Annotated in this window: 40 protein-coding genes, 2 pseudogenes and 1 riboswitch (1 of these 43 running past the window's edge); of the genes and pseudogenes, 32 read left to right on the top strand and 10 right to left on the bottom strand. The window is 59.9% G+C overall.

The genetic code is table 11. The features are described 5' to 3' along the window. Positions 1-820, top strand: the final stretch of a protein-coding gene (locus AC07OF_RS23075; protein WP_157192137.1) for a TonB-dependent siderophore receptor. 1,622 nt of this gene lie to the left of the window's left edge; 820 of the gene's 2,442 nt are visible here — the last part of the coding sequence; its start codon lies off the left edge, out of view; its stop codon occupies positions 818-820. A 69-nt stretch (positions 821-889) separates the two neighbouring features. Here the strand turns inward: AC07OF_RS23075 and thpR are convergent, their stop codons facing one another. Then, positions 890-1,438, bottom strand: coding sequence for an RNA 2',3'-cyclic phosphodiesterase (gene thpR, locus AC07OF_RS23070; RefSeq protein WP_495073488.1), 549 nt, complete (start codon positions 1,436-1,438; stop codon positions 890-892). A gap of 161 nt (positions 1,439-1,599) precedes the next feature. Here thpR and AC07OF_RS23065 point away from each other — a divergent pair, with 161 nt between their 5' ends. The 8 genes from AC07OF_RS23065 to AC07OF_RS23030 all read left to right on the top strand — a co-directional run bounded on the left by AC07OF_RS23065 (position 1,600) and on the right by AC07OF_RS23030 (position 11,780). After that, complete coding sequence (locus AC07OF_RS23065) at positions 1,600-2,376, top strand: ABC transporter substrate-binding protein (protein ID WP_157192136.1); 777 nt, start codon at positions 1,600-1,602, stop codon at positions 2,374-2,376. Positions 2,377-2,400: 24 nt separating this feature from the next. After that, positions 2,401-3,090, top strand: a complete 690-nt coding sequence (locus AC07OF_RS23060) for an ABC transporter permease subunit (RefSeq protein ID WP_422420327.1) — start codon at positions 2,401-2,403, stop codon at positions 3,088-3,090. A 13-nt stretch (positions 3,091-3,103) separates the two neighbouring features. Continuing rightward, positions 3,104-3,802 carry an ABC transporter permease gene (locus tag AC07OF_RS23055; RefSeq protein ID WP_157192134.1) on the top strand — a complete coding sequence of 233 codons (699 nt, stop codon included), beginning with the start codon at positions 3,104-3,106 and terminating at the stop codon, positions 3,800-3,802. A gap of 9 nt (positions 3,803-3,811) precedes the next feature. Next, a complete protein-coding gene (locus tag AC07OF_RS23050; RefSeq protein WP_495073487.1) occupies positions 3,812-4,924 on the top strand; it encodes a succinylglutamate desuccinylase/aspartoacylase family protein in 1,113 nt (370 codons plus the stop codon). Between the two features lie 19 nt (positions 4,925-4,943). Further along, the gene (locus AC07OF_RS23045; protein WP_342625087.1) at positions 4,944-5,708 is read left to right on the top strand and encodes an ABC transporter ATP-binding protein; all 765 of its coding nucleotides are present in this window, start codon (positions 4,944-4,946) and stop codon (positions 5,706-5,708) included. An 82-nt stretch (positions 5,709-5,790) separates the two neighbouring features. After that, positions 5,791-6,696, top strand: a complete 906-nt coding sequence (locus AC07OF_RS23040) for a MurR/RpiR family transcriptional regulator (protein WP_038609815.1) — start codon at positions 5,791-5,793, stop codon at positions 6,694-6,696. Between the two features lie 223 nt (positions 6,697-6,919). Next, entirely contained in the window at positions 6,920-7,819 is a 900-nt protein-coding gene (gene lpxO, locus AC07OF_RS23035) for a lipid A hydroxylase LpxO (RefSeq protein WP_157194716.1), read from the top strand. Between the two features lie 259 nt (positions 7,820-8,078). Continuing rightward, the gene (locus AC07OF_RS23030) at positions 8,079-11,780 is read left to right on the top strand and encodes a hypothetical protein (RefSeq protein ID WP_495073486.1); all 3,702 of its coding nucleotides are present in this window, start codon (positions 8,079-8,081) and stop codon (positions 11,778-11,780) included. A 20-nt stretch (positions 11,781-11,800) separates the two neighbouring features. Here AC07OF_RS23030 and AC07OF_RS23025 read toward each other — a convergent pair. The 8 genes and pseudogenes from AC07OF_RS23025 to AC07OF_RS22990 form a co-directional block, all read right to left on the bottom strand. Next, positions 11,801-12,152: pseudogene (locus AC07OF_RS23025) on the bottom strand (DUF6531 domain-containing protein); the annotation flags it as partial. Positions 12,153-12,550: 398 nt separating this feature from the next. Further along, complete coding sequence (locus AC07OF_RS23020) at positions 12,551-13,147, bottom strand: hypothetical protein (protein ID WP_157192129.1); 597 nt, start codon at positions 13,145-13,147, stop codon at positions 12,551-12,553. Positions 13,148-13,161: 14 nt separating this feature from the next. After that, positions 13,162-16,485 (bottom strand): annotated as a pseudogene (locus tag AC07OF_RS23015) (RHS repeat-associated core domain-containing protein); the annotation flags it as partial. 349 nt (positions 16,486-16,834) lie between these two features. Next, positions 16,835-17,635: a hypothetical protein gene (locus tag AC07OF_RS23010; protein ID WP_157192127.1), complete on the bottom strand. Its 801-nt coding sequence runs from the start codon at positions 17,633-17,635 to the stop codon at positions 16,835-16,837. A gap of 10 nt (positions 17,636-17,645) precedes the next feature. Then, positions 17,646-21,878 carry an RHS repeat-associated core domain-containing protein gene (locus AC07OF_RS23005; RefSeq protein WP_495073485.1) on the bottom strand — a complete coding sequence of 1,411 codons (4,233 nt, stop codon included), beginning with the start codon at positions 21,876-21,878 and terminating at the stop codon, positions 17,646-17,648. A gap of 6 nt (positions 21,879-21,884) precedes the next feature. Next, entirely contained in the window at positions 21,885-22,352 is a 468-nt protein-coding gene (locus AC07OF_RS23000) for a DcrB-related protein (protein ID WP_495073484.1), read from the bottom strand. A 37-nt stretch (positions 22,353-22,389) separates the two neighbouring features. Next, the gene (locus tag AC07OF_RS22995; protein ID WP_157192124.1) at positions 22,390-22,974 is read right to left on the bottom strand and encodes a hypothetical protein; all 585 of its coding nucleotides are present in this window, start codon (positions 22,972-22,974) and stop codon (positions 22,390-22,392) included. Positions 22,975-22,985: 11 nt separating this feature from the next. After that, positions 22,986-24,839 (bottom strand): type VI secretion system Vgr family protein, encoded by a 1,854-nt coding sequence (locus tag AC07OF_RS22990; RefSeq protein ID WP_157192123.1) that lies wholly within the window; start codon positions 24,837-24,839, stop codon positions 22,986-22,988. A gap of 612 nt (positions 24,840-25,451) precedes the next feature. On the opposite strand from AC07OF_RS22990, the gene AC07OF_RS22985 reads away from it, so the two are divergent. The 4 genes from AC07OF_RS22985 to AC07OF_RS22970 all read left to right on the top strand — a co-directional run bounded on the left by AC07OF_RS22985 (position 25,452) and on the right by AC07OF_RS22970 (position 29,518). Next, on the top strand, positions 25,452-26,810 hold the full coding sequence (locus AC07OF_RS22985; protein WP_157192122.1) for a DUF6861 domain-containing protein: 1,359 nt from the start codon (positions 25,452-25,454) through the stop codon (positions 26,808-26,810). Beyond that, on the top strand, positions 26,807-27,082 hold the full coding sequence (locus AC07OF_RS22980) for a DUF6966 domain-containing protein (protein ID WP_157192121.1): 276 nt from the start codon (positions 26,807-26,809) through the stop codon (positions 27,080-27,082). Before AC07OF_RS22985 ends, AC07OF_RS22980 begins: the two co-directional genes overlap by 4 nt. 190 nt (positions 27,083-27,272) lie before the next feature. Continuing rightward, positions 27,273-28,388 (top strand): ADP-ribosylarginine hydrolase Tri1, encoded by a 1,116-nt coding sequence (tri1, locus tag AC07OF_RS22975; RefSeq protein WP_157194715.1) that lies wholly within the window; start codon positions 27,273-27,275, stop codon positions 28,386-28,388. A 653-nt stretch (positions 28,389-29,041) separates the two neighbouring features. After that, positions 29,042-29,518 (top strand): hypothetical protein, encoded by a 477-nt coding sequence (locus tag AC07OF_RS22970; protein ID WP_232478260.1) that lies wholly within the window; start codon positions 29,042-29,044, stop codon positions 29,516-29,518. A 162-nt stretch (positions 29,519-29,680) separates the two neighbouring features. Here the strand turns inward: AC07OF_RS22970 and AC07OF_RS22965 are convergent, their stop codons facing one another. Beyond that, positions 29,681-30,391, bottom strand: coding sequence for a hypothetical protein (locus AC07OF_RS22965; RefSeq protein ID WP_157192120.1), 711 nt, complete (start codon positions 30,389-30,391; stop codon positions 29,681-29,683). Between the two features lie 648 nt (positions 30,392-31,039). Here AC07OF_RS22965 and AC07OF_RS22960 point away from each other — a divergent pair. The 19 genes from AC07OF_RS22960 to AC07OF_RS22870 all read left to right on the top strand — a co-directional run bounded on the left by AC07OF_RS22960 (position 31,040) and on the right by AC07OF_RS22870 (position 57,497). Continuing rightward, entirely contained in the window at positions 31,040-31,789 is a 750-nt protein-coding gene (locus tag AC07OF_RS22960) for a hypothetical protein (RefSeq protein WP_157192119.1), read from the top strand. 67 nt (positions 31,790-31,856) lie between these two features. Beyond that, positions 31,857-32,390 carry a type VI secretion system contractile sheath small subunit gene (tssB, locus tag AC07OF_RS22955; RefSeq protein WP_157192118.1) on the top strand — a complete coding sequence of 178 codons (534 nt, stop codon included), beginning with the start codon at positions 31,857-31,859 and terminating at the stop codon, positions 32,388-32,390. Positions 32,391-32,404: 14 nt separating this feature from the next. Beyond that, positions 32,405-33,907, top strand: a complete 1,503-nt coding sequence (gene tssC / locus AC07OF_RS22950; protein ID WP_157192117.1) for a type VI secretion system contractile sheath large subunit — start codon at positions 32,405-32,407, stop codon at positions 33,905-33,907. A 28-nt stretch (positions 33,908-33,935) separates the two neighbouring features. Then, positions 33,936-34,418, top strand: a complete 483-nt coding sequence (gene tssE, locus AC07OF_RS22945; RefSeq protein ID WP_157192116.1) for a type VI secretion system baseplate subunit TssE — start codon at positions 33,936-33,938, stop codon at positions 34,416-34,418. After that, positions 34,418-36,238 carry a type VI secretion system baseplate subunit TssF gene (gene tssF, locus AC07OF_RS22940; protein ID WP_495073483.1) on the top strand — a complete coding sequence of 607 codons (1,821 nt, stop codon included), beginning with the start codon at positions 34,418-34,420 and terminating at the stop codon, positions 36,236-36,238. The genes tssE and tssF overlap by 1 nt, the downstream gene beginning before the upstream one ends. Beyond that, positions 36,202-37,272, top strand: a complete 1,071-nt coding sequence (gene tssG / locus AC07OF_RS22935; protein ID WP_461531247.1) for a type VI secretion system baseplate subunit TssG — start codon at positions 36,202-36,204, stop codon at positions 37,270-37,272. Before tssF ends, tssG begins: the two co-directional genes overlap by 37 nt. Next, entirely contained in the window at positions 37,269-39,872 is a 2,604-nt protein-coding gene (gene tssH, locus AC07OF_RS22930; protein ID WP_495073482.1) for a type VI secretion system ATPase TssH, read from the top strand. Before tssG ends, tssH begins: the two co-directional genes overlap by 4 nt. A 23-nt stretch (positions 39,873-39,895) precedes the next feature. Further along, positions 39,896-40,648 (top strand): type VI secretion system lipoprotein TssJ, encoded by a 753-nt coding sequence (gene tssJ / locus AC07OF_RS22925; protein ID WP_495073481.1) that lies wholly within the window; start codon positions 39,896-39,898, stop codon positions 40,646-40,648. Further along, complete coding sequence (tssK, locus tag AC07OF_RS22920; protein WP_157192111.1) at positions 40,645-41,988, top strand: type VI secretion system baseplate subunit TssK; 1,344 nt, start codon at positions 40,645-40,647, stop codon at positions 41,986-41,988. Before tssJ ends, tssK begins: the two co-directional genes overlap by 4 nt. After that, positions 41,985-42,698, top strand: coding sequence for a type IVB secretion system protein IcmH/DotU (gene icmH, locus AC07OF_RS22915; protein ID WP_157192110.1), 714 nt, complete (start codon positions 41,985-41,987; stop codon positions 42,696-42,698). The genes tssK and icmH overlap by 4 nt, the downstream gene beginning before the upstream one ends. A gap of 30 nt (positions 42,699-42,728) precedes the next feature. Beyond that, entirely contained in the window at positions 42,729-46,547 is a 3,819-nt protein-coding gene (locus AC07OF_RS22910; protein ID WP_495073480.1) for a type VI secretion protein IcmF/TssM N-terminal domain-containing protein, read from the top strand. Further along, positions 46,544-47,467, top strand: coding sequence for a type VI secretion system-associated protein TagF (tagF, locus tag AC07OF_RS22905; protein ID WP_495073479.1), 924 nt, complete (start codon positions 46,544-46,546; stop codon positions 47,465-47,467). Before AC07OF_RS22910 ends, tagF begins: the two co-directional genes overlap by 4 nt. Then, the gene (gene tssM, locus AC07OF_RS22900; RefSeq protein ID WP_157192107.1) at positions 47,464-49,959 is read left to right on the top strand and encodes a type VI secretion system membrane subunit TssM; all 2,496 of its coding nucleotides are present in this window, start codon (positions 47,464-47,466) and stop codon (positions 49,957-49,959) included. The genes tagF and tssM overlap by 4 nt, the downstream gene beginning before the upstream one ends. Positions 49,960-50,104: 145 nt before the next feature. Beyond that, a complete protein-coding gene (locus AC07OF_RS22895) occupies positions 50,105-50,623 on the top strand; it encodes an Hcp family type VI secretion system effector (protein ID WP_045183963.1) in 519 nt (172 codons plus the stop codon). Between the two features lie 94 nt (positions 50,624-50,717). Next, on the top strand, positions 50,718-51,815 hold the full coding sequence (gene tssA / locus AC07OF_RS22890) for a type VI secretion system protein TssA (protein WP_495073478.1): 1,098 nt from the start codon (positions 50,718-50,720) through the stop codon (positions 51,813-51,815). A gap of 85 nt (positions 51,816-51,900) precedes the next feature. Continuing rightward, complete coding sequence (locus AC07OF_RS22885; RefSeq protein ID WP_157192105.1) at positions 51,901-52,464, top strand: GNAT family N-acetyltransferase; 564 nt, start codon at positions 51,901-51,903, stop codon at positions 52,462-52,464. Between the two features lie 138 nt (positions 52,465-52,602). Beyond that, positions 52,603-52,809: riboswitch (cobalamin riboswitch) on the top strand. A 106-nt stretch (positions 52,810-52,915) separates the two neighbouring features. Beyond that, a complete protein-coding gene (locus tag AC07OF_RS22880; protein WP_495073477.1) occupies positions 52,916-55,051 on the top strand; it encodes a TonB-dependent receptor in 2,136 nt (711 codons plus the stop codon). Positions 55,052-55,319: 268 nt separating this feature from the next. Beyond that, on the top strand, positions 55,320-56,996 hold the full coding sequence (locus tag AC07OF_RS22875) for an MFS transporter (protein WP_157192103.1): 1,677 nt from the start codon (positions 55,320-55,322) through the stop codon (positions 56,994-56,996). 69 nt (positions 56,997-57,065) lie between these two features. Further along, entirely contained in the window at positions 57,066-57,497 is a 432-nt protein-coding gene (locus AC07OF_RS22870) for an MAPEG family protein (protein WP_157192102.1), read from the top strand. Positions 57,498-57,671 lie beyond the last annotated feature (174 nt).

Raw genomic sequence — 57,671 nt, 5'->3', positions numbered from 1 at the left:
GCAAACCTACGATTCGACCAACTACGCCGCGATCACCCACGCGGCCACGGTCAATGCCCCCAGCACCATGACCGAATCCGGCGAAGTCACCCCGTACGCCGGCATCGTCTACGACCTGAGCCGCGAGTGGGCCGTGTATGCCAGCTACACCGACGTCTTTGTCCCGCAGTCCGAGCGTGACGCCAGTGGCTCGGTGCTCAAACCGATCATCGGCAGCAACTACGAAACGGGTATCAAGGGCGAGCTGTTCGACGGCCGTGTCAATACCTCCCTGGCGGTGTTCCGCTTCGACCAGGAAAACCGCGCGACCCAGGACCTGGCCTCAGGCTTTGCCTGCGACGACTGGTACTGCTCCACCGCTTCCGGCAAGGTGCGCAGCCAGGGCATCGAGGCGGAGATCAGCGGCGAGGTACTCAGCGGCCTGCAACTGTTTGCCGGCTACACCTACAACACCACCAAATACCTGGACGACCCGGAGAACGAAGGCAAGACCTTCAGCACCTGGACGCCCAAACACATGCTGCGGGTATGGAGCGACTACCAGTTGCCGGGGGACTGGAGCAAGGTCAGCGCTGGCCTGGGCTTTACCGCGCAAAGCCATACCCTGGGTTACGAGTCTACCTACGACGTAGCGGGTTATGCCGTGTGGGATGCGCGCCTGGCCTATCAGCTGACGCCTGAGGTGAGCCTGGCGGTGAACGGCAAAAACCTGTTCGACAAACGCTACTACGTGGCGGCTTACAACCAGCTCAGTGGTAACAACAACTTTGGCGAGCCGCGCAACTTCATGTTCAGCGTGAAGTACACGCCGCAGTTCTAGACCGCATCGCGGGGCAAGCCCGCTCCTACCTGGTGGGAGCGGGCTTGCCCCGCGATCATGCGCAACCCGCTAATCCCTGTGCAACGGCCAATGCGCCAGCGGCCAGTACCGCCCTCTGCGCGATTCAAACAAGGTGAAGTGACGCGCTCGCAGGTTGAACTGCGCCGCCTCCAGCGCTTCTGGTACCGGGCCGTGAAAGTCGCGAAACAGGGTCAGGTGCGGGCGATACTCTCTCGGCGCCTCGGCAAAACCCAGGGGTAACAGGGCCTGCTGCAGGGCATAGACCAGCTGCCGCAAGGCTACCGGCGTCTGGCTCGGAGCCAGCACCAGGGCCTTGGCCCGGCGCCAGACCTCCAGACGGTCTAGCTCCACGGTCAGTGGCTCGCCGGGCACTTTCACCCCCGCAGCCGCCGCGAGAATCGCCGGCAATTGCGCCGTGCCTGCAGTCCCAAGAAACATCAGCGTCAGATGGAAATTCGCCGACGGCACCGGCCGGCCATTGTCCATACCGAGCTCGCTACGCCATTGGGCAATGGCCCGGCGCTGCGTCGGTGTGCAGTCCACGGCGAAAAACAGCCGCTTGAAGGGCTCGCCGGTTTCGCGATCGCCTTGGCTCATGCCCTTGCCTCCCTTTTCTTTCGTCGTCCCACCCAGTCTAACGCTCCGCGCCAGCAGCCGTCAGTCGCCTCGTTGATATTTTTATTTTCATGAATTTGATTTCTGAAATAAAACATGTCATTTCTATCTGCACCTGAGCCCCACCCACCGGAGTCAACAATATGAACAAGACCGGACTTCTAGGCGCCCTGGCACTCTGTGCCTGCAGCGCACTGACCCAGGCCGACGAAGGCAGCCTGCGTATCGGCATCGAAGCCGCCTACCCGCCCTTCTCCTACCGCACCCCGCAAGGCGAGCTTGCCGGCTTCGACTACGACATCGGCAATGCCTTGTGCGCGCAGATGCAGGTCAAGTGTCAGTGGGTGATCCAGGAGTTCGACGGGATGATTCCGTCATTGAAGGTGCGCAAGATCGACGCCGTGCTGTCGTCGATGTCGATCACTGAGGACCGGCTGAAATCGGTCGATTTCACCGCCAGGTACTACCACACGCCCGGCAAGTTCGCGATGAAGGCCGGCAGCCGGATCAACGATCCACTGGTCGACCTCAAGGGCAAGAAAGTCGGGGTTCAACGCGCCTCCACCTATGACCGTTTCGCCACCGAGCAGCTGGAAGCCGCCGGTGTCGAAGTGGTGCGCTATGCCTCGCAGAACGAAGCCTTCCTTGACCTTGCCTCCGGGCGCCTGGACGCCACCCTCGCCGACATCGTCAATACCGAAGAGAGCTTTATCAAGACGCCCGCCGGTCAAGGCTTTGCCCTGGTCGGCCCGGACATCAGCGACCCGAAGTACTTCGGCCGTGGCGCCGGGATTGCCGTGCGCAAGGGTGACAACGCCAACCTGACCCGCCTCAACGCCGCCATCGCCGCGATCCGCGCCAACGGCACCTACCAACAGGTGCAGAGCAAATACTTCCCGTTCGATATCTACGGCCAGTAAGCCCGGCTGGCGAGGACTTTCATCATGCTTTACGGCTATGGATCGAGCATTCTCGATGGCGCCTGGCTGACCATCAACCTGGCGCTGCTGGCGATGGCCCTGGCCATCAGCCTGGGCCTGATCGGCGCAGCCTGCCGGTTATCGCCGCTGAAATGGCTGGCGACACTGGGCGAGGTCTACACCACGGTGGTGCGCGGCATTCCTGACCTGGTACTGATTCTGCTGATTTTTTATGGCGGCCAGGATCTGGTCAATCGTCTGGCACTGGCGCTGGGTTACGAGCAGTACATCGACATCAACCCCTTTATCGCCGGGGTTTGCACCATGGGCTTCATCTTTGGTGCGTACCTGTCGGAGACCTTCCGCGGCGCCTTCCTGGCCATACCCAAAGGCCAGGCCGAAGCCGGCGCGGCCTATGGCATGAGCGCTGTGCAGGTGTTCTGGCGGATCAGCGTGCCGCAGATGGTGCGCCTGGCGATTCCGGGGTTCACCAACAACTGGCTGGTGCTGACCAAATCCACCGCGCTGATCTCGGTGATCGGCCTGCAGGACATGATGTTCAAGGCCAAGAACGCCGCCGACGCCACCCATCAGCCATTCACTTTCTTCCTCGCTGTGGCGGCGCTGTACCTGCTGCTGACCAGCCTGTCGCTGCTGCTGTTGCGCGGTGTGGAAAAACGTTACTCGGTCGGCTTCAAAGCCGCCGAGCTGTGAGGGGATCAATCCGATGATGCTCGACTATCACCTGATCTGGCAGAACCTGCCGCTGTACCTGAACGGCATTCTGCTGACGCTCAAAGTGCTGCTGATATCCCTGGGCTGCGGCCTGGTACTGGCGGTCCCGCTGGCGCTGATGCGGGTCTCGCGTTCGTGCCTGCTGCGCTACCCGGCCTGGCTCTACACCTATGTGGTTCGTGGCACGCCGATGCTGGTGCAGCTGTTCTTGATTTACTACGGCCTGGCCCAGTTCGAAGCCGTGCGTCACAGCCCGCTCTGGCCGTACCTGTCCAGCGCAACTTTCTGCACCTGCCTGGCATTCGCCATCAACACCAGTGCCTACAGCGCCGAGTTGCTGGCCGGCAGCCTGCGCTCCACCCCACGGGGCGAAATCGAAGCCGCGCGCGCCATGGGCATGTCACGCCTGACCCTGTACCGCCGCATCCTCTTGCCGTCGGCCCTGCGCCGGGCGCTACCGCAGTACAGCAACGAGGTGCTGATGATGCTGCAGACCACCAGCCTCGCCTCGATCGTCACCCTGGTCGATATCACTGGCGCGGCGAAAACCTTCAATGCGCGCTACTACCTGCCGTTCGAGGCGTTCATTACCGCCGGGCTGATCTACCTGGTCCTGACTTTCATGCTGGTGCGCCTGTTCAAACTGGCCGAGCGCCGCTGGCTGGCCTACCTGGCCCCGCGCAAGCACTAAGGAGCTTTCATGCAGCACATTGAACATATCCTGCCGTGGAGTGCCTGCGGCACCCGGCGCACCCTGAGCCTGTTCCGCTTCGGCAGCGGCCCGCGCAAGGCCTACATCCAGGCATCGCTGCACGCCGATGAACTGCCGGGCATGCGCGTGGCCGTCGAGCTCAAGGCGCGCCTGCGCGAGCTGGAAGCCCAGGGCCGGCTGACCGGGGTGATCGAGCTGGTGCCGCTGGCCAACCCGATCGGTATCGGCCAGATGTTCCAGGCCACCCATCAGGGCCGTTTCGAGTTCAACAGCGGCAAGAACTTCAACCGCGACTTTCCGGCACTGACCGAGGCGCTGGTCGAGCGTCTGGAGGGTCAGTTGGGTAGCGATGGCGAAGCCAACGTGGCAACCATCCGCCGCGCCATGCTCGACATCCTTGCCGCGCTGCCACCTGCGCAATCGGAACTCGACGGCCTGCGCCGCCTGCTCCTGCAACAGGCGTGCGACGCGGACCTGGTGCTCGACCTGCATTGCGATTTCGAATCGGTGATGCTGCTTTACGCCCTGCCGCAGAACTGGCCACGCCTGCGCTCGTTGGCGGCGCGCCTGGGTGCCGAAGCGGCGCTGCTGGCCGAAGACGCCGGCGGCAATGCCTTCGATGAAGCCTGCGCGGTGCCCTGGGTGAAACTGCCCGATTTCTTCCCCGAAGCCGAGATCCCGCTGGCCTGCGTCGCCACCACCATTGAACTGCGCGGCATGGCCGACACCGAACGCGAACCGTGCCAGGCCAGCGCCGAGCAGATTCTGGCTTACCTCGCCGACCAGGGTTTGATCAGTGGCGCATGGCCGGATGCGCCAGGCCACTGCTGCCAGGCCACGCCGTTTGCCGGTGCGCAGTACGCCTATGCCGAACACCCCGGGGTGGTCAGCTACCTGCAGCCACTGGGTGCCCAGGTTAGGGTCGGTGATCCGCTGTTCGAGGTCATCGATCCGCTCAGCGATCGCCACAGCATCGTCAAGGCCACCACCGACGGCATCCTCTACGCCCGCGAACGCCTGCGTTTTGCCCAGCCCGGCCTGTGGCTGGCCAAGGTCGCCGGCAGCACGCCCATTCGCCAGGGTCGCTTGCTCAGCGACTGACACCACCGAGTACCAACTGATGAACAAACTGGAAATTCACGACCTGCACAAAAGCTACGGCACCCACCAGGTGCTCAAGGGTGTCTCGCTGCACGCCAAAGCCGGCGATGTGATCAGCATCATCGGCTCCAGCGGCTCGGGCAAGAGTACCTTCCTGCGCTGCATCAACCTGCTCGAGCAGCCCAACGCCGGGCAGATCCTGGTCAACGGCGAACAGCTGAAACTGCGCAGCTGCCCGCGTGGCGGGTTGCGCGCCGCCGACCCGCGCCAGCTGCAACGCCTGCGCGCACGGCTGAGCATGGTCTTTCAGCATTTCAACCTGTGGTCGCACATGAGCGCCCTGGACAACGTCATGGAAGCCCCGGTGCATGTCCTCGGCATGAACCGCAAGGAAGCCCGCGACAAGGCCGAGCATTACCTCAATAAGGTTGGTGTCAGCCATCGCCGTGACGCTTACCCGGCGCACATGTCCGGTGGCGAACAGCAGCGGGTGGCAATCGCCCGTGCCCTGGCCATGGAGCCGGAGGTGATGCTGTTCGACGAGCCAACCTCGGCGCTCGACCCGGAGCTGGTCGGCGAGGTGCTCAAGGTCATGCAGGACCTGGCCCAGGAGGGGCGGACCATGGTGGTGGTGACCCACGAGATGGGCTTTGCCCGCGAAGTGTCCAACCAGTTGCTGTTCCTCCATCAAGGGATTGCCGAAGAGCGCGGCGACCCGCGTGAAGTCCTGGCGCGGCCGCAGTCCGAGCGCTTGCAGCAGTTTCTCGCCGGCAGCCTCAAGTAACTGCCCGCAGCACGCCCCGGCCACACGCCGGGGCGAGCCTTGGGATACACTACCGCCAATCTTTCAGGGAGCTGTGCGCCGGATGCCGAGCACTACCAAGAACACCACCGTCTACGCCTCGCCGGTCATGCGCAAACTGTCGGAGAGCCTGAGCGAACTGCAACCCTCGTTGCGCAAAGTGGCCGACTACATCCTGCGCCATCCGCTCAAGGCCGCGACCCTGACCATCGAAGAAATGGCCCAGGCCACCGCGACCTCGCCGGCGGCGGTCAATCGTCTGGCCAAGGCCCTGGACCTGGGTGGCTACAGCGGCATGAAAACCGAGCTGGTGGCGACCCTGCAGCAGATGGTCTCGCCGGTAGACAAGCTGCGCAACGAGCTGGCCCAGCGCCCCGGTGGTGATTTCGGCCTGCATGAACAGATCCAGAGCGCCAGCAGCAACCTGGCCACCACCAGCAGCAACAACCAGGCCGAGACCTTCGAAGCCTTCGTCAGCAGCCTGATCAACGCGCGCAAGGTGTATGTGCTGGGCTTCGGCAACAGCGTCTATCTGGCCGGGCTGGCAGCCTCGACCCTGGTGCCGTTCTGCGCCGACGCTTGCGCGATCAGCATGGAAGGCGGCAACGAGAATGCTGCCTACCGGCTGGCCGCGATCACTGACCAGGACGTGCTGCTGGCCATCGCCCTGCCGCGCTATTCCCAGGACACCCTGCAACTGTCGCGCTTTGCCCAGGAACGCGGTGCCACAGTGCTGGCAATTACCGACTCGCCTGCCTCCCCCCTTGCCCCGATCGCCCGTCACGTGTTGTTCGCCCCCGCCGATCATCCGGTGCTGACCAGCTCCAACATCGCCGTGCTGGCGCTGATCGAAGGCCTGGTGGCCGGGGTCATGGCGCGCAACAAGGAAGCGGTGAAACTGGCGACCGAGCTGACGGAAAGTGTGATGTCTTACCTGCATGTGCCGGGGGGCAAGGTGGCGCGGAAATAGTACCGGCCTTATCGCGGGGCAAGCCCGCTCCCACAGCAATTGCCTCCCCCTGTGGGAGCGGGCTTGACCCGCGAAAACCCCCACATAACCCCAAAGCAAACCTTTGCGCCTATGACTAATGTCGGGCACCGAGCCGGTAACATTTAGTACAAACCCCGGTTGTGATTGTTTATGCTGGCTGGCTCATGCCATGGCGCATCGCCACATCGACAAGTATCCGCCCATGAAAATCTTCCTTGTTCTGCTGTTTGCTTTTTCAATTGCCTACGTCCATTTTCGCGGGCGCGTCAGGCACAAAATCAGCCGCCAGCTGGGTGACCACTCAAGCTTCCTCGCGCCGGTGAACGTGTTCCTCTACCTGTTCTCCAAGCTCCCGGCCAAGCCCTACCTGCCGGTCGAATCCTTCCCCGAACTCAAGCCGCTGCAGGACAACTGGCAGGAAATCCGCGCCGAAGCCCAGCAACTGCTGCATGTCGGCGAAATCAAAAGTTCGCAGAACTACGACGACGTCGGTTTCAACTCCTTCTTCAAGAGCGGCTGGAAGCGCTTCTACCTGAAGTGGTACGGCGAAAGTCACCCTTCGGCGATGAAACTCTGCCCGCGCACCACCGAACTCTTGCAAGGCATCGGCAGCGTCAAAGCGGCGATGTTCGCCACCCTGCCACCGGGCTCGAAACTGGTACGCCACCGCGACCCGTATGCCGGCTCCTACCGCTACCACCTGGGCCTGGACACGCCGAACGACGACGCCTGCTACATCTGCGTAGACGGCGAAAACTACGCCTGGCGCGACGGCGAAGGGGTGATCTTCGACGAAACCTACATCCACTACGCCGCCAACCAGACCGACCACAACCGCATCATCCTGTTCTGCGACGTCGAGCGCCCGCTCAAGTACCGCTGGGCCACTGCCTTCAACCGCTGGTTCAGCCGCAAGGTCATGGCCGCGGCGGCCGCTCCCAACGATGCCGGCGACAAAACCGGCGGCATCAACCGCCTGTTCACCCGTATCTACAAGATCCGCGCACGCGGCAAGGCGCTGAAGAAGCGCAACCGTACCCGTTACTACCTGGAGAAATGGGCAGTGGTGGCGGCGTTGGTGTTGGTGTTTATCTATATCTGATGCGTGCCGGTTGGCTACGGCCGTGAGTGACGCTCACAGCCGTAGCCGGATCCAAACTGGACAATTGGCCAGCTGAACTACAATTATCAGAAGCACCGGTAGCCTGGCAGTCACAGAGCGACTGGAACCGGTCTCGCCAGCAGGTTGATGAGCTGGCGAATTTCAGCGATGGCCAAGGCCCTTTAGTACGAAGCGCGCTCCTCGATTGGGTTCTTTACCTTGTTCCTGGTGGTCGGTTCGACGCCTGAGGGCCAGAGAAATGAACGGCAATGACTCGGGGAGCAATCTCGGTTTCTGGCTACCTGGCAGTGCAATTGTTCTTAGCCTGATTGTCTCCACCTTCGCGCTCACCCGCGCCCCGTTCCTCGAGCAACGTCCCTTTGGTGCGCAGTTCCAGACACAGCTGCCAATAGAAGCCCGCCTGTGGCAGGACCCTTTCGATGCATTGGAGCGCTACCGCAAGCGGCTCAAAGACAACAAGAGCCAGCTGGCTGGCTCCGAATGCACCCCTGAGCTGTTTGACAAATCATCAGCCCCAACTGACCAGTTCCAGGCGCAACTCTCACAATTGCGCCGGACTTCATACAGCCCCGCAGCAGACATGGCCGATCCGGCCTCTGCACAGGGCCCGGCTAAAACCCCCAAAGCAACAGACGCGGAACCGACCAGCATCATGGTTGCCCTGGTCGAAGGTGGGCCCTACGCCGAAGAAGTCGAGCTGCGCCGACGCATGCGCTACGCCATGCTCGCCGGCTTCAAGACCGCCCGGATGGTGCCCGAGGACGAACAGAATATCCGCTGCCTGAGCCTGACAGACGACCTCAAGGCCAGTCCGGTCGCGTCACAAGACGATGCGCAAGGTAATCGCAGGCGCGCAGAGTTGCCCTATGAAATCTTTGTCGCCAACCCTTTCGATCCACCGACGGATATGGACGACAACGCGCACCCGTCCGCCCGCACCATTTTGTTCTGGCTCAAACAAAGCCACCTCGGCACCGAGCCATTGCAAAAGCTTGAACAGCTGCGACAGACCCTGTCGTGCAAGGTCAGCGCGCTTGACGGGACGTCCTCGCCCGCAACCTGTACCCCGTTCGACGATAAAATCCTCAAGGTCATCGGGCCTGCCGACTCGACCGTGCTGCGTGACATGTATCGCCAGGAATACCAGGGCAATGAGGTGCCGCCCAACATAGAGATTTACTCACCTTTGGCCACCGCCGACAGGAAGATGCTGCTGCGCGGAATCGAAAAGCCCAAGGGTCGCCCGAGCCAGCCACAAGAGAACACAGAAAACCCGAAACAGACGCTTAAGTTGCTGCGCACCATCAGCGACGACCGCACCATGACAACCCTGCTGCTCGACGAACTGAAGCTGCGCAAAGTCGACCCCGTCACCGGATTGCAGTGTGCACCGAACGCGGTCATGCGCGTCGGCAACGATTGTCGTCGCAAAGGCTTTCAACGCCAGAATCGCATCGCGCTGATTTCCGAGTGGGACAGTTTCTACAGCCGGGCATTGATAGAAAGCTTCAAGTCTCAGGTGGTCGAAACCGCCAGGTTGAGCGATGACAACAAGGCCTCCGTCGATGAATGGGTACTGCGCTTCAGCTACCTGCGCGGCCTGGACGGACGCCTTCCGGAGGAAGCTGCCAGCGCAGACAAGGCCGTTGGCAAAGACAGCAGCAAAGACAGCCTTGAACTGGACACCAGCCCCCTGGAAAAGTCCGATGGCAACTCCCAGCTCGATTACCTGCGCCGCCTGGCCGACCACATCGCCGAAGAAGACGAGCTTTATCGGCGCAAAGGTGAAAACGGCATCGGTGCCATCGGCATCCTGGGGCTCGATACCTATGACAAATTACTCGCCTTGCAAGCGCTGAAGTCGCGAATGCCGCACAAGGTGTATTTCTCCACGGATCTCGATGCCCGCATGTTGCAACGCGGCCAGGCCGAGACCACCCGCAACCTGGTGCTGGCAGCCCCCTATGGCCTGACCCTGACCCGGGCCCTGCAACAGGATGTACCGCCGTTTCGCGACAGCTTGCAAAGTGCCGTATTCATCGCCGTGCTGACGGCGCAAGCGCCGCAAAGCTTCGATGCCAAGCGGGCAAAATTCGACTACAACAAGTCCGGGTTACTCTCGCCGGGTATCTACGAGGTGGGAATAAAAGGTTTCATTCCCCTCGCAAGCCGACTGAACAAGTCACGCCCAGAGGATTGTGCAGCGCCAGATTCAAGGCGCTCCGACCGCATCAGCCGAGTGCGTCCGCAAGACATCATGGCATTGCGTTGTTTGCAGGACCGCGCAGAACTCCCCTTTCCGGAAATGTCCCCGGCAATGCGTAAAGACTTTACTGCGCGCTTGTCGTTCTTCGGGGCCGGGCCACTGTCGTGGATCTTGCTGTTGCTGGCATTGTCGCTGGGCTGGTGGTGGACCAACAGAAGTCTGGTCAACACAGTACCTCCCCCTTCTGCGGATCAGGCAGACTCGAAATTCCTCTACCAGCTCCCGCCCTGGGTCTGCAGGTTGCCCATATCGCTCTATGCGGCGTCTGCCCTGTCCGCGCTGGTCGGTATCCTGTACTGGCGAGTGGAATTCATGTGGATCACCTTCGTGCTGATCCTGTTGGGGATTATTTGCGCCGAACTGATTCGCCGAACGACGCCCGTATCCTTGCGACCCGGACGGGGTGCTGCCGGCATCGCCGGTTTGTTCGACGCCTCGGGGTGGTACATCCTGGTGCCGCTGGTCGTGTTTATCCTGGCGTTGTTGTGGGCGTACCAGGTTCGCCGCGACTTGACCGACAACGGCCTGGGTGAGCCGATGTTCCTGTTCCAGGGCATCAGCGCCTGGCCGACCGTCGCGTTGCGCCTGCTGGCGGCACTGATCTCGATTTCGGCGCTGTTCTGGGGTTGGCGCAACCTGCAGATCAACCGCATCGAGATCCGCAACCTCTACCACCTGAGCCATTTAACGCCCATTTACCGGGCAAGGCTGTGGCGACATTTTCCGCTGTTCAATCAACGCTACAAAAAATGGTCATGGCGCCACTGGCTCAATCAATTGGGGCATTGGCTGTTCAAGATCATCTTCCCGCTGTCGCCAAGCGATATCCCGCACATCAGCGACAAGACCCGGCGTGCCTTGCGCCTGCCTGCCAGCCGTGACCCGCGCCCGCTGGTGTTCATTTCGAGCTTCTGGCGCGAGCATTGCGAATGCGGCACCTTCACCGCGCGCTTGCTGCGGGCGGCGCTCGCCACCTGGTTTTTCCTGGTGATCACCAGCGTACTGATGGTGGTATGGCCCATGGAGAGCATCCCGGTTCGGGGCAACTCGCCAATTTGGCTTTGGAGCTGGCTACTGCCCTTTGTCCTCTTCCAGCTGCTGGTGTTCTGGGTGGTGGACGCCAACCGCCTGCTCACGCGCTTCATCCACCAATTGAGCAATCTCCACGGTATCTGGCCAAAGCCTTTGCGAATCGAACATAAGGAGATCTTTGAAACCCCGGCGCACCCCTGTATCGACGACTGGATGGACATGGTCCTGATCGCCAAGCGTACGGCGGCGGTCAATCGCCTGATCTATGCGCCGACTGTCGTCCTGTTGATCATGATCGCCTCACGCAGCAGCTACTTCGATAACTGGCCGACCCCGCCGAGCATTGTCATTTCGTTTCTGCTCACCGCCGTGATACTGCTCAGCTCAGCGATATCGCTGCGCCGCGCGGCCGAAAAAGCACGGCGCATCGCCTTGCTGCGTATCGATGATTATTTGTTGCGCCCTGTTGAAGACAACCTGAAACAGGACAAGCTGGAAATGATCCGTGCCCGCGTTGCTGCGCTCAGTACCGGTGCCTTCTCGCGTTACTCGGAAGAGCCGCTGGTGCGGGCATTGCTGCTTTCGCTGACCGGTATTGGTGGCTCGATCATTGTCGATGCGATCAATTTTTCCAAGTTTTGAGGGGTGCGGTTTTACCGGGCTTCCCAGCGGTAATGGCAACCCAGGCCCAACGCGTTGCTGTGATTCACCATCAGGCCGTCGGCGTAGCTGAAGCTGCGCACGGTGACGAACGGGACTTCACGGCCCTGGTTGTCGGTCAGGTAGATGAAGCTGCCCCGCCGACGCAGGCTTTGCTCCCAAGGCAGCACCCAGCCACGACCGAGCACGCTGTCGACGGTGAGGTCGCCGGCGTAGAAGCGCGACCATTCGATCGGCATCAGGCCCGGCAGGCTGCGGCCGGTGGTGAGATCGACCGGGTTGCCGATGGCCTTACGGTCTACGGATTCGCCCCCTTAATGATGGCCATTCTGCGGCGACAAAGCCCGCGGAGAAAATCATACGCTAGGGTAAGTAATTTTATGACGCTACTTTGACAGACGACCACATTAAATTACTAACAAATAAGAGAACCGGAAGCAAATTAGGTAAGACTGGCATCTATCTCCCCCTAAATTTTTAAAGACTTGGAATCACCATAACTAAGCTATCCATAAAAAATAGCAGAAAGTAGCATCTTACATAAAATCGTGACCGCGCACAGATGCACATTCACGCACTGACAGCGAGGCCACACCTCATACCTTATAAACAACCAAATACGACACCCAAACAAGAAGTAACTGAGGGAGATATCACCCCCTCGCTTACCAACAAATACACAACAACAAATTGAGCTTATAGCAATCTTATTAACCCACAGCAATGCAGAACACAATATAAATTACTGAGCCTCAGCCATAAAAATAATCAACGAATCGACTCGTATTATCTTCCCCTAAGATTGGCTCAACCTCCTCCAACAATCTGTTCAAGAAAGCATCACTAATCCCATCGTCATCAGAAAGGTCAAAAATATTAAACTCCCCATAGACTATATCTATCAACCTTGACAGAGCACGAATAAAGTCAGCCAACGAATCTGCTATTTGAAATGACTGCACAACGTCGTAGCTGGCGAACACTGGAGTACTTGCAACATTTGTGACTGCTATAATCGGCTTACCCCCTCCACTATCATCCATTATAACCAAGTCCGAGACCGGCCACTCATTGTCTAACACTGCCCCATCGGCTGTATTAATCCACCGATAACCAACCTGTCCTTTTTTCAAGCCCTCAACTTCAAATAATTTCAAAGGAGTTAGGCCTGTTTCAATTTTTATCCCTTTCGGCTCATAATTATTGTAATACAGTTCTATTTCTGCTGAGCGCGGCAACTCCGCGGGCCAACGAACCGAAGCATTACCCGAGGCTACAAACTGCCCAGACAATTGATACTTGGCGTGCATGAAACTTAGCTCTTTTAGTGCATCACCAACCTGACTCATCGCTCTCTCCAAATTTAACCACAAGAACTTTTTCCAACACTTCTCACCCGATCAATCAGACGCCCCTTTCCAGGATTTTTATAATTTCCGCGATGTCCTTGATCAGCATTAAGGTGTTCATCAATACCACTTGGGTGATTAGCATTTTGCAAGAAAATAATATTTCGCGGGTCACCTTTCCAGGCCGCACCTAGCTTACCATTACCTTCAACACTATTAATATGATGCCCCGTATAGCCTGCATCAGACATTACAGAGGAAAGTTTAGCATTATTTCGAACACTCATTATTGTTTCTCTTTCCGCCGCAGTCCAGTTACTAGAACCGCCACCGCTTTCGACTAGAATCCTCTCTTGCCCCCAAGCCCGGCTAATTGCGGTGCTGCGCGCACCAGGCACTGGAGTAATTGAACCTCTGGGTTTGTACCGAACTAAATCCTCCGGACTCAAACCGAAAGGATCAACCCAACTTATGGGATTTACGGCATATTGATATAAATTATTACCACCATGTAATCCTATGGGATCTTGGGTAACAAAGCGCCCTGACCCAGGATCATAGTAACGAAAGGTATTGTAGTGCAGCGAACTTTCTTCGTCCAAGTACTGGCCTTGGAATCGGAGGTTCTGATTGACCTCATTGATGGACAGATGCTCTATCGATCCCCATGAGCGATATGTCGCCTGCCATACAACCCTGCCGTCGCTATCCGTCATCTCCAGCGGCGTACCGATTTGATCGGTGTGGAAGTAATAGAGCTTCTGCTCCTCCCCTTCAGCCTGATCAACTCGCGCCAGCGGCGCATAGCTACCCGGTTCGTAGAGGTACAAGGTGCTCTGCCCCGGAGTCTCCTCCCGCAACATCCGCAGCCCTTGCCAGAGAAAGCGCTTCTGCTCGGCCTTGCCATTGATCTCAGACTGCTTGGCCACCCGCCGCCCAAGGCTGTCGTAGCGATACTCGCCCGTGCTCTCCAGCTTGCCGTTGACTAACGTCTCGGCACGGACCAACCGGTTTTCACAGTCGTAACTGAAGCTCTGCAGCTTGCTATGCCCCGAGCGCTTCTCGATCAGGTTGCCCCAGGCGTCGTAGCTGTATTCCTGATCCCGCCACTGCCTGATGCGGTTGTCCTTGACCTTGTCGAACTGGCTGGTATTGAAGTTCAGCCGGTTGGCTGCGGCGTCGTAGCGGAATTCCTCGCTCCCAATCAACGAACCGGTATCGCGGCTGTGCAACTGGCCGTTGGCCTCGTACTCGTACTTGATCTCGCCGCGCAGCTTGTCCAGCGTACGCACCAACTCACCCGCCGGATCGTACTGGTAGCGCCGGTGAACCGGGTTGTAGGCATGCTCCACCAGCAACGAGGTGTTGATCCCGGTGTTATGCACCTGTGACAGCTTTTCAGCTGGCAAGGTCGAGGCGAACTGCCACGCCTTGCGCCCCATCGCGTCATAGCCAAAGCAACTGGTCAGCTTGCCCTGAGTGCGATACACCTCACGGTGCAGGTCGTCGCGCTCCATGTCGCTGATTACCTGGCCGTCCAGGTTCAACTGGTGCAGGTGGCCGCTGCCGTAGTACAGATGGTTGACCTTGCGCCCGTCCGGCAGGGTCAGCGTGGTCAGGTTGCTGAGCGGGTCGTACTCGTAGCTCAGGGCTCCATCGGCAGTGACTTCCCGAGTCAGCCGGCCCAGCAGGTCGTAGGCGTATTCCAGCTTCTCTTCGGTTACACCCAGTTGCTTACCGGTCATGGTTGGCTGGCGTTGGATGCTCAGCAACCGGTCACCGTCGTCGTACTCATACTGCTGCCGCGCATCGCGGTTGAGCTTGGCAATCAGTCGACCAATCACATCGCGTTCGAACAGCGTCTCGCGTTGCGGCCGCTCGCCATTTTCGCCGTAGCCGATTTCATCAACGCGGGTCAGGTGCCCGCCCTCGTTGTAGCTGAAACGCCGGGTCAGGTTATCCACCCGCACCTCTTCGCTCAGCCGATCCGAGACATCGTAGGCAAAGCTGTAGGTCGCGTTGTTTTCATTGACCAGCGCGGTCAGGCGGATGGCCTTGTCGTACTCGTAACGTATCTGCTGCCCTTTGGCATCCTGGCGGCTGCTCGGCAAGCCCCGCGCTGTACGTTGCAAGCGGGTGACCTGGCCCTTGCCGTCGGCGTGGCTGAGCACCTGACCATAGACGTTGTAGGTAAAGTTTTCCGCAGTGCCGTCTGGATGGTTGATGCGCAGGACTTCACCGTCCGGCTTGCGCTCCAACGTGGTGGTCTGCTGCAACGCATCGGTCACCGCCACCAGGTACTGGCGCTCATCGTAGCGGTAGGTGGTGCGCTTGCCCGAACAGTCCTGATAGCGCTCGACCTGGGCCAGGGTGTTCCACCACAGGTACTTGGACTTGTGGTTGGCGTCGATGATGGTGTGCGGCAAACCATCGTCGCTGTTCAGGTACTCGGTCAGCTGGCCCAGGGCATCGGTCTCGGCGAGCAGGTTGCCCTTGTCGTCGTAACGCGCCTGCCAGGTACTGCCGTCCGGGTAGCTGACCTTGGTCACCAGGGTGGTCAGGTGGTGGTATTCGTAGGCGATGGTGCGGCCCAGCGGGTCGGTTTCTTCAAGCAGGCGGGCAAATTCGTCGTATTTGAATTGCAGACGGTTCCCGTCCGGCAAGCTCAGCCCGACCATGTTGCCATTGTCGTCCAGCTCGATCGCGTAGCGCTCGCCGCCATAGTCGCGGCTGGCGATCACCCGGTGGTCGGCGTTGTAGTGCACCTCGAGTTCGCGACCAAGCACATCGGTGGCCCAGCTGGTGCGCCCTTCGAGGTCGTAGCGAAAGTGGAAGTGCTCGCCGTCGCTGGTCCAGTGCTCCACCACCCGTGGCTGGCCACCGAGGGTTTCCCAGCGGTAATGGCAACCCAGGCCCAACGCGTTGCTGTGGCTCACCATCAGGCCGTCGGCGTAGCTGAAGCTGCGCACGCTGTCGCCGTTGCGGTTGATCACCGTGCTGAGCTGACCCTGCTCGTCGTAGCGGTACTGGGTCAGGGTTTCGACCGCCTGGTTGTTGACCAGCCGTTTGATCTCGGTCAGGCGACCCAGCGGGTGGTCGTAGTGCAGGTGCACGCGGGTGCCGCCAGTGGCGCTGATATCAGTCAGCGTGCCTTGCGCGGTACGGGTGAAATGCAGGAAGTGGCCGAGGGCGTTTTCGATGCGCTGCAGCGGCACCTGACTGTCGTCGTCCGGCACTTCACCGAAGTAGAAAAACAGGTTGTCCAGCGTTTGCAGGAGGTAGTGGCCGCCCTCGGTGCACACCAGGTACACCTGCTCGTGCGGGTTGTAGATGCGTTCGACCGTCTATGCAGCCACTGAAGCGATATCATCCGGCCCTACGACCAACTCGGCAGAGCCAGAAAACTACGCATTGTTAAAGATCAAAATTTTGAATGCAACCACTAAACGCTCTTCAATCTAGTGCCCCATCTGGGACGATCTGCACGACAATTTAAATATCATATAAAATACAAACACCAGAAACCACCAACTTAAATCAAATCCAACCCCACAAACCATACACCACGGCCTCCCACTCAAAGAGAAATACCGCACCCTACCAAATCAATACACCTTCAAAAAATTAAATCAACTCCAACTTAATCTAAAATCGAAACCATAGCACCATTTGTAATACCAGTTAAAATCATGGCAAAAACCTAGAGACCTTTGAGGGGCGCGAAGGTTTCCAAGAGATCAAAACACCCGACTCACCAAGTATTTTATTAACATACGCCAAGTCTTTTTCCTCAACCTCCCAGATCCACATCCCGCTTGCATTTGCATTAAGGGTACCATGTCGCTCATCACTGAGAATCCAATCCCGCAGGATAACGCCCTCCACATCTAAACCAAGATGCCCTTCATTTACCACATTTACCAAATAAACCATTCGTAGCATTTTATTTCTATACCGCTCCGCCCCCTTGAATCTTCCTCCAGTCTCTCTGCTGAAGGAATTTGGATTTTCATAGCCATAAACGCTAACTAGATTCTCTCCTTCAGCATAATAAAAACCCTCAGAAACATCATCAACCTGATAAAATATTGCGTACTCCAATTCTCTTGACTCACAAAGCACTTCTATAAATGCTATGAATTTCTCTTTCTCAAAATAAGGAAGGACACATTGTGCATCAAAATGATAAAACCCACCAAAATCTGTCGTTGAGAACCCGAAAGAGGCATCCCAAAGCTCACCACTATTATTCTCACAATAAAGCCTGAAAGAGGTGGCGTTCTTGGCCTGAATTTCATCCTTCAAGTCGGCTAGCGGGACCTCCACGAAATCAATATCTTCCTCACTCCTATCTTTTCGATATTTATAATATCCTGAAGCTGTAACAACCAACCCTATATTCCGAAAAAAAAGCAACCCCATCTCATATGCGCGTTCGGGAGTAACTTTTTCGATGCCGTAGATCGCCATCGCAGTAGCTGCACACATAATAATTCACCTATATACTGTCAATTAAATTATCCAAAACACTCTTTATTTTTGACGCATTGTAAGGATGCTTTAATACAACAATATTCCCTTGGCCGGCTTTCGGCAAGTTGCTCATCGCAGCCTGATTACGCCCCGTTAACGATGGTAGTTTGCTCCCCATATCCGTTTTTGAAGCCAGCTCTATAGCATGAACCCTTCCAGAGCTATCAACAGCCATTATATCAGGACGCCTGCCTGATACGCCCTTTCCATTGGCAAAACTATACGACCTATTCAAATAAATTTCTTTAAACTTACCGCTCATAGCCAACTTATTAGCAATAGCCTCAGAAAACTGATCATGGCCAGGCGTTCCATCTTTTTGACCTTTCCCGAATATTTTTGCCCCATTCACTTCGCGCATAGGGCACGCAGCCAACCCTAGAGGATCGACCCACGTTATTGGGCTCGGCACATAAGCGTATAGGTTGTTACCGCCTTCTAACCCAATCGGATCTTGAGTGAAGAATCGCCCAACCTCAGGATCATAGTATCGAAGTGTGTTGTAGTGCAGCCCAGTCTCGTCGTCAAAGTACTGTCCTTGAAACCTTAGGTTTTGCTCGACCTCATTGACTGCCAACTGCTCAATCGTTCCCCAGGACCGATACGTCGCCTGCCAAACGATCTCTCCATCACCGTTGGTCAACTCCAGCGGCGTACCGATCTGGTCGGTATGGAAGTAATAAAGCTTCTGCTCCTCCCCCTCCGCTTGATCGACTCGCGCCAGTGGCGCATAACTACCCGGCTCATAGAGGTACAAACTGCTCTGTCCCGGAGTCTCCTCCCGCAGCATCCGCAGCCCTTGCCAGAGGAAATGCTTCTGTTCCTTCGCTCCCTTGATCTCGGCTGTTTTGGCAACTCTTCTTCCTAGGCTGTCGTAGCGATACTCTCCCGTGCTCTCCAGCTTGCCGTTGACTAATGTCTCGGCACGGACCAACCGGTTTTCACAGTCGTAGCTGAAGCTCTGCAGCTTGCCGTGCCCCGAGCGCTTCTCGATCAGGTTGCCCCAGGGATCGTAACGATACTCCTGATCCCGCCACTGCCTGATGCGGTTGTCCTTGACCTTGTCGAACTGGCTGGTATTGAAGTTCAGCCGGTTGGCTGCGGCGTCGTAGCGAAATTCCTCACTCCCGACCAGCGAACCGGTATCGCGGCTGTGCAACTGGCCGTTGGCCTCGTACTCGTATTTGATCTCGCCACGCAGCTTGTCCAGGGTGCGCACCAACTCACCCGCCGGATCGTACTGGTAGCGGCGGTGAACCGGATTGTAGGCATGCTCCACCAGCAACGAGGTGTTGATCCCGCTGTTATGCACCTGTGAGAGTTTGTCGGCAGGCAGCTTCGAGGCGAATTGCCACGCCTTGCGCCCCATCGCGTCATAGCCAAAGCAACTGGTGAGCTTGCCCTGGGTGCGATACACCTCACGGTGCAGGTCATCGCGCTCCATGTCGCTGATCACCTGGCCATCGAGGTTCAACTGGTGCAGGTGACCGCTGCCGTAATACAGATGGTTGATCTTGCGTCCATCCGGCAGGGTCAGCGTGGTCAGGTTGCTGAGCGGGTCGTACTCGTAGCTCAGGGCTCCATCGGCAGTGACTTCCTGAGTCAACCGGCCCAGCAGGTCGTAGGCGTATTCCAGCTTCTCTTCGGTTACACCCAGTTGCTTACCGGTCATGGTTGGCTGGCGTTGAATGTTCAGCAACCGATCACCGTCGTCGTACTCATACTGCTGCCGTGCATCACGGTTGAGCTTGGCAATCAGTCGACCAATCGCATCGCGCTCGAACAGCGTCTCGCGTTGCGGCCGCTCGCCATTTTCGCCATAACCGATTTCATCAACACGGGTCAGGTGACCGCCTTCGTTGTAGCTGAAACGCCGCGTCAGGTTGTCTACCCGCACCTCTTCGCTCAGCCGATCCGCGACATCGTAGGCAAAGCTGTAGGTCGCGTTGTTTTCGTTGACCAGCGCGGTCAGGCGGATGGCCTTGTCGTACTCGTAACGTATCTGCTGCCCTTTGGCATCCTGGCGGCTGCTCGGCAAGCCCCGCGCTGTACGTTGCAAGCGGGTGACCTGGCCCTTGCCGTCGGCGTGGCTGAGCACCTGACCATAGACGTTGTAGGTAAAGTTTTCCGCAGTGCCGTCCGGATGGTTGATGCGCAGCACTTCACCGTCCGGCTTGCGCTCCAGCGTGGTGGTCTGCTGCAACGCATCGGTCACCGCCACCAGGTACTGGCGCTCATCGTAGCGATAGGCGGTACTTTTGCCCGAACAGTCCTGATAGCGCTCGACCTGGGCCAGAGTGTTCCACCACAGGTACTTGGACTTGTGGTTGGCATCGATGATGGTGTGCGGCAAGCCATCGTCGCTGTTCAGGTACTCGGTCAGCTGGCCCAGGGCATCGATCTCGGCGAGCAGGTTGCCCTTGTCGTCGTAACGCGCCTGCCAGGTACTGCCGTCCGGGTAGCTGACCTTGGTCACCAGGGTGGTCAGGTGGTGGTATTCGTAGGCGATGGTGCGGCCCAGCGGGTCGGTTTCTTCAAGCAGGCGGGCAAATTCGTCGTACTTGAATTGCAGGCGGTTACCGTCCGGCAAGCCCAGGCCAACCATGTTGCCATTGTCGTCCAGCTCGATCGCGTAGCGCTCGCCGCCATAGTCGCGGCTGGCGATCACCCGGTGGTCGGCGTTGTACTGCACCTCGAGTTCACGCCCGAGGACATCGGTCGCCCAGCTGGTGCGCCCTTCGAGGTCGTAGCGAAAGTGGAAATGCTCGCCGTCGCTGGTCCAGTGCTCGACCACCCGTGGCTGGCCACCGAGGGTTTCCCAGCGGTAATGGCAACCCAGGCCCAACGCGTTGCTGTGATTCACCATCACGCCGTCGGCGTAGCTGAAGCTGCGCACGCTGTCGCCGTTGCGGTTGATCACCGTGCTGAGCTGACCCTGCTCGTCGTAGCGGTACTGGGTCAGGGTTTCGACCGCCTGGTTGTTGACCAGCCGTTTGATCTCGGTCAGGCGACCCAGCGGGTGGTCGTAGTGCAGGTGCACGCGGGTGCCGCCAGTGGCGCTGATGTCGGTCAGCGTGCCTTGCGCGGTACGGGTGAAATGCAGGAAGTGGCCGAGGGCATTTTCGATGCGCTGCAACGGCACCGGGCTGTCGTCGTCCGGCACTTCACCGAAGTAGAAGAACAGGTTGTCCAGCGTTTGCAGGAGGTAGTGGCCGCCCTCGGTGCACACCAGGTACACCTGCTCGTGCGGGTTGTAGATGCGCTCGCCCGGTTGCAGGGTGACGAACGGGATTTCACGGCCCTGGTTGTCGGTCAGGTAGATGAAGCTGCCGCGCCGGCGCAGGCTTTGCTCCCAGGGCAGCACCCAGCCACGGCCGAGCACGCTGTCGACGCTGAGGTCACTGGCGTAGAAGCGCGACCATTCGATCGGCATCAGGCCCGGCAGGCTGAAGTCGACTTCGTCGGGGATCAGTTTGCGCCCGGTGGTGAGATCGACCGGGTTGCCGACCAGGCCGCCGATGGCCTTGCGCGCGACCGGTTCGACCACGTAGCGGCTGGCCACCTCACCGGCGACGAAGCCTGCGGTGAATTTCAAGGCGCAGGGCATGACGGCTTTCATGCCGGCCTGGGTACCGGCCTTGATCAATTGCGCGATGCCACCGGCCGCACCGGCAACGGCCATCAGTACATCGACGGTGGTGCGCAGCCATTTGGGGATTTCATCGTCCACCGGCAGGTAGCGGTAGGTGCCGCCGCCGATGATGACGTTGCCCGAACCGCCAGAAATGGTGGCGCCGCAGGTCAGCTTGTCGCCCTTGCGCGCTGCGGCCGAGCTGTTGATGAAGACGTTGGTCGAGCCTTCGGCGATCTGCACCGGGCCTGGATGTTTGTCGCATGCCCCCAGGCTTTTCTCGACCCGGGCGGCCTTGCGGCTGTTGACGAAGACATTCGGTGAGGCAGTAAGTATCGTCCCGGAGGGGGATGAAAACATACTGCCTATGGCCTCCCCGGCAGCGGTCAGCAAGCTGCCCCCGATGCCCGCTGCCAGGCCGGCGAGCAAGGCCACGCCGAATCCGCAGGTGAAGGTGGCGATGGCCACCGTGGCAATCAGCGCGATACCCAGGGCGGCGCCGATCAGAAAGCCCCCCAATGCGCTGGTGTGCGAAATCTCGTCGCCGAACCTGGCCGCTTCGAACATGAGGGGTTACTCCTGTTCGCCGGATTCGGTGCTGGTCACGACCGGGTTGCGCGGGGTGAAACTGGCCAGCAGGTTGTCCCAGTCCTGGTTCTGCTGGGGGCTGAAGTCTGCTTGCGCGGTGGTGGAGAAAATCAAGGCGCGTTCAGGTGTCAGCAGGAACGCCGCCTGACGCTGGTACAGCGGCCGTCCCTGGTTCATGTAGTAGGCGTCGATCTGCAGCCCCTCGATAGGGGCGCTGCTCGAGAGGCTGATCTGCTTGCTCCCCATCCGGGTATAGCCACGCAACTTCGACGTGAGCATTTTCACCTGCCGGTCGACATACGCCTGCAACTGCTCGCCGGGCAGTAGTGTGTCGCGCGAGATGGTGATGCTCAACGGCGCGGGAATACTGGCCCCGAGCACGAACATGTTGACCGTGCGATCCTCAAAACCTTGTGGCAGCGCGATGCCACCTTCCTGCAGCTCATAGTCCATGCGATGAAAATTCCTGGTATCAAAAAAGGGTGTTACATCAGCGCAGCGCAAGGCCGTCGAGCAGGCGATCGAACTCCGTCAGCCACAGGCTCAGCCCGGGTCTGGTCGGATCGATCACGCATGAAATATCCAGCCATTGCACGGCGTCTCGGCCTTCGACAGGCACAAGTGCCCCCACCAGGCGACCGTGCCGAGGCTCATGGCCTGCGCTGAAATGAAAATCCACGGCCTTGGCCGCACTCCCGGCAATACGGCAGTCACGCTGACGGATCACCCGCATCTGCGGGTTGCGTTCGTGAAGGGTCCGGGTTGCTGTCGCGAACAACTGCTCGAGCGTTTGCCCGGGATGCACATCGCGCCGGCGGATCGTCAAGGTCACCGGCTCACCGTCATGTTCGAGGGTGGTGTGGATATCGCGAAAGCGAAAACCGGCCGGGAACATCAGGTTGAAGCCGGCAAATGTGAAGCTGCTGGTGACGTCCTGTAACGCAACAGGCTCGGGTTCCGGCTCAGGCTGTGGTTCAACCTGGCTGGCAGCCTCGGCCAATGCTGCAACGCGCGCAGCTTCTTCCTGCGCTATACGCTTGGCGGAAATGCGGTCGTAGATCGACGGTCTGCTCATCGCCCGCGGCCTCAGTCGTTGATCCGGACTGTAGCGCCGGTGATCGTGGTGGTTTCGCTACTGGTGGTAGTGATGACCTTGCCCTTGATCTCGATGCCCTCCGGGGTGAGCGTGATGCTGCTCTGCCCTACCTGCAGGATGATGTGCTGCTGGGCGCTGACCTGGATGAACTGGTTGTCCACCTGCAAGGTGTACGAACCCTCCTGGATCTGCACCACGGTGTCTTTCTTGACGATCTCGGTGTGAGTGCCACCTACGGTGATCCTGCGGTTGTTGCCGACATCATGGCTTTCATCGAGCTCGATCTCGGTGTCCATGTTGCGCTCGGCGTGCATGATGATCTGCTCGGCGCCGGCCTTGTCTTCGAAGCGGAAGAAGTTCGCGGTGCCGCCATCGCCTTTCATTGAGCGGGTGAGGAAGCCACTTTGGGTTTTGTTGGCCGGCAGCGACCACGGCGGGGTGTTCTGGCTGTTGTAGAGGCTGCCCATGATCAACGGGCGATCGGGGTTACCGTCGAGGAACACCACCACCACTTCGTCACCGACCCGCGGGATCTGGATACTGCCGAAGCCGCCACTGGCGCCGGCTTGGGCGACACGGACCCAGCAGGAGCTGTGGTCGTTGTATTTGCCGTTGCGGTCCCAGTGGAACTGGATCTTCACCCGGCCTAGATCGTCGGTGAAGATTTCTTCCCCGGGAGGGCCAACGATGATGGCGGTCTGCGGCCCGGAAATGGTCGGTCGCGGGGTGGTCAGTTGCGGGCGGAAAGGGATCTTCTTGCGCACGCACGAGAAGGTGTTGAAGTAGCTGGCCTGCTGGCCGCTGAGGTAGTTGTTGTGGCCTTCGCTTTCCACCTTCATCAGTAGAAACTGGCGGTCTTCGATACTGCCTTGTTCGTGAGCGTAGTGCTGGAGCAATTCGAAGGTATAGCCAGGCTTCATGGCCCGGCAGTTGCTGGCCCCCTCGAACTTCTTGCCACGCAGTTCCAGCGCCTCGATGCGCAAGCGAAGCAGCGTTTCGCCCTCGTCGTACGTGCCGTGGGTATATTGGCCAGGGAAGTCGTAAATCTCGAAGGGTTCGACATCGCCCTGCTTGTTCAGGCTGTTCATCGCCACCGGCAGGCGGTTGCCCGGCTGACGGTAGTCGAAAGTCTGGGTAGCCATCTTGCCCGACTGCAGCTGGCGGTTACCGCTCCATTGGGTGATGGAGTCGGAGGTCTCGGTGACCGAAGCACTGTGGAAGCGTATCTGCGGCTGTTCGGGGAGTGCGACGAGGGTGCTGGAATCGTCGCAGATGATCATGGTGTGACCTTCGGCGGTGTGCTCGAAGTAGTAGAACATGCCCTCTTCTTCCAGCAGGCGCTGGACGAAGTTGAAGTCGGTTTCACGGTACTGGGTGATGTAGGTGTAGCGCTTTTGCGGGCGGGTCAGGCGAAACTCGTGACGGGAAAATGCCGGGCACAAGGCGAACACTTCAGTGACGACTTCCTCGACCGTATTACCCTGGAAGATCCGTGTATCGAAGCGGTTCTTGAGCATCGAAAACCAGGGATTAAGCGTCGCGGTGTAGCGCGCCATGCCACCGTCACTGCCAATGCTGGCGAAGCGCGTGAGGTAGCCGGTGAGATAGCGCGGACCGCCTTCGGCCAGTTCGATCTCGATGCTTACCTGCTGGCCCATCATCGACTTGAGCGGCACGCCGGACTCTTCGCACACCAACAACAGCTCGTAGTTGAAGGCCTGCGACAGGCCTTCCACACCCTTGAAGGTTTCGAGCAGTAATTGCTGTTCGGGGTTGGCCAGGTTGTGGAACTTGAACAATCGGCGATTCTGCGGGGCAAGCAGCGCGGCCAGATCCATGATCATGTGTTTCTCCTTGAAAGCACGGCCAGCACGCTACCGCTATGCTCAGCAACAACTCTGTTCGTGTCGGGCGCTTATCTTGCTCGCGATACGCGCGCGAACCCCGTCGGTCCATGCGACTGCGAGGCAGTGAAAAAGTGCCTTGGGACGTTGCCGGAAACGCGACTTGCATCACACTTTTGAACGGCAAAACGGCCAAAATGGATCCAAAGGAGACACCGGGAGAATATGCCCTGTCAACTATGTCAATTAGCCAGCATTTACCGCATTTCGCAGGGCTTTCGATTTTGTTGCACCTTGCGCAGCACCTGAGAAAAATGTGCAGCGCGTTGGCGTGTTTCACGTTTCAAGCATTTTTTCCATGCCAACTTTACAGGCCATTGTTGGCCTTGAAAGCAGCGCAACGCCTGACCCGAGCGGAGTTTCGATACACAGAAAAATGCCATTAGTATCTTTTTGACATCATTGCCGATGTACGGCGTTAAGAAGAAAAATGGGATCCATGTCGAAATTTTTGTGAGCGAGCGCAGGTCTGACTTCGGTAACCAGTCTCCTGCGCCGGGCGCTCGACAGGCTCGGCAAGCGCTACCTTCATCCAGGGACTGTGATGCGAAAATGGACCTTCTAGCCAACATCCCCAGTTGGGGCGATATCGAACGAAACCTCGATCAGAAATTCAGTGAACTGAACCAGAGCGTCAACGAAGGCCTGCAGAGCGCCAACGACAGCTGGGACGGTTTCACCCGACGCGTCAGCAATGGCGCAGGCCAGGCCTACGGTTACATGGGCGGACAGCGGATCGACAACGTCCTCCTGGCAATGAACCTCTCCTACCCGATCATCCAGAGCAACCTCAAGCACAAGTGGGCCTCGATCAACATCGAGCAGATCCTTCCGGTGCTGCTGCAACTGGTCAAAGAGGTGACGATGATTCTCGGCGGCAGCGTTGCCATCGGAACCGTTGCCGGCGGTGCGGCAGGTGCCTTCGCCTTTGGCGTCGGTGCTGCGCCTGGAGCGGTTGCTGGAGCGGGCATCGGCTTGCAGGTCGGCAACCTGATTCTTATGGGCCTGGGCTTGTCGGCCATCGCCGAATATTTCTACCAGGGCCTACCCTCTTGCCTGTCGACGTTGCAGGAAGGATTGGCCACCGCCTGGTACGCCGAGGACGGCCTCAAACCCGTCGGACTGGACCCCAGCGGCGGCTCATCGGCACAGGCCCAGGAACGCACCGAACGCGCGGCACGGCAACTGGCCCGGGGCCAGGAGCAACTGGTGCTGCTGCTGCTGACCGCCATCGTCACCTACCTCACCCGCGGGCAGATGAAAGCGGGCGTGATGAACAGCATGGAAAGCATTGCCACACGCAGCGCCAAGCTACAGGCGGAGATATCCAACAAGCAATTGGCGGCGTGGCTGGCGAAGAACGAGCAGAAGTTGCTTGCTCAGCCGGAGTTGCGCACCAGCAACCCGATACGATTGACCAAGGCAGAGGAAGCCTTGATTGAACTGCCACCTCAAAAGTCAGCGACTCTCCAGAAAGTTTTGGAGCCAGTCCGACACAAATTAGGAAGAGTGACAGGTACCTATTCTGCCATCGAGCCAGGTCCACTTGACCCAAGGTTGGCAGAAACTTTTGCTGGGGGCCGATATACTGCTGTCATTCTTGACCAGGACACTGTTCTCACCAGAGCTGGAGTGGAAGGTCAGCCATTAGGGCAGTTTTTCAGTTTGGAATCCCCTGCTGGCGTCTTGCAAACCCGAATCGACAAAGCCGTATTGCCAATTTGGCCAGGCGGAGGAAAGTCTCCAATTGATACTGCTTTCAAAGTTAAAATCCCAGCAGGCACTGAAGTCTATATAGGAGAGGTTGGCTCGCAAGGAGGATTCTATATAGGTGGCACCGAGCAAATAGTTGTCGTAAAACCATGGACCATTGATGGTGTGCAAATAATTGGATCGAACCCTCTAAAATGATAAACACTGCTGAACTCACCGCAATCATGTTACGAATTTCCGAGCTGCTTCGCCTCGGCGACCGGCTGGATTGGGCGGCACTGCTAGATGAATACCGCGCAGAACTACCGCACAACACAACTGATACTTTATCAAAAATCTCACTTCTCTTTGGAGGCATGGGCTCAATCAATGACATTGTCCTTTATAATAACGGACAACCCATGATCAAGGAAAACAATGAGTTAGATCAATTACTCAGCAAGCTACATGATCGATGCAGAAACCATTGAGTTTCACGCTCTGTAAGCATTTCAGTGGAAATCAACTGGAGGAAAGTTCGCAGACAAGACTGCTCTAGGCAAGTCGGCCTTATTCTCATCCGAACGGCACGTTACGACGTTGCGCCGACTCAATCAACGGATGGATTCAGAGTGCCAGTGCGAGCACATGCTGGCCTGCGCAGCCTTTTCGGGGAATGAAATGATTGATCTAAGAAATTCAAACGAAGCCTTGTCAAAGTACGTAGAGCAATACGACCACTTACTCCCGCTCCCGTCCCCACAACTACAGCAACGCATGGATTATACCCTGCGGCCCGACGCCCCCAGGCTGCCCTATAGCAAACCTGCGTGGCTTTCCGCGAGAACGTGCACGCTGTCGGACGACCAGGCACTGGACCGAGCGCAAGGTGCGTTGCTAGGCCTGGCGATAGGTGATGCCGTGGGTACTACCCTCGAGTTTCTGCCTCGTGATCGAGCACAGGTGAGCGACATGGTTGGCGGCGGCCCCTTCAAGCTGGCCCCGGGACAATGGACTGACGACACCAGCATGGCGCTCTGCCTGGCGGATACCTATCTGGCCAAGGAAACGTTTGACTTTACAACCTATTCCGATGCGCTGGTGCGCTGGTACAGGCGTGGAGAAAACAGTGCCAATGGCAGGTGCTTCGACATTGGTAATGCCACCCGCAACGCACTGGAAGGCTGGGAAACGCAAGGTCTCACCTGGCAAGGCAACTATGCTCCGTCAACGGCAGGCAATGGCTCGATCATAAGGCTTGCCCCGACCGCAATATTTCGTCGGCACTCGCTATCTGCAACGTGGCGAGAAAGCGCTACACAAAGCCGAATCACACACAGTGCTGAAGAAGCCATCAACTGTTGCCAGCTTCTTGCTGCACAACTGCACTTGGCTCTCAATGGCGCTGACAAAGATGAAGCCCTGTCAGCCATGGTACGGGCACTCCTCCCACGACCACTGATCATCAACGCCGGCGAATACAAACAGAAGACCCGTGATCAGATCCGCTCTTCCGGCTACGTCATCGACACACTGGAAGCAGCGCTTTGGGCCGTCTGGAATACCGACAACTTTAAAGATGCGATTTTGTTAGCTGCCAACCTTGCGGATGACGCTGACAGTGTTGCAGCGACAGCGGGCCAAATTGCAGGCGCACTGTATGGCGTTTCAGGAATGCCACAGGACTGGGTCAGAAAGGTCGCTTGGTCGGAACATATTCAAGAACTGGCGCGGAAACTGTTCGAACGCGCACCGCTTCATGATGAGATGGATGATCTTATCTATGGGAGTCGCTGAGACACACGCTTCAAGTTCAGCCAAGGTCGTGCATGAACATTGAATCACTGAAAGAAAAATCGCTGAAACTACGGGCCTCCATTGACGTGCTGAGAACCAGGGGCCCCGTGGTCATGAACTCAGCTTCGCACTGGAGCCCCTGATCAGCGCTGCTGAACGCGGCCAGATGCGCACACCCATGCAGTGGTGCGATATTCCTGGTCACTACCTCTTCATCGAACCAACCTCTTCAGCGAAGAAGACCTTCAGCGACGGAGATATTTTTGATGGACAACTCAACCAGGCTAGATGCCATTGGCATTGAAACCATGCACTCCGGAAGGCTTTGCCTCAACCTGACATCATGCGTCGACTGGGGTGACTTTCCAGCTTACGCAGCAACCATTATTGGCTTGCTAAATGGAAAGATTGTAAAAAGTCAGATTCAGTGGACATTCGCGTTTGGGAAATTCTCATAGACAATGAAAAATTCTTTCTCGCGCATGATGACTTCTCGACAATGATTTCGCTGAAATCAACAAGTCTCCAAGGCGACCAATTAGTCACTCAGTACAAAAGCAAATTCAATCAATACTGGCTCAAAAAATTTGAATTCACTGACTGAAATATCCGCAACGAAACTCAGGCTACTTGCCCTGGTGTTTATACCCGGCATGCTGCTTATCGGGGTATTTTCTCTTTACTGGCTCTGGACCAATGTTCTCCCTATTTACGGACGTCTCTACCGTGACGCACCTGTCATAGAGGTGCCCTACTTGGCGTTTGGCCTGCTCATGGCACCACCGGCCGTTCTTATTGCAGTCGTAGGGGCATCCATCGCAGCCTGGAACGGAAAAAAATTCGACCCCCCGCGCTCATCGAAACTTTATCGCTTCCAAAACCTAATGTTCAGCTCATCTATAAAAATAATACTTTACATAGTGCCCGCACTAATAATAGCTACCACGCTGACACTACTAGCCAGAAACTATTCACCTTGCCCAAAACTACTAATATCAGGTTCTGCCTGGCAACTATTCTGGGTAAACGATGAGCGTGCCTGCTTCAAACCGAGCCGTTACATCAATGATAACTGGCCTTGCAAGATAATCGGTGACAAAGAAGTCTGCATCCAGGTGGACGGCCGGTAAGCCCCGAACAGAACTCCGTAGTACCTGTCAAAGTGCGCCAACTTCCCGGATAGGCGCCACCAGTCGATGTTATGTGTGAATTCAACTATTTTTGCAGGCTCAGCATGGAAAGAGGGCCCATTAACTCGGCACCCTTCTTTATAACTGATTTCTTGGCCGACCTTAACGGCGGGTTCTGACAGCAAAAATCCGGCCGAGCAAAGACGCCACGCGTCTCTCTCGGATCTCTTCGACATTCATGAAGGTGTAATGGCAGCGTTCGCGTGTTTCACGTTCTTTTAACTCTCTGAACGCGGCGATGTTGTTGCGATAATAGAAAATAACAAACAAGGAAAGAGCCACAACTGCAAGAACCAGCGCCACAGTAGATATATTATGGGATTTAACCATAGGATAGATCATGCTACTTAGCCCTGCCGCCAAACCACTTAGCATCACAGTACTTCCACGGCGCGGAGCGACTTCAGCCACTTCCACGCGCTGCCCCCGAACAACCAGATCATTATGTTGGCCGCACCATTGATAAACGGCCAGGTAGGCAACCACAGCGATAATCACTGGAATACAGCCGAACGCCACCGAGAGTAGAGGGCCTAGCTTCAACTCTTTGCTTGCGGTCATCAAAGCACAAACGAACCCTATTACTGGAGCAAGTCCAAGGATACTGAAAAGTCGAAAAGCCGCGAACCTCCCAAACCGCTCAGTGCGATAGGCGCAGTCGACACACCAATAGGTCAACCCCATACAAGCAATGACCGCAGGAACAGTTAACAGACCGGGCAGAAGAGCCGCAGCAAAAAAAGCAAACATAGTAAAAAAAAACCATGTCGCCAGTATTCTGGAAAAGAAACTTTCCGCCTCAGCCGCGAACATAAGTCAATCCTTGCCTGCCAAATAGTTATCAATGGAAGTCCCAAGCCGCGTAGCATTTTCACTTACAATTAGCTGAATAGCCACTCCCACCGCTAAATCATGAAAACAACCACAATAACTGCCATGTCGGCCGTACCAACCAGTAATCCATGAGCCAATTTTAAAAAGCTAAGCGGGCGTAGTGCAGGCAGCGGGAGTTCTACCGGCCTAATCGCGGGGCAAGCCCGCTCCTACAGTGCCATCATTCAGTCGCCCTTCTCTCCCGACCTTCCTGTTCATTTTCGAAAAAACCTTTCTCAAAAACGGACCTGGTTCACTTTTTCGAAAAAAATCCGCACTGCGGATTGGATCCAACAAACACCGCCTAACCCTCTGATTTTATTGGGTAAAACTTAATTCGAATACCAAAAGGCCACTATTTAGTAGCACTAAGACATCATTGCGGTACATCACAAAATCACGAAAAAATTGCCCGACTCTCAGGAACTTCTCCCCAAGAAGACTGCCCTACAGGACATTGCTGGCAACTCGATATTCAAGTGCCAGTACCACTCCCAGAATCGCACCAAAGTGCGTGGGAGATGTGATTCAGCTTCCCTGCGTACCGGTGTTACGGGACGAACAAGAAGGCTCAAGGACGATGCACCGATGACACAGACGTTTGATGTCGAAGCACTGATCAGGCTGCGTAGCCAGACCCGGGTGATTTCCGATGCGCTGAAGGCGCAGGCGTCGGACTATCTCTCGACCCTGGCCCTGCTGATCCGTCCGCAAACGCTGTTCGGTGAATACCTGCAGGGCGCGCAACGCAGCAGCGGCCGCGAAACCCAGCACCACTTCAAGGAGCTCATCGAGCTCTACGAGCGCATCGGCTCGGCCTCCCCTTTCCAGCTGGTCAGCGAGCTGGAAGTCCCGCTCAACCTGATCAGCACCACCCCCGAACTGTTCCCGCTGGAATACGACAAGGTGCTCGCACAAAGCGGTCAGAGCATCCGTATCACCAGCCCGGTGCGCTGGGTCGTGGGCTTCAGCTCGTTCGACCTCGCACAGTTTCGCAGCGTGATCAAAGACCCCAATCGCAGCAGCGCCGAGTTGTACCGTTTCGTGGTGCATTACCTGGTGTTGTTCTACTGCCTGAGCAAGTCGCCCGGCTTGAGCCGCCTGTTCGAAGGCCTGCGCTTTGCCCTGAGTTTCGAACGCCTCAAGGGCTTTGGCGACTTGCCGTTCTGCATCATCAGCTCGCCGGTACGCTCGGAACTGCCCGATGAATCCGTCATCCGCAGCAGCACGCAGATTGCCGGCAACACCAGCTTCGAAGAGCTGGTCAGCCGCGACAACATCTTGGAAATGAATGATGAAATCCGTCAGCGCCTGCTGCTGACGATCGAAGGACTGTAACCCGCGGTCAAGCATAAAGACCGCTACGCAAACGATTTGCAGCGCATTGCTCGCACAGGAGATCACGATGGCGAAGAAGGAAAGTACCCAGCACAAACTCGACCGCGTCCGCGCGCCTCGGGTCCATATCACCTATGACGTCGATATCGGCGATGCTCAGGAAAAGAAAGAGCTGCCGTTTGTCGTCGGTGTGCTGGGCGATTTCTCCGGCAACCCGCTGGAGCCTTTGCCCAAGCTCAAGGACCGCAAGTTCGTGTTCATCGACCGCGACAATTTCAACGGCGTGCTCAAGGGCATCAAGCCACGCCTGACCTACCGCGTCGATAACACCCTGGCCAAGAACGGTACCCAGCTGGGGGTCGAGCTGAACTTCAACAGCCTCGAAGACTTCGAGCCGCAGAACGTGGTCAAGCAGGTCGAGCCGCTGCGCAAGTTGCTGGAGGTGCGCAACAAGCTGGCAGACCTGCGCAACAAGATGGGCGGCAACGACAAGCTCGAAGAGCTGCTGATGGACGTGTTGCAGAACACCGAGAAGCTCAAAACCCTGGGCAAGGAATTCGGTCGCGACGCCGAAGTTCCCGCCACTGATCGCAACGCGTAAGCAGGAGCCTGACGATGACCGACAAGCAAGCCGTGCCGCAACAGGCCAGCGATCTGGTGGAAGTGGAAGCCTTCGCCCCGCAATCCTCGCTGCTCGACAGCATCATCTCGCAAAGCCGCGTGGCCCGCTCCGAGACCGAGCGCACCCGCACCCGCGACCTGATCGGCGAGCTGGTGGGCCAGGTGCTGGAAGGCGAAATGACGCCGAGCAAAGACCTGATCGCAGTGCTCGATGCGCGTATCGCCGAGATCGACGCGATGCTCTCCGAGCAGATGAACGAAATCATGCATGCCCGTGAGTTCCAGCAGCTGGAAGCCTCCTGGCGTGGCCTGAAGTACCAGGTCGACCAGACCGAGACCAGCACCACGCTGAAGATCCACCTGCTCAACGCCTCGAAGAAGGACCTGGTGCGCGACCTCAAGGCCGCCTCCGAATTCGACCAGAGCGCGCTGTTCAAGAAGATCTACGAAGAAGAGTACGGCACCTTCGGTGGTGCGCCGTTCGGCATGTTGCTGGGGGACTACGAGTTCAACCGCAACCCGGAAGACATGTACCTGCTCGAAGAGATTTCCCACGTCGCTGCTGCCGCCCACGCGCCGTTCATTTCGGCCGCTTCGCCTGAGCTGTTCGGCTGGGACTCGTTCACCGACATGGCCGGCCCGCGTGACCTGGCGAAGATCTTCGACACTGTCGAATACGCCAAGTGGAAGTCGTTCCGCGCCTCCGAAGACTCGCGCTATGTCGGCCTGACCCTGCCGCACGTGCTCGGCCGTCTGCCCTACGGCCCGGATACCACCCCGGTGGAAGAATTCAACTTCGTTGAAAGCGTCGATGGCCGCGATCACAACAAGTACCTGTGGATGAACGCCGCCTATGCGCTGGGCACCCGGGTCACCGATGCGTTCTCGCGCTACGGCTGGTGTGTGGCGATCCGCGGTGTCGAAGGTGGCGGTCTGGTCGAAGGCCTGCCGACCCATACCTTCAAGACTGACGACGGTGAAATCGCCCTCAAGTGCCCTACCGAGATCGCCATCACCGACCGCCGCGAAAAAGAGCTTTCGGATCTGGGCTTCATTCCGCTGGTGCACTGCAAAGGCACCGACTACGCAGCGTTTTTCGGTACCCAGTCGACGCAGAAGCAGAAGCAGTACAACACCGACATCGCCAATGCCAACGCACGCCTGTCGGCGCAGCTGCAGTACATCTTCGCCACCTCGCGCATCGCCCACTACATGAAGGCGATCATGCGCGACAAGATCGGCAGCTTCGCCTCGCGCAAGGACGTCGAACTGTTCCTCAACAAGTGGCTGGCCAGCTATGTGTTGCTCGATGACACCGCCAGCCAGGAAGCCAAGGCCAAGTTCCCGCTGCGCGAAGCGCGCGCCGAGGTCTTCGAGGTGCCGGGCAAGCCAGGTGTTTACAAGGCTGTGACTTACCTGCGTCCGCACTATCAACTGGATGAGCTGACCGCTTCGTTGCGGCTGGTCGCCGAACTGCCGCAATCGACCCGCGGCTGACCGACGACTGTTTTCAAGGATGGAAAACATGAGTAACCCACACCGGCTGTTGCCTTCGCTGCTGGACCGATTGCTGGACGACCGTCCGTATCAATCGGTGGAAGCGTCTGCGCAGCGCTCATGTTCGCTCGCCGACTACAAGGCCAGCATCGTTCGTGACCTGGAGATCCTGGTGAACACTCGCCAGTCCCTGGTCGCCAACGAGCTGGAGGGGTTCACCCACCTGCACGGCACCATCCTTGACTACGGCATGCCCGATTTCATCAGCAAGAGCGTGCTCGACCCGCAGGATCGCGCGTTGATCCAGCGCCAGCTGGAGAAGGCCATTACCACTGGCGACCGGCGCTTTCGCAGCGTCCGGGTGCAGTTGCTCGCCCAGCAAGCCGGCCATCGCATGTTGACCTTTCGGGTAGACGCCGTGCTGCGTCTGCAGGACATCAGCCGCCACGTCTCGTTTGACGCGGTGCTGCAGGTCAACACCCAGGAATACAAAGTGCAGAACCTCAACTGATGCTCGACGATCTGCTGCCCTATTACGAAAAGGAACTGTCGCACCTGCGCTTTCTCGGCCAGGAGTTTGCTGCGCAGTATCCGAAGATCGCCTCGCGCTTGCTGATCGAGGGGGACAACTGCGAGGACCCGCATACCGAACGGCTGATCGAGGCTTTTTCGTTCCTCGCTGCACGGGTGCACAAGAAACTCGATGACGAGTTTCCCGAGATTGTCGAATCGTTTCTGGAAGTGCTCTATCCGCATTACCTGCGCCCTACTCCGTCGATGTCGATCGTCGAGTTCAACCTGGGCAAGCAGGAAAAGGTCACCGAAGCCTATCGCGTGGCGCGCCACACCGAACTGCATGCCAACCCGGTGGAGGGCGTGGTGTGCAAGTTTCGCACCTGCTATCCGGTGGAAGTCTGGCCGGTGTCGGTGCAACAGGCCGCTTTCGTCGAGATGGAACGCTCGGCCTTCAACGGCCACAGCGCCGACCTGGTCGCACGCCTGCGTATCCGCCTGGCAGCCACCTCGGACGTGATGTTCGGCAAGATGGAGCTCGACAGCCTGCGCTTTTTCCTCGACGGCGAAAGCACCCTGATGCTGCAGCTGTACGAGTTGCTGTTCAACAACCTGGCCAAGGCCACCCTGAGTTTCGAAGACCAGGGCCGCCACCGCGAAGTCGCCTTGCCGGCAGACGCGCTGAAAGCCGTGGGTTATGCCCGAGACGAAGGTCTGGTGGACTACTCCGAACGCTCATTCCTCGGTTATCGCCTGCTGCACGAGTACTTCACCTTCCCCGACAAGTTCATGTTCTTCGACCTGTCGGGCTTCTCGCGCATTCTCCAGGGCAAGGACCTTGAGCACGTAGAGATCAACTTCTACTTCGCCGACTACGACCTGAGCGAACGCCTGGCGCGGCTGACGCAGAACATCGGGCGCAACAACTTCAAGCTCAACTGCACGCCGATCATCAATCTGTTCCGCCAGCAGGCGGAGCCGATCAAGTTGTCGCACACCCAGCACGAGTATGCGGTAACGCCGGATATCCGCCTGCACAACGCTGCCGAGGTGGTGTCGATCGACCGCGTGCGCCGGGTCCGCAAGCTCGGCGGCATCGATCAGGTCGGCACCTGCCATCCGTTCTTCGAACCGCGCGAGGACCAGGGCCAGGACAACAGCTTCTGGATCGCCCGCCGCCACGCCCAGCGCGAAGGCTCGAACATGCTGATCCGTGTGGTCGATCGCGACCTTGAGTTGATCGACGGCAACAGCGACACCTTGAGCATCAGCCTGACCTGCAGCAACCGTGATGTGCCGCTGATGCTGCCTTTCGGCGGCGAACGCGGCGACTTCAATATGCCCGCCAACTCGGTCATCCAGGACATCCGCTGCCTGCGCAAACCCACCGCCTCGGTGCGCGTACCGCTGGGCAACGGCCTGATCTGGCGGCTGATCTCGCACCTGTCGCTCAACCATATGTCGCTGGTGTCGCAGGGGCGCGAAGTGCTGCTGGAGCTGCTGTCGCTCTACAACTACCGCAACGTTTCGGCCATTCGCAAACAGATCAACGGTATCAAAGCCGTCAGCAGCGAGCCGGTAGTGGCGCGCATCGGCCACCCGCGGCCGAACTTCGTGCGCGGCGTGGGTATCACCCTGACCTTCGATGAAAGCCAGTACACCGGTAGCGGCGTGTTCCTGTTCGGCATGGTGCTGGACCATTTCTTTGGCCAGTACTGCTCGATGAACAGCTTCACCCAATTAACCCTACGCACCTTGCAACGTGAGAAGAGAGTCGTCCAATGGCCCGCACGAACCGGCGATCAGCCCCTGGTCTGATTGATCAGGCAAGGGCCGAGCCGCACCGATTCGAATTCTTTCAGTTGGTGCGATTGCTCCGCCTGCATTACAGCAGAACCGGGCGCATGGACCTGGCTACCCGACCGCACGAGGACCCGCTGCGGTTTCGCTCGCAGCTGTCGCTGAATTTTCCCGCCAGCGAGGTCAGCGACCTGCACTTCGAACGCGAAGGCAAGGTGTCGGCCACCGGTCTGCCGCTGTCGGAAGTCCAGGTCACGTTCATGGGGCTGGTGGGCCCTTCCGGGGTCTTGCCGCGCCCGTACACCGAGCTGTTGCTGGAGCGGCACATTCAGTACCGCGACGACGCCGCCCATGCGTTTCTCGACATCTTTTCCCATCGCATGACCACGCTGTTCTACGAGGCCTGGCAGAAGTACAAGTTCTACATCGAGCACGAGCGCAACGGCACCTCGGGCTTTGATCGCTACCTGCTCAACCTGGTGGGCCTGGGGCCGCAGGCACAGCAGCAGAAGTTCGAGCGCCGCGAATCGCCGTTGCGCCGCGAGCTGTTCAGTTACTTTTCCGGCCTGTTCAGCCAGAAGCCACGCAATGCGCTGAACCTGGAAGTGATGCTCGGCTTCTACTTTTCGCTGCCCGTGAAGGTCAAGCCGTTTGCCGGTCGCTGGCTGAAGCTCGACGCCACGCAATGCACGCAGTTAGGCCGCAAGAACGCCCGCCTGGGGCAAAGCGCGGTGGCCGGGAACCGGGTCTGGGACTACCAGTCGTGCGTGCGTATCGAGCTGGGGCCACTGGCGCTGGCCGATTATCAACGCTTCCAGCCGGGCACCGCGGACTACCGCCGGCTGGTCGAGCTGGTGCGCTTTTATGTCGGGGCCGAGCTGGATTTCCACATCGCCCCGCAACTCAAGTCCGACGCCGTTCCGCTGGCCCGCCTGGGCCGTGGCGGCAATGTTCGCCTGGGCTGGCTGGGCTGGCTCAAACGCCCAGGTGCCGACGTCGAGCCTTCGCGTTGCGCCGTTTTCCAAATTCCTTTTGATGGGGTCGCCCTGTGAACCTGAAGTCTCTGTTCGCCAAGCTGAATGAAACCAGCCGCACGGCCACTGAAAGCGCGGCGGCCCTGTGCCTGTCGGAGCAGCATTACGACGTCGAGATCGAGCACCTGCTGTTGCAACTGCTCGACAGCAACGACAACGACCTGCCGGCCATCCTGCGCCACTACGATGTGGTTGCCGAGCGCTTGCAGGCGCAACTGGTGACGGCGCTGGGCACCTTCAAGAAGGGCAATACCCGCACACCGGCACTGTCGCCACACATCACCCGGATGATCGAACAGGCCTGGATGCTGGCCTCGATCGAATTTGGCCAAGGGCAGATCCGCACCGGCCACCTGCTGCAGGCCCTGCTCAATGACGCCGAGCTGCGCCGGGTGGTGATCGACTCGGCACCGGAGCTGGACAAAATCAACGCCGACCACCTGCGGCTCAACTTCGCCGCGCTGGTCGAAGGCAGTGCCGAGTCGAAACTGGCCAGCCCTCTCGCCAGCCCGGCCACGCCTGTCGCTGCTGCCGGCAAAGCCAACGGCAAGACCCCGGCACTGGACCAGTACACCATCAACCTGACCCAGAGCGCCCGCGAAGGCCGCATCGATCCGGTGCTGGGCCGCGAGTTCGAGGTACGGCAGATGGTCGACATCCTCACCCGCCGCCGCCAGAACAACCCGATCCTCACCGGTGAAGCCGGGGTCGGCAAAACCGCTGTGGTCGAAGGCCTGGCCCTGCGTATCGCGCAAGGTGACGTGCCGGCAGTGCTCAAGGATGTCGCCTTGCACACCCTGGACCTGGGCCTGCTGCAGGCCGGTGCGGGGGTCAAGGGCGAGTTCGAGAACCGCTTGAAGGCGGTGATCGAAGAGGTCAAACGCAGCCTGCACCCGATCATCCTGTTCATTGACGAAGCGCACACCCTGATCGGTTCCGGCGGCCAGGCCGGGCAAAACGACGCCGCCAACCTGCTCAAACCCGCCCTGGCCCGCGGCGAGTTGCGCACTATCGCCGCAACCACCTGGGCCGAGTACAAAAAGTACTTTGAGAAGGACGCCGCCCTGGCGCGCCGCTTCCAGGTGGTGAAGGTCGAAGAGCCGGATGAAGACAAGGCGATCTACATGCTCCGTGGCCTGCTGGGCAAGATGCAGGAGCATCACAAGGTCGCGGTGATGGACGAAGCCTTGGTCCAGGCCGTGCGCCTGTCCAACCGTTACATCACCGGCCGCCAGTTGCCGGACAAGGCGGTCAGTGTGCTCGACACCGCCTGCGCGCGCATTGCCCTGGCGCAATCCTCGCAACCCGGAGCGCTGGAAGACTGCAAGCGCCAGATCGACAACCTGCAGGCGGAAATCAGCGTCCTGGCCCAGGAAACCACTAAAGGCCACGACCACGCACGGCGCCTGGCTGCACTGCAGGAAGCGCTGCAGGTCGAGCAGCAACAATGTCAGCGCCTGGAACAGCAATGGCAGCAGGAGCTGGAGCTGGTCGAGCGTCTGAAGGCCCTCGACGCCTCGACCGGCGAATCAGCCGATGCCAGCGATATCGCCGCGCTGCGCACCGAGTTGAGCCGCGTGCAAGGCGATCAACCGCTGGTCCATGCCCTGGTCGATGGCAGCGCCATTGCCCAGGTAATCAGTGGCTGGACCGGCATTCCGCTGGGCAAGATGCTGCGTGACGAGATCGACACCGTGCAACGCCTGCCGGCCCTGCTCGGTGAGCGGGTGCTGGGTCAGGACCACGCCCTCCACGAGATCGGCAAGCGCATCAAGATTTCCCGCGCGCGCATGGAAGACCCCAACAAACCCATCGGCGTGTTCCTCCTGCTCGGCCCCAGCGGCGTCGGCAAGACCGAAACCGCGCTGGCCCTGGCCGACACCCTGTATGGCGGCGAGCGCAACCTGATCACCATCAACATGTCCGAGTACCAGGAGGCCCACACCGTGTCGAGCCTCAAGGGCTCGCCACCCGGCTACGTCGGTTACGGCGAAGGCGGCGTGCTGACCGAAGCGGTGCGCCGCAAGCCTTACAGCGTGGTGTTGCTCGACGAGGTGGAAAAAGCCCACCCGGATGTGCTCGAACTGTTCTTCCAAGTGTTCGACAAGGGTGTGCTCGACGATGGCGAGGGGCGCGAGATCAACTTCCGCAACACGGTGATCATCCTCACCTCCAACACCGGCACCGAACGCATCATGCACGACTGCCTGAACACCGAGTGCCCGCCGACGCCCGACGCCATCGTCGAAGGGTTGCGCGAGGAGTTGAACCGGGTGTTCAAACCGGCATTCCTCGGGCGCCTGAGCATCGTCCCCTTCTACCCGGTGCAGGACGCGATCCTCGAGCGCATCGTCGCGCTCAAGCTGGAGCGCATCCGCAAGCGTTTCGAACGCAATCACCAGGCCGTGCTGAGCTACGACGACGCCCTGGTCAAGGCCATCGCTTCGCGCTGCACCGAAGTCGACAGCGGTGCGCGCAACATCGACAACATCCTGTCCAGGACCCTGATGCCGGAGCTCGCCCAGCGCGTGCTGGAGCGCATGGCCCAGGACAGTCCGATCGAGCGGCTGACGATCGAACTGGGCAGCGACGGCGACTTCGCCTATCGCCTGGCCTGAGCGAGTACCTACAGGTAAACACCATGGAATACAGACAAACAGGGAAGCCACTGGCAAGGCCGGTGCAGTTCAGGCACCTGACGGCAATGGCAATGGTGCTGGTGCTCGCCGGCTGTGGCGTCACCGACCGCATCGGCAAGCGCATGGACGACACCTGGGCCGCCGACATGCTCGCCGACAGCGAAAAGGTCATCCTCACCGCCGACGGCGGTAACCAGCTGAACCCCGACGCCAGCGGTACGCCGCTGTCGGTGGTGATGCGGGTCTACCAGTTGACCAGCCTCGAACGCTTCACCTCGACCGACGCCGATAGCCTCTGGGACGACCCGAAGAAAGCCCTGGGCAACACCCTGGTCGAAAGCCGCGAGATCACGCTGCTGCCGGGCATCGGCCAGATCGACCAGTGGCCGCTGAGCTCGAGCGCGCGCTACGTGGGCGTGGCGGCGTTCTTCCGGGTTGATGACAACGGCCGCTGGAAGGTCGCCTTCGACGCCAATTCGCTGCGCAAGGATGGCATCTGGTTCTCCTCCGACGGTTTGCGGGTGCTGGTGGATAAAACCGATATCACCGCCTTGCGCGGCGTCGATGTCCTCAACAAGCCGCCCTCCGCCGAACAGCTGGCCGCCGCCCGCCAGCAGGCCGCTGAGCCTGCGCAGAACAGCATCACCGACAAGGTTGAGGATGCCGTGCTGGAGAAGGCCGGGAACGTTGCCGGCCAGTCGGCGCAAAAAGCCATGGATTCAACCTTCAACTCTTTATTGGAAAGCGTCAAATGAGCAAGCAGAGCCGGGTGATGTGGTCAGAGGGCATGTTCCTGCTGCCTCAGCACTTCCAGTACCAGGATGAGTTCCACCAGCATCAGCTGGCTGAGGCGACGCTGCGCAGCACCCCGTTTCACTGGGGGGTACAAGCCTTGCAGGTGGACGAGGATGCCCTGGCTAACGGCTCCCTGCAGCTGAAGCGGCTGAAGCTGGTGTTCCCCGATGGCAGCCTGTTCGACGCGCCGCAGCACGACCCGCTACCCGCTGCCCGGGACCTCAAGGACCTGCTCAAAGGCAATGACCTGAAAGTCTACGCCGCGCTGAAACTGCCCGAGCCGTTTGGCCTGAACTACGTCGAGGACGGTCAGGAACACAAGAGCGCGCGGCGTTTTCGCAAGCAGTTCGACACCCTGCCAGACCTCAACGAAGGCGACCTGGAAAACGAAATCACCAGCCTGCGTCTGAACGTGGTGATGCTGGTCGATGGCGACAACCTCGATGGCTACAGCTATTGCCCGGTGGCCAGGCTGTCACGTAACAACATGGGCGGCTTCAACCTCGACCCGCACTTCGTTCACCCGACCCTGCACCTGGGCAGCCACGACACCCTGGTGGGCATGGGCAAGCGTCTGCTCGGCGCGCTGCACGCCAAGAGCAAGGCGCTGTCGGGGCGGCGCCGCGAACGTGCCGACCAGATCGCCGAGTTCGGCTCCAGCGATGTCACCCTGTTCTGGCTGCTGAACACCGTCAACCGCGCCTACCCGCAACTGGCCCACTTGCTGGCCCACCCGCGGCTGCACCCGGAACGCCTGTACCTGTTCCTCGCCGACCTTGCCGGCGGCCTGCTGACGTTCACCCTCGACACTCAGCTCAACGACATCCCCGAGTACGACCACCATGATCCGGCGGCGTCGCTGGTCAAGCTCGACGAGATGATCCGGGTGCTGCTCGACAACGTCGTGCCCAACCAGTGCGTCGTCATCCACCTGACGCAAACCAAGCCTTCGTACTGGCAGGGACAGTTGCTCGATCCGCGCCTGACCGAGGCCGACTTCTACATTTCGGTGCACGCCGACATGCCCGGCGCCAGCCTGCTGGAGCTGGTGCCGCGGGCCTTCAAGGTCGGCTCGCCGGAAGACATCGAAGTGGTGGTCAACAGCGCCATGCCCGGCGTCACCCTCAACCACTCGACGCGCCTGCCCAACGCCATACCGGTGCGCCTGGACAATCAGTACTTCGCCATCGAGCCCCATGGCCTGGTCTATGAGCGAATGATGAATGCCCAGACCATCTGTTTCTACGCGCCCAGCGCCTTTACCAACCTCAAGCTTGAACTGATGGCGGTGCTCAAATGACCGAAGCCGTAATCCAGGGCGCCGTGACGGCCGCCAACGACAAGCCGGGCCTCAAAGACCTGGTGCAAGACTTCATCAGCATGGCGCTGATCGTTCGCCGTGGCCGCCAGGTGACCTCGATCAATGCCTTCGAGAGCAGTGTCGAGCGCTTCTTCGCCGAGCTGGAGCGCGATGCCCGCGCGGCCAACTACAGCGTCGAGCAGGTCAAGGACACCCAATACGCCCTGTGCGCCTTCCTCGATGAAAGCGTACTGCGTTCCGGCGACAACGAACTGCGTCGGCACTTCGAGCTGCAGCCCCTGCAGTTCCGCTATTTCGGCGTGCACCTGGCCGGGCAAGGCTTCTTCGAGAAGATCGATACGCTGCGCGCCGACGTCAAGCACAACCTCGACGTGCTGGAGGTCTATCACCTGTGCCTGGCCCTGGGGTTCGAAGGCAAGTTCAGCCTCGGCCAGAAGGACCAGCTGCGCTACCTGGCCAATACCCTGGGCCAGGACATCGCCCGCTACCGCAAGCCGCCCAAAGCGCTGTCGCCGGACTGGGCGTTGCCCGACCAGGTGTCGCAAATGCTCCGCTACGAGGTGCCGGTGTGGGTGTACATGGCGTTGATCGCGCTGGTCTGCGTCGCTGTCTACCTGACGCTCGACTGGTTGCTGGACAAGGACGTTGCGGCACTGTCCGAACAAATCAGCCAGCTGTTCAGTGCCTGAGCACAGGTCAGGTAACCGGGTCAGGAAGACATGAAAACATTATTGCGTTTGTTGAAGAGTTTCTGGTTTATCGTGCCGCTGCTGTGGCTGGCAAGTCTGCTGGCCTGCTGGCTGGTGGCCCCGCAAGTGCCGTGGCTGCGTGAGCATGTGCTCGAAGCAATGGCGATCATCAGCGCCTGCTTCCTGCTGGTCATCGTGCTGCGTCAGTACCAGCGTATCCGCGCCGAGCACAACCTGGAAAACCTGTTGCAGATCGAAGCCGATCGCTCATGGAATGCCACCGGCGAGTTCCGCGACCAACAGGTTCTGCGTGACCGCCTCAAGCATGCCATCGCCATGCTGCGCACCGACCGCTCTGCCGGTGGTGGCGGCTCGGCGGCGCTGTCGGACTTGCCCTGGTACCTGGTGGTTGGCATGTCGGCGGCAGGCAAAACCTCGCTGCTGACCCACTCCGGCCTGTCCGCCAGCGTCGCCACCGGCAGCGACGGTGAAAGCGGCACGCAGCACTGCGATTGGTACTTCAGCCCCGATGCGGTGATGATCGATACGGCCGGCCGCTATCTGCACGATGACCAGTCGGCCAGTGAGTTCTCGGCGTTTCTGCGCACCCTCAGAAAGCAACGCGGCAAAGCCGCAATCAACGGCCTGGTGCTGGTGGTGAGCCTGCCCGAGTTGCTGGCGGCAAGCGCCGAGGAGCGCGATAGCCTGGCCGCGCAGTTGGTGTCGCGTGTCGAAGAATACGCCGAGTGCCTGGACGCCAACCCGCCGATCTACCTGATGCTGAGCAAGACCGACCAGTTGCCGGGCTTCCGCCAGGCCTTCGAGGGCCTGGACCTGCACGAACGTCAGCAACCGCTGGGCATGACCTTCAGCCTTGGGCAAATCCACAACGATGGCTTGCGCACGGTGCTCAACGCCCGCCTGAACAACCTGCACCGTCGTATTCGCCAGCATGTCGACGCGCAGATGATCACCCTTGGCCCGGATGCCGACAGCACGCTGCTGAACTTCCCGCAGTATTTCACCGAACTCTCCGGGGTACTGGAGCAGTTCCTCCAGCACTTCGCCAGCGGCCGCCAGGGTGGCACCCCGCTGTTGTTGCGCGGTCTGTACTTCACCAGTGCCCTGCAGACCGACAAACAGCTGAGCCAGGTCTATGAGGACGACATCGCCGAATCCTTTGCCCTGCAACCGGCTGCCGACGGCCAAGGTCAAGCTCAAGACAGCAACAAGCCCAACGGCAACCGCAGCTACTTCATTACCGACACCTTCCGCCGGGTGATCTTCCCAGACCGCGACCTGACCCTGTATCAGTCGCGCCTGGGCCGCAAGCAAGGGTTCAGCCCGGTACTGATCGGTCTGGCGCTGGTGGCGGGCGTAGCGCTGGTCGGCTGGCAGAGCCTGGCGTTCGTCAACAACCGTCAGTGGCTGGCCGGTTTGCGTCAGCAACTGATCGAGCTGCAGCAGTCGCCTGAGCGCGAGCAACGGCTTGCCGCAGGCCAGGGCCTGGAACTGCTGCGCCAGCAGATGGCGGCGGTCGAAGCCCATCGCCTCAAAGGTGTGCCGTTGCCCTTGAGTGCCGGGCTGTATCGCGGCGATTCGGTCTACATCGCTACTCAGAGCGCCTACCTGCAGCAACTGCGCACCCAGGCGCTGGAGCCGATAGCCTTGCGCATGCAGGTACAGATGCGCGCTTTCAATACCTTCGCCAACAGCATGAACCAACAGCTGGACTTCGCCCCCGCCCCGGCAGCCAAGGGCAGTACAGCCAACAAACTCAATGCGCGGCTGAGCGCCAAGGCCAAACAGGCACTGAGCAAGACCCGCGCCGGCGCCTACGTCGCCCCGCTCAACCCGGCCACCACCAGCGATGCGGCGGAGTTGTCCGCCACCACCGGTGGGCTGTCGCTTTCCGAAGAGATGCTCGGGCGTCTGGATGAGCAGCAGGTGGCGTCCATCATCGAGGCCTACAACGCCTTGAAGCTGTACCTGGTGCTGACCGACCCGAAAGCACATCCGGAGCCGGTGTTCGTCGCCTCGACGCTGCCCCAGGCCTGGGCCGCGTCGGCCAGCGAAACCACGCCGGTTGATAGCGCGGTCATCGCACAGAACTCGCCGGTTTACGTGCAACTGCTCAAGCAAGGTCAGGCCCCTGCCCTGCCGCGCAACGAACAGCTGGTCAGCGAGACCCGCCAGAGCCTGAAATCGTTCATGATCTCCAGCTCGCTGGTAGACCGTGAATACCTGCGCCTGCAACTGGAGTCGAGCCGGCAGTTCCCGGCCCTGAGCCTCAACGACCTGGTCCCAATGCCCGGCCGTTCGTTGCTGTATGCCTCCGAAGCCGTACCGGCGATCTTCACCCGCCAGGGTTGGGAGTCGTTCGTCAAACCCGAGCTGATCAAGCTGGTGTCCGGCAACCTGCGTAACGAGTCGGACTGGGTACTCGATGGCGAGGGCGGTGACAGCATCGTGCAGAAGGCCAACTTCATCCGCGAGTTCATGACCCGCTACAAGCGCGACTACACCCAGGCCTGGTACAGCCTGATCAGCAGCGTGGGGGTGCGGCATTTCGCCGACCTGGCCAGCGCTACCCAGCAACTGTCACTGCTCAGCGATGTGCAGAACTCGCCGGTGAAGGTCCTCCTGACGGCGGTCAACGACAACACCCAGTGGGACCTCCCTGCCCCTCGACAAACACCGCAATCGGGTAGCAAAGCCAATGACGGCTTCTGGGGCAAAGTCACCGGCGTCTTCGATGACAAGAACGCCTTGCCCGATGCCCTGACCTCGCCACTGCCGGCAGTCGACGACGGCAGCCTGGCCAAGCGCTTCGAACCGGTGGCGCGGGTGTTCGCCGAACACAATGCCGAAGGCGCCGACAGCACCATCATGGATCGCTACCTGGCGGCCCTGCGCAAGCTCAAGGTGCGCATGAACAACATCCAGCGCTCCCAGGACGTCGGCAAGAGCAGTAAACAGCTGATCAGCGAGACCCTCGAAGGCCAGCCGAGCGAAGTGAGCAACGTGCGCAACTATGTCGAGACCAGCGTCGACACCAGTCAGGGCGGCCTGTCGCGTTCGCTGCAGAGCCTGTTCAGCCTGCCGATCCAGTACGCCTGGGAAACCCTGCGTGATCCGGCCGGCGCGCAGATCGCCAAGGCCTGGGCCCAGCAGATCGCCAAGCCCTGGGAACAGGTCATGGCGCACCGCTACCCGATCTCCACCGCTAGCCGCAACGAAGCCTCGATCAAAGACCTGCAGCGCTTCGTCGACCCCGAGTCGGGGCTGCTGCCGACCTTCAAGCGCAACGAAATCGGCAACCTCTCCGGCGGTGAAGGCCTGGGTCTGGGCAGCGGCGCCAAGGCCACGGCGCTGGTGAACCCGAACATGATCAACAGCATCGACAAGGCCAGTTCGGTGGGCCAGGTGATTGCCAGCCTGTCGGACCGCGACAACGGCTTCGAAATCATGCTCGAACCCTCGGCGCAGTTCACCGACATCGTTTTCACCCTCGATGGCCAGCAGCAGCATTACCGCAACGGTCGCAGCAGCTGGAGCCGCTTCTCCTGGCCGGCCACCACGCCGACACCGGGCGCTCGCCTGGACGTCGTCACCCTGACTGGCGAGCGCATCAGCGTGTTCGACTTTCCCGGACGCTGGGGCCTGTTACGCATGAACGAAAGCGCCCGGGTCGACGACCTCGACGGCATCCAGCAGCGCTTCAGCTGGAACACCGCCAGTGGCCGGGTCAGCCTGGTGGTGCGCAACTTCGGTGGCGTCAAGCTGACCGACCTTGGCGACGTCAAAGCACTGAGCGCCCTCAATGACGCTGGCAGGTCCGCACGGTGATCGGCTGCTTCGGCAAGCTCCCGGCGAGCGCGGACTTCGTCAGCCTGCATGGTGCGGCGGAGGAAGTCTGCGAGTTCGACGCCTGGCTGCAGGGCGCGCTGGCGGCCATGCGTCATCGCGACGACTGGCCGACGCTGTTCGAGCGTTTGCCGGTGTGTTTTTTCAGCTACCGGGCAGGCAACGGCAACTGGCTGCTGGGTGGCCTGATCAGCTCGCACGACGCCAGCAACCGGCGCTATCCGTTCTTCATTTTTCAGCTGATCAAGCCCCAGGACGGCGAACCACTGGTCAACCCCTTTACCCTTGGCGAGCTGTTCTGCGCGCAGATCAAACCGCTGCTGCACATGGCCGTGCAAGGCAGTTGCAGCGCGTCGCTGTTCGAACGCATCAAGGCAATGCGGCCTCTGCAAGGGCAGGACTTCGATCTGTTTCGCCGGGTACATGCCAAGTTCCTGCAGGACTTCAGTTTCGCTGATATCACCACAGCCTTGAACGATACTTACCCGGCGTTCGACAGCACTGTGGCACTGACCCGGCTACAGGCATTGGCGCCACTGCTGCACAACGCTTGCGAGGCTGGAATCGGCCTGCCGTTGCCGGCGCAACGCGGTTTGAAGAACCCGACCGCCGACCTGTGGGTGACCTGGCTGACGCGCATGCGCGGCGGCAACGTCCCGCCCGTCAGCCTGCTGGCCGACGACTTCATGCGCCCGAAGCTGTACAGCTTTGCTTCCCGTCACAGTGCCAACGCCTACCGCGTACTGAGCGCAACCGCCGAGGCTGCACAACACATTGAGCTGCTGACACCTGACGAACTGCTCGAAACCTCGCGGCGCAGCACACCGCTGGCTGATATCGACCGCCCCCTTGATCACGTTATCGACCGCTTTGTCGACGCGCTGGATGCCACGTTTGTATGAACAAGATCAAATACTACTGCTTGCGCTACCAACCCTACATTCTGGGGGTGTGCTTTTTCCTGACGATCTTTGTCGTCTGGGCCATTGGGCGCAGCCTGGGGTTTGCCTCGTTGCACAGCCTGCTGGCAGGTATCGGTCTGTTCCTGTTGCTGTCGGCGGGCTATGTCCTGCTGCTCTACCGTGGCGCATCGCAACACCACAACCTCGAAGCGCTGCTGCGTGACGATGCTGACCAGGCGGTGCTCAACGCCAACCCGGCCGACCGCGAGGAGGTCAGCCTGCTGCGTGAGCGGCTGCTGCAAAGCATCGAACGCCTGCACAGCAACAAGCCGCGTGGCACCCCGGCCAAGGATGTGCTGTATGCCCTGCCCTGGTACCTGGTGATCGGCCAGCCGGCTGCCGGCAAAAGCACGATGATCTACCAGTCGGGACTCAGCTTCCCCTATGCCGAGCGCGAAGGTGCACGGGTCGCCGGCCTGGGTGGCACACGCAACTGCGATTGGTTCTTCAGCGCCGAAGCCGTGCTGCTGGACACCGCCGGGCGTTACATGAACAGCCCCGAGGAAGCCGGAAAATGGCGTGCGTTTCTGCAACTGTTGCGCCAGCAGCGTCAGCGCCGCCCACTTAATGGCCTGATCGTCAGTGTCAGCATCGCCGACATTCTGCAGTCCTCGCCCGAGGACCAGGAGCGCCTGGCCAAGCGTCTGCGCGAACGCATCCAGGAAAGCTGCGCGCTGCTGGAAGTGCGCCTGCCGGTCTACCTGGTGTTCACCAAATGCGACCTGATCCCCGGCTTCGCCGCCTTCTACCGCCAGCTCGATGACAGCGCCCGTGGTGAAGTGATGGGCAAGACCTTCTCGCACAAGGGCTATGAACAGGCCGATTGGGGACAACGCTTCGGCCAGGCGATGGATGAACTGGTCGGTTACTGGCAACAGGTGGCGCGCCAGCAACTGGTGCTGCAGGACATCCAGGTCACCCGCCAGAACAACGCGGCCTATCGCTTCCCGCTGGAGTTGGCGGCGCTCAAACCGCGCCTGCAACAGTTCGTCGACAGCCTGTTGCGCGCCAACCCCTACCAGAACGCCGAACTGCTGCGCGGTTTCTACTTCACCAGCGCACTGGACGCCGACCAACCGCAACCGGGCGGCCATACCCAGTGGGTCAGCGAGCGCTTCGCGCTGCAGCACGACCAGCCAGCGGCCAGCGGCAACGGCCAGCCGGGCCCGCTGTTCATCAACAGCCTGTTTCGCAAGGTGATCATCCCCGACCAGCACCTGGTGGCGCTGTACACCAGCAACCATCGTCAACGCCGGCGCAAGGCCGCCTGGATCGGTGGCGCCAGCCTGGCAGCGGTGCTGTTGTGCAGCCTGTGGGGCTGGTCGTATTACAACAACCGCAGCACCCTTGCCGAGATCTCCGCCGAGCTCACCGAGGCCGTCGCACAAGACAGCCAAGCCAGCGGCCAGTACACCGCCTGGAACAGCCTGGACCGCCTGCGTTTCTGGACGTCCCACTACTATCAGCAGCACCACGACCAGGGCGTACCGCTGCGCCTGCGCCTGGGGCTGTACCAGGGCCATGCGGTCGAACCGCTGTTGCGCAGCCGTTACTTCAGCTGGCTGGCAAGCGTGATGCTCAAACCGACGGCAGACAACCTGACCCGCTCGCTGTACCTGCTGACCACCCTCAAGGTCTATCAGCGCAACAGCCGCGAGCTGATGCCAGTGACCGGCGTCGACAGTGTCGAACCCGAGGCGCTGCCGCACGACAACCGCGCCCAGTCGATCGCCGACTTCGGCAAGGCGACCCTCGACACCTACGTCATGCTCTCGCCCGCCCAGCGCGAGAAAGCCGACCCGGCCTTCCTGAAAGCAAAAATTCCCGACTACTGGTACCCGGCGATTGCCCGCCAGACCGGCAAAACCATGGCCGCTGCCGGCACTCAGGCCGGGGCCAACCAGGACTACGTGTACGCCAGCCGCCAGATCGAATTCTACAGCGACCAGATTCGCGAAGCGGACGTGCCACGGATCCTCGACAACGCCTTTTTGATCTCCAGCTCGCGCAACTACATCAACAGCCTGCTGACCCAGTCGCTGCGCTCGATCGAGACCATCACCCTGGAGTCGGACACCTTGTTCGCCTTCGCCCGTGCCGACTTCCAGAGCCTCAAAAGCGAAGGCCAGAACCAGTTGAGCGCCATCGCCAACAAACTGTTGAACACCCCCAACATCGGCAAAATCATCATCTCCGGGCACGCCGACCAGCTCGGTGACCCGCAAAGCAACCTGCAGGTTTCCCGGCAACGGGCACAGACCATCCGTACCTACCTGGTCGGCAAGGGTGTGCCTGGCGAACTGGTCGATGCCCAGGGCGAAGGCAGCCGCAAGCCTCTGGTCAACTGCGACATGCAGATGCCCAGGGCGCAGTTGATCAACTGCCTGGAGCCCAATCGTCGGGTAGAAATCGAAGTGCGCGGGCTCAATTGAGGCCGCGGCTGTAAAGAACCGGCTGCCGAGCCCTCACAGGAGGAGGTCAAGGCAGCGGCAAGCTACCTCTGTTGACTCGCTCAAAGAGGTCAAACGAAGGGACGCCCCCGGGCCCCCTTTATATGAAGGAAAGGAGAGTTTAGAAATGGCATTTGACGCATATATCCAAATCGACGGTATCCCGGGCGAAGTACTGGATGACAAGCACAAGGACTGGATCGAAGTGCTGGGCTACGAGTACGGCGCCACCCAGGCCACCTCGGCGACCGCCAGCTCCTCGGGCGGTGCTTCGTCCGAGCGTGTTGCCCTGAGCGACTTCAGCATCCGCAAGGCAGTGGACAAGGCTTCGGCCAAACTGTTCGAAGCCTGCTGCAAAGGCACGCACATCGCCAAGATCCAGTTGAACGTCAACCGCGCCGGCGGCGACAAGGTCACCTACCTGACCATCAACCTGGAAGAAGTCGTGGTGTCTTCGGTCAAGGCCGTTGCCGGTGGCAACCAGGGCGGCGAAGACAAAGCCGTCAGCGACCTGCCGATTGAAGAAATCAGCTTCAACTTCGCCCGGATCAAAACCACTTACACCCAGCAGAGCCGTGCCGACGGTCAGGGCGGCGGTAACGTCACCGGTGGCTGGGACCGGACTGCCAACAAAGTCTTCGCTTGAGTCGGTAGTACCAGCGGGCCGCGTCAGCGGCCCGTGTTCAGCACTGCGGCCAGTTGCTGGCCGCGGTGCTCCTTAATTCTGAACAGAGTGCTTTATGGCTGAATTTCTCAACGACTTTTCGCTGGCCGGACTGGCAGCGCCGATTGATGGCGGGAGCGGCGAAGACTTGAGCTTTTCCACCTTGTTCGACCAGATCAAGGAGGCTCGCCGGGCAGATCCCGACTACCTGACCCTGGGCGACTGGCAAACCGACCTGAAATACGCCGACTGGGACCTGACCATCAACCTGTCGGCCCAAGGGCTGACGCAGCAGAGCAAGGACCTGATGCTGGTGGCCTGGCTCAACGAGGGTTTGGCGCAGCGCCATCACTTCGAGGGCATCACCTTCGGCCTGAACCTGGCCGAGCAGATCCTGCAGTCCTTCTGGGACACCCTTTACCCCTCTCTGGAAGAAGGCCTGGAGGAACGCGCCGCGCGGCTGTCCTGGCTGAAAACCTCACTCACCGACATCGTCGGTGGTTTGCCCATTACCCAAGGGCAGCATTTCGGCGTGCTTCGTTATGACGAATCCCGTCACGTGGAAAACCTCGCCCTGCAGAACCCCAAGGCCATGCAGGTGGCCCTCGACGAAGGCAAGATCAACGCCGAGATCTTCCAGCGCTCGGTGGTGCTCAGCGACTCGGAGCACTTGCGCCAAAAGGCCTTGCAGATCGCCGACAGCCTCACGGCCTGCCGCCAGCTACAACAGACCATAGACCGCCTGTTCGGTGCTGAAGCGCCAAGCTTTGCGAGCCTCGTCGACATCCTCGCGCGGGCCAGCCAACTGGCGGAGAAACTGCTGAAAGACCGTGGCATCGAACTCAGCCCGCCCGTGCCGACACCGACTGAAGCGGTCGCCGACACCTCCCCTTCCCCCGCGCCAGGTGTCACCATGAACAACCTTGTCCAGGACGCGCCAGCCGCCCCGATGCGGACCACGCCACTGACCCGCGACGAAGCCTTCACCATGCTTGCCGGCATTGCCCAGTTCTTCAAGCACAGCGAGCCGCAGAGCCCGGTGCCTTATCTGATCGAACGGGCGATAAAATGGGGCAACATGCCGCTCGAAGGCTGGCTGAGCGATGTGATCAAGGACAGCAATGTGGTCGATAACATTCGCGATGTGCTTGGCACCCGCGAACCGCGTACCTGATCCGCTGGCGAGGGCGGCATGCACAAACAGTTGCATGCCGGCACCAACGCTTTCAGACTCGCGGTTCACCTTGCCAGGAACCGCCATGATCACCATCCGCCCCATGACCGCCGCCGACTTCGACCGCTTCTGGCCGACCTTCCAGGCCATTGTCGCGGCCCGCGAAACCTATGCCTTCGACCCGGCCATGAGCCAGGAGCAGGCGCGTCAGCTGTGGCTGGAAGCACCGCTGCACACCCTGGTGGCCGAAGAGGATGGCGAACTGCTCGGTTCCTACTACCTCAAGGCCAATGCCGCCGGCCCGGGCAATCATGTGAGCAATTGCGGCTACATGGTCAGCGACGCTGCGCGTGGGCGCGGTGTGGCCCGGTTGATGTGCGAGCACTCGCAACGCCTGGCCCGCGAACAGGGTTTTCTGGCCATGCAGTTCAACTCGGTGGTGTCGAGCAATGAGGTGGCGGTGGCCTTGTGGCAGAAGCTGGGTTTCGAGGTGGTCGGGCGCTTGCCGCGGGCTTATCGGCATGCGCGCCTGGGCTTGGTCGATTGCCTGGTGATGTACAAGTGGCTGGAGCAACCCCAGCAACCGCAACCCATGCTGATCGGGCGCAAGAACATCGAGGCGGTGGTGTCGCGCAAGCGCGGACGTTGAGATCTTCGCTGACCCCATCGCCGGCAATGCCGGCTCCCACGAATGTGTTGTGGGAGCCGGCATTGCCGGCGATGGGCTGCACAGCAGCCCTCCCTGCAAAAATGCGCAACGCATTGACTGTAAAGACTTTCAATGTTCAGATGCGCGCCAGTTTCAGGTGTCCTGCGCCGCCGTGCGCAGGGTGAAACGGGAAGCCGGTGCGTCACTCAAGGTGACTAGTCCGGCGCTGCCCCCGCAACGGTAAGCGAGCGAAGCCTTCGAAACACCACTGTGCCCTGGCATGGGAAGGTGAAGGCCTTCATGACCCTCGCAAGCCCGGAGACCGGCCTGAAGCTTCGTTTGGCAACCCCGCGGTGGGCGGGCGCAGGCCGGTTTGCGGGCGCCTGCGCGCGCAATTCCTCCATGCGTTGTTCCCTCCGGGATTCATTCTTCCAGCAGATTGTGGAACGACATGTCCCGTTACTCCAAGCTTCAAACCCTGGCGGCCAATGCCCTGGCGCCTTGCCTGGCATTCTCCTTGCCGACCTACGCCGCTGAAACCGGCACCCTGGCCCTGCCCTCGACGGCGATCACCAGCAGCAGCGACAAGGACCCCATTAGCCTGGCCACGCCACTGCCAGCCGGTTCGCGCCTGAACCTCAGCGCCATGGACACCCCGGCGAGCACCAGCAGCATCAGTGCCGAGGTGATCGAAGGGCGCAACAATCGCACGGTTCAGGACGCCGTCAGCCGTTCACCGGGCATCACCTCGGTGGCCACCCCGGGCAACGGCAACACCGCCCTCTCGGCCCGTGGTTTTGAAGGCCACGGCTCGGTGATGACCCTGTTCGACGGCTCGCGGATGTACACCGGTGCCGGCACCCAGACCTTCCCGGTCGACCCGTGGATGGTCGAGCGCATCGACATCATCCGCGGCCCGGCTTCAGTGCTCTATGGTGAAGGCGCGACCGGCGCGGTGATCAACGTGATCCCGAAGAAGCCCTTCGCCGGTGAGATTCATAACCAGCTGCGCCTGGGCTACGGCGCCTATGACCGTCAGCAACTGGGCCTGGACAGCGGCGGTTCGCTGAGCGAGCGCCTGAGCTACCGGGTTACCCTCAACCGCCAGCAAAGCAACGGCTGGGTGGATCGTGGCGACTCGAAAAACCTGGCCATGAGCGCCGCCCTGCGTTTTGACGCCAGCGACGAGCTGAGCTTCACCCTGGCCCACGAACGTGGCGACGCCGAGCCGATGAACTACTTCGGCACACCGCTGATTGACGGCCACTACCGCGACAGTCTGCGCAAGAAGAACTACAACGTGCGCGATGACGAGCAGCGCTACCACGACGAGTGGACCCGCCTGAACAGCGACTGGACCCTCAGCGATTCGATCAGCGCCAGCAACCAGCTGTACTACATCAAGAGCCGCCGGCACTGGCGCAACGCCGAAGACTACACCTGGGACAGCACGCAAGGGCAACTGCAGCGCGGCAGCTACCTGGAGATCAAACACGACCAGGAACAGGTCGGCGATCGCCAGAGCTTTACCTTCGATCACACGCTGTTCGGCCTGGCCAGCAAGACCGTGGTCGGCGCCGAGTACAACCGCATCCGCTTCGGCATCAACAGCAACTCACCGTACAACGATATCGGCGGCGACTTCATCGATCCGTGGAACCCGGCGCCAGGCTACTTCCATAGCAACAGCCCGACCCGCCCACAGACCCAGAGCACCACCCGCACCTTTGCCCTGTTCGCCGAAAACCGCACCCAGCTGTCTGAACGCTGGTCGCTGGTGACCGGCGTTCGCCGCGACCAGAACCACATCGACCGTGACAACCTGGTCGACAACAGCCGCACCGACCGCAGCCTCAACGGTGGCAACTGGCGTGCCGGGCTGGTGTTTGCGGTGACCGATGAACTGTCACTGTATGGCCAGTATTCCACCAGTGAAGATGGCGTCAGCGACCTGGTCACCTTGAGCCCAAGCCAGCAGAACTACGACCTGACCGAAGCCAGGCAGACCGAGTTCGGCCTCAAGCAACTGTTCTGGCACGGTCGTGGCGAGTGGACCCTGGCGGCCTATCACATCGTCAAGAAGAAGCTGCTGGTCGACGACCCGATCACCCACCAGAAACAGCAGGCCGGCCAGCAGACTTCCGACGGCCTGGAAGCGACCCTGGAACTGGCCCTGGCCAACCAGTGGCAGGTCTCGGCCAACGCCTCGGTGGTGCGTGCCAAGTACGACGATTTCGACCAGACCGTGGGCGGCCAGTCGCTGTCGCGTGCGGGCAACCGGCCGAGCAATGTGCCACGGCGCACTGCCAACCTGTGGGTGAACAAAGGTCTGGGGTATGGCGTGGATGCCGGCATCGGCCTGCGCTATGTCGATGAGCGCTACGCCAACATCGCCAACACCCAGACGGTGCCCGGTTTTACCGTGGTCGATGCCAACCTGGGCTGGCAGGTGCTGCCGGATGTACGCCTGGGCCTGCAGTTGAACAACCTGCTGGACCGCCGCTACGCCGCCACCGCCCACAGTGGCGAGCAGTGGTTGATGGGTGAGCCGCGCTCGTACTTCGCGACGCTGGATTACAGCTTCTAAGCGACAAAAACTACCAATTTGTGGACAGCAGAGATCAGTGTGGGAGCCGGCCTTGCCGGCGATGGGGCGGTCCCGCCCCTGGCCCGGCTATGCCGGGCATCGCCAGCAAGGCTGGCTCCCACAGGGATTCCCCCGCAAGGTGGATAACCGGGAAAACATGATTATGCTTCAAGAAGCCTTGCAGCAGTGCCAGACCGCCACCCCCAGGGCCAGGGTGCGGTAGCGCGCGTGGGTACTCCGGCCTACAAGAACAACACGGAGAACACTCATGGCGGCCATCGACACCACTTCCAGCGGCAGTACACCCAACCGCGGGATCACCAAGGAGGAGCGCAAGGTTATCTTTGCCTCATCCCTGGGTACCGTTTTCGAATGGTACGACTTCTACCTCTACGGCTCGCTCGCGGCGATCATCGCCAAGCACTTCTTCGCCGGTGTCAACGAAACCACGTCGTTCATCTTCGCCCTCCTCGCCTTTGCCGCAGGCTTTGCCGTACGCCCCTTCGGCGCCATTGTGTTCGGCCGTCTGGGCGACATGATCGGGCGCAAGTACACCTTCCTGATCACCATTGTGATCATGGGCGTGTCCACCGCGATCGTCGGTTTGCTACCCAGTTACAGCACCATCGGTGTGGCCGCGCCGATCATCCTGATCAGCCTGCGCCTGTTGCAAGGCCTGGCGCTTGGGGGTGAGTACGGCGGCGCAGCCACCTACGTGGCCGAACACGCGCCGAAAGGCAAACGTGGCTACTTCACCTCATGGATCCAGACCACTGCGACCCTGGGCCTGTTCCTGTCGTTGCTGGTAATCCTCGCCTGCCGCACGATCCTCGGTACCGAAGCCTTCGAGGCCTGGGGCTGGCGGATTCCATTCCTGCTGTCGATCCTGTTGCTGATCATTTCGGTGTACATCCGTCTGCAACTGAGTGAATCGCCGGTGTTCGTCAAGATGAAGGCCGAAGGTAAGGCCTCCAAGGCGCCACTGACCGAATCCTTCGCCCGCTGGGACAACCTCAAGGTGGTGATCATGGCCCTGCTCGGCGGCACCGCCGGCCAGGCGGTGGTCTGGTACACCGGCCAGTTCTATGCGCTGTTCTTCCTGTTGCAGACCCTCAAGATCGACCCGCAAACCGCCAACCTGCTGATCGCCGGTTCGCTGCTGATCGGCACGCCGTTCTTCATCCTGTTCGGCAGCCTGTCCGACCGCATCGGGCGTAAAGGCATCATCATGGCCGGCTGCATCATCGCGGCGCTGACCTACTTCCCGATTTTCAAGGCGTTGACCGAGTACGGTAACCCCGACGTGTTCATCGCCCAGGAGAAAAACCCGGTGACGGTGATTGCCGATCCCAACCAGTGCTCGTTCCAGTTCGACCCGGTGGGCAAAGCCAAATTCACCAGCTCCTGCGACCTGGCCAAAAGCGTGCTGGCCAAACGGGCCATACCCTACGAGAACGAAAAGGCCGAACCAGGCACCGTCGCTCAGATCCGCATTGGCGACAAGGTGCTGCAGAGCTTCGAGGGCACCGGCATGCCGGCGGCTGACTTCAAGGTTCAGAACGATGCCTTCGTCGCGACCCTCACTGGCGCGCTCAAGGACGCGGGATACCCCGAAAAAGCCGACCCGGCCAAGACCAACTACCCGATGGTATTGCTCTTGCTGACCATCTTGGTGATCTACGTGACCATGGTCTACGGCCCGATTGCCGCCTGGCTGGTGGAGCTGTTCCCGGCGCGCATCCGCTACACGTCGATGTCGCTGCCCTATCACATCGGCAACGGCTGGTTCGGCGGCTTCCTGCCCACGGTGGCATTCGCCATGGTAGCGGCGACCGGGGATATCTACTACGGGCTGTGGTACCCGATCGTGATCGCGGTGATGACCGCCATCCTCGGCATATGCTTCCTGCCGGAAACCAAGGACCGGGAAATTCATCACACCTGAAGCCGACACTGTACGTAGCCCTGCGGGTTGGGCGATGATCGCGCCCCACCCGCTGTCAATGGAATGAACATGCACGATGTTATGAGCGTCTTTGCTTTGTGTGTCGTCGTACTCTTTGTGAAGATGCTGGCGATTTCCTGCTACCAGGGTTTCTATCGCATCAGCCGTATGACCTTCAAGAATGCCGAAGACGCCGGTTTTGTTGGACGCCAGGCCAGCCCGGAAGAATTGCCACAAGTCAGCCGCGCGGCGCAGGCCTGGGCCAATGACCTTGAGAACATTCCGTTGTTCTTTGTCCTCGGCGCGCTGTGCCTGGTGTTCAATCCTCCCGCTGCGCTGACCGTCGGGTTGATGGTCGTGTTCACGGCCGCACGGGTGGCGCACACCCTGTGCTTCCTGGCACGCTGGCAGCCGTGGCGCACGATTGCCTACGCGGTGGCGATCGTCTGCCTGTTGGGGCTGGCCGCTATGGTGACTATGGGGGCCGTGCGCCACCTTTGAGCGTTCCGCGAAAAAAGGTTCTTCACGGAATCCCGGGGGCTATGATCCTTGGGCTGGGATTGCTGTGGTTGTGAGCTTATCCATTTTGTATGGCGATGCTGCCGGCCCCTTCCGCCCTTACGGCGGCCTACTTTTTTCTTGGAAAAAGTAGGCAAAACCGCTGGCTCCTACATA

The sequence above is a fragment of the Pseudomonas sp. GW821-FHT10B02 genome (genome assembly GCF_059415665.1).
The sequence above is the reverse complement of the archived record's forward strand: the minus strand, read 5'-3'. Positions and strand labels throughout refer to the sequence as shown.

Coding starts and splice junctions, on each gene's coding strand:
- thpR (WP_495073488.1), bottom strand. CDS start 1,438: ATGAGCCAAGGCGATCGCGAAACCGGCGAGCCCTTCAAGCGGCTGTTT.
- AC07OF_RS23065 (WP_157192136.1), top strand. CDS start 1,600: ATGAACAAGACCGGACTTCTAGGCGCCCTGGCACTCTGTGCCTGCAGC.
- AC07OF_RS23060 (WP_422420327.1), top strand. CDS start 2,401: ATGCTTTACGGCTATGGATCGAGCATTCTCGATGGCGCCTGGCTGACC.
- AC07OF_RS23055 (WP_157192134.1), top strand. CDS start 3,104: ATGATGCTCGACTATCACCTGATCTGGCAGAACCTGCCGCTGTACCTG.
- AC07OF_RS23050 (WP_495073487.1), top strand. CDS start 3,812: ATGCAGCACATTGAACATATCCTGCCGTGGAGTGCCTGCGGCACCCGG.
- AC07OF_RS23045 (WP_342625087.1), top strand. CDS start 4,944: ATGAACAAACTGGAAATTCACGACCTGCACAAAAGCTACGGCACCCAC.
- AC07OF_RS23040 (WP_038609815.1), top strand. CDS start 5,791: ATGCCGAGCACTACCAAGAACACCACCGTCTACGCCTCGCCGGTCATG.
- lpxO (WP_157194716.1), top strand. CDS start 6,920: ATGAAAATCTTCCTTGTTCTGCTGTTTGCTTTTTCAATTGCCTACGTC.
- AC07OF_RS23030 (WP_495073486.1), top strand. CDS start 8,079: ATGAACGGCAATGACTCGGGGAGCAATCTCGGTTTCTGGCTACCTGGC.
- AC07OF_RS23020 (WP_157192129.1), bottom strand. CDS start 13,147: ATGAGTCAGGTTGGTGATGCACTAAAAGAGCTAAGTTTCATGCACGCC.
- AC07OF_RS23010 (WP_157192127.1), bottom strand. CDS start 17,635: ATGTGTGCAGCTACTGCGATGGCGATCTACGGCATCGAAAAAGTTACT.
- AC07OF_RS23005 (WP_495073485.1), bottom strand. CDS start 21,878: ATGTTCGAAGCGGCCAGGTTCGGCGACGAGATTTCGCACACCAGCGCA.
- AC07OF_RS23000 (WP_495073484.1), bottom strand. CDS start 22,352: ATGGACTATGAGCTGCAGGAAGGTGGCATCGCGCTGCCACAAGGTTTT.
- AC07OF_RS22995 (WP_157192124.1), bottom strand. CDS start 22,974: ATGAGCAGACCGTCGATCTACGACCGCATTTCCGCCAAGCGTATAGCG.
- AC07OF_RS22990 (WP_157192123.1), bottom strand. CDS start 24,839: ATGATCATGGATCTGGCCGCGCTGCTTGCCCCGCAGAATCGCCGATTG.
- AC07OF_RS22985 (WP_157192122.1), top strand. CDS start 25,452: ATGGACCTTCTAGCCAACATCCCCAGTTGGGGCGATATCGAACGAAAC.
- AC07OF_RS22980 (WP_157192121.1), top strand. CDS start 26,807: ATGATAAACACTGCTGAACTCACCGCAATCATGTTACGAATTTCCGAG.
- tri1 (WP_157194715.1), top strand. CDS start 27,273: ATGATTGATCTAAGAAATTCAAACGAAGCCTTGTCAAAGTACGTAGAG.
- AC07OF_RS22970 (WP_232478260.1), top strand. CDS start 29,042: ATGCTGCTTATCGGGGTATTTTCTCTTTACTGGCTCTGGACCAATGTT.
- AC07OF_RS22965 (WP_157192120.1), bottom strand. CDS start 30,391: ATGTTCGCGGCTGAGGCGGAAAGTTTCTTTTCCAGAATACTGGCGACA.
- AC07OF_RS22960 (WP_157192119.1), top strand. CDS start 31,040: ATGACACAGACGTTTGATGTCGAAGCACTGATCAGGCTGCGTAGCCAG.
- tssB (WP_157192118.1), top strand. CDS start 31,857: ATGGCGAAGAAGGAAAGTACCCAGCACAAACTCGACCGCGTCCGCGCG.
- tssC (WP_157192117.1), top strand. CDS start 32,405: ATGACCGACAAGCAAGCCGTGCCGCAACAGGCCAGCGATCTGGTGGAA.
- tssE (WP_157192116.1), top strand. CDS start 33,936: ATGAGTAACCCACACCGGCTGTTGCCTTCGCTGCTGGACCGATTGCTG.
- tssF (WP_495073483.1), top strand. CDS start 34,418: ATGCTCGACGATCTGCTGCCCTATTACGAAAAGGAACTGTCGCACCTG.
- tssG (WP_461531247.1), top strand. CDS start 36,202: ATGGCCCGCACGAACCGGCGATCAGCCCCTGGTCTGATTGATCAGGCA.
- tssJ (WP_495073481.1), top strand. CDS start 39,896: ATGGAATACAGACAAACAGGGAAGCCACTGGCAAGGCCGGTGCAGTTC.
- tssK (WP_157192111.1), top strand. CDS start 40,645: ATGAGCAAGCAGAGCCGGGTGATGTGGTCAGAGGGCATGTTCCTGCTG.
- icmH (WP_157192110.1), top strand. CDS start 41,985: ATGACCGAAGCCGTAATCCAGGGCGCCGTGACGGCCGCCAACGACAAG.
- AC07OF_RS22910 (WP_495073480.1), top strand. CDS start 42,729: ATGAAAACATTATTGCGTTTGTTGAAGAGTTTCTGGTTTATCGTGCCG.
- tssM (WP_157192107.1), top strand. CDS start 47,464: ATGAACAAGATCAAATACTACTGCTTGCGCTACCAACCCTACATTCTG.
- AC07OF_RS22895 (WP_045183963.1), top strand. CDS start 50,105: ATGGCATTTGACGCATATATCCAAATCGACGGTATCCCGGGCGAAGTA.
- tssA (WP_495073478.1), top strand. CDS start 50,718: ATGGCTGAATTTCTCAACGACTTTTCGCTGGCCGGACTGGCAGCGCCG.
- AC07OF_RS22885 (WP_157192105.1), top strand. CDS start 51,901: ATGATCACCATCCGCCCCATGACCGCCGCCGACTTCGACCGCTTCTGG.
- AC07OF_RS22880 (WP_495073477.1), top strand. CDS start 52,916: ATGTCCCGTTACTCCAAGCTTCAAACCCTGGCGGCCAATGCCCTGGCG.
- AC07OF_RS22875 (WP_157192103.1), top strand. CDS start 55,320: ATGGCGGCCATCGACACCACTTCCAGCGGCAGTACACCCAACCGCGGG.
- AC07OF_RS22870 (WP_157192102.1), top strand. CDS start 57,066: ATGCACGATGTTATGAGCGTCTTTGCTTTGTGTGTCGTCGTACTCTTT.